Genomic DNA, 57,671 nt, shown 5'->3' with positions numbered 1-57,671 from the left:
GAGGCCCTCTCCCGCCGGGCCCGTTCCCTCACTAGGCTTGGCTTCCGACCTCTCATAAGGACACCGACATGCGCCGCGCCTTGATCGTCGTAGACGTGCAGAACGACTTCTGCGAGGGGGGCAGTCTCGCGGTGGCCGGAGGTGCCGATGTGGCCGCCGCCATCACCGAGCTGATCGGCCAGGCCCCGGCCGGGTACCGGCACGTCGTGGCGACGCGCGACCTGCATGTGGCGCCGGGCGGGCACTTCGCCGACAACCCGGACTTCGTGCACTCCTGGCCCGCGCACTGTGTCGCGGGCACGGAGGGGGTGGGCTTCCACCCCAACTTCGCCCCCGCGGTCGCCTCCGGCGCGATCGACGCCGTGTTCGACAAGGGCGCGTACTCCGCCGCCTACAGCGGCTTCGAGGGGGCCGACGAGAACGGCGTCCCGCTGGCCCGGTGGCTGCGGACCCGGCAGATCACCGAGGTGGACGTGGTCGGCATCGCCACCGACCACTGCGTGAAGGCGACCGCCCTGGACGCGGCCCGCGAGGGCTTCCGCACCCAGGTCCTGCTCGACCTGACCGCGGGCGTCGCCGAGGAGAGCACCGACCGCGCCCTGGAGGAGCTGCGCGCGGCCGGCGTGGAGCTGACCGGCAAGCCGGTCGTCTAGGGCGTGGGGGCCGTCGGGCGTCTGAGGAGGGCGCGGACGGGGTGCCAGAGCTCGGTCGCGGTGAGCCCGTGGTCGGGGGCCGTGCGCCATATCAGGCCGTCGGGGTGGTGCAGGACCGCCGTGATCTCGTCCGGGGTCGGCGGGGCCGTGTTGCCGCGCAGGTAGACCGCCCGCAGGCCCAGGTTCCGCAGCCGGGTCAGGGCCCGTGCCCGGTTCTGGGCGTGGACGAGGAACCGCACCGCGGTGGTGCCGTCCGGGGTGGGGCTGGGCAGGTTCAGCGCCACCACCACGCTGCCGTTCGGCAGTTTGCAGAAACCTCCTGCGGCCATGCAGTCACACCCCCGTGTGCGCCGGTGTCAATAAGAGAATCACAGGACGCACCTAAACACGGATCGGCGGCAACCCGCCAGGGGTTACCGCCGATACGCGTCTGACCTGCGAAGATGCCGTTTACTTCACGGCGGGGGCCACCACGAGGATCATCGAGGAGCCGTTCGTGGCCTCCTTGACGATCTGGATCTTGGTGTTGGTGTCAGTGATCTTGACGCCCGCGAGCGGGGTGGCCGAGCTGTAGTACGTGCTCGTGTGGTCGTTGAACGTCGAGACGCCCTTCGTCGACGGGAAGACCGTCGCCACGTCCGCCTTGTGCAGCGTCATGCCGTCCGTGCGGTAGAGGCTGAACGGCGAGTCGTACGCCTGGATGCGGCTGCGCAGCGCGGTGCCGTCGGACCACTTCAGCGGGGCCGGGTGCGAGTCGACGGGCAGCAGCAGACCCACGCCGGGGTGCTTGCTGGTGTTGTTGTCGACCTGCGAGGTGTCCCACTTCCAGATCAGCAGACCGTTCTGGTACGGGTAGTGCTCCACCCACGAAGGACGCGTCGCGAAGCCGAAGTTGTACGGGCCGACCTTGAGGGTCTTGTCGTACGAGACGTACTGGCGGTTCTCCGCGATGTAGTACTGGTCGTAGTCCTTGGTGATGGACGCACCGATGCGGGAGAAGCCGGCCTTGGTCCAACCGGCGTCCTCGGCCTCGGCGTTGTCCGAGAACAGCGCGGTGCCGTCGGCGGTGACGACGATACTGTCGGCCGCGAAGCCGGCCTCGGCGACGCCGCCGTCGGAGGAGTAGCGGAAGCGCAGCGAGATCTTCTTGCCCGCGTAGGCGTCCAGCGAGTACGACAGCTTCTTGTACTTCTCCGAGAAGCCGGTCAGGGCGGGGGCGTTGCTGCCGTCGCGGCCGATCGGCTGGCCGTCGGCCGTGCCGTCGAGGGCCTTCCAGTTGGCGCCGCCGTCCGTGGAGACCTCGGCGTAGGCGAAGTCGTAGTCACGCTCGATGGCCCACCAGCCGTCCAGCGTCAGCGTCGCGGAGGCCTTGCCGGTCAGGTCGACCGAGCGGGTCAGGGTGTTGCGCAGATCGTTGCCGCTGCCGCTCCACCACTGCATGGTGCCCTGGGCCGGGGTGACGATCGGGGTGGTGACCTTCTTCTTGGGAAGCTTCACCACGAGAGCCTGGCTGTGGCGGTTGTTGTACTCCGCGACGCCGAGCTTGTGGCGGGAGAAGGTGCCGGCCTTGGCCACCTCGTAGTCCAGCCAGCCGAGCTGGAGCTTGTCCCAGGCGGTCATGTCGCCGGGCATGTCACCGATGGTGTCCTTGCCCGTGCCCAGCCAGGAACCGGACGACATCAGCGTCCAGAAGCCGGTGGAGTTGTCGCCGCCCGCGGTGTCGTAGTGGTCCGGCAGACCGAGGTCGTGGCCGTACTCGTGGGCGAAGACACCGAGTCCGCCGTTCTCCGGCTGGATGGTGTAGTCGCCGACCCAGATGCCGGAGCTGCCGATCTGGGTGCCGCCGAGCTTGTTGCCCTCGGGGCCGGTGGCGCCGGCGTCCGAGCCGAACGCGTACCAGCGGTGCGCCCAGATGGCGTCCTCGCCCTGCGCGCCGCCGCCCGCGGACTCGTCCTCGCCGGCGTGCACGATCTGGAAGTGGTCGATGTACCCGTCGGGCTCGTTGAAGTTGCCGTCGCCGTCGTGGTCGTAGCGGTCCCACTGGTCGTACTGGGCGAGCTTCGCCTTGATCTCGGCGTCGGTCTTGCCGGCCGCCTTCTGGCCCGCGGCCCAGGCGGTCACGCCGTCCTGCACCGCGAACCAGGCGCAGTTGTCCGGGTCGCAGGCGTTGGAGCCGTAACGGGCCTCGTTGTACGGGACCTTGACCCAGTCCTGCACCTCGCCCTCGATGGAGTAGCGGCCCGAGGACTGCTTCTCGTAGTACTTCTTCATCGAGTCGGAGCCGGTACCGAAGTACAGGTCCTGGAAGTGCTGGCGGCTGTAGTCCGCCTGCCAGGCCGTGCTGTTGTCGTCGGCACGGTCGGGCTGCGCGATCTGGTTGTGCAGCGGGCCGGGGGTGCCGCCGTAGCGCGGGTCGGTCTGGTCGCCGAACTCGACCAGGATGGTGAAGATCTTGTCGGTCTTCTCGCGGCCGAGCTCCACGTACTTGTCGCCGCGGCGGCTCTCGAGCTTGACGACCTTCGAACCGTTGCGGTTCTGGATCTCCGACTTGCCGGATATGACCTGCTTCAGGGCCTCTTCGCGCTGGGCTTCCTGAGTCTTGCTGAAGGGGGTCTCGAAGTTGTGCTCGGTGTCGAGGGCCTTCGGGGCCGCCGGGTCCCGGCGGTCGGCGGCGGGCGCCTTGGCGCCCGCCGAGTCGGCCTGGGCCACGGCGTAGGTGGAGAACGTCGCGGTGGCCGCGGCGAGCGCGACGGCGGTCGCCGTGGCTCTGAACGTCCAGGGTCTGCTGGTCACTTGAGTTCCTCCCCCGCGTTCGCGCGCGACGGCTGGAGTGGCCTGGTCTTGGAGGGGCGTCCGCGCGCGCGTGATCAACGCGTGTAGTCAAGTGACGACATTGGACTAGAGGTTGGGCAGAAAAGACAGACCTTGACTTGAGCAGGTCAAGTGCACTATGCGGAGTTCCCGTTTCGCTCAGCGGACGTTCCGGCCCGCGTCCACCGCCATTCAACGGGCGCGTGCGAACGTCCACTTGATGGACGCCATGAATCGGTGCGCCCCCTGTGCTCCGGCACTGTTGGTCAGGTCACGCTTACCGTCGGTTCCGCTCGGGCAGACACGCGATTAGAGTCGTGTGGCGGAACGCCCGGAAGCCGGCGGAAAGCCAGGCCGACGCCGTAGTCTCACCCCCACTTCCGAGGACAACGATTGCCATGCCTCGTCCGACCGCCGCACAGCTCGTCTACGGTTCGTGCACCGTGATCCTGTCCACGCTCGCCATGTTGCTGCTGTCCGGGACCGGTTCGGCCGTGGGGATCTCCTTCGTCGCCGTGACCGGGTTCACCCTCGGGCTGCTGGTCGCCCTGACCGTCCCGGTGCGCCGGCCCGCCCTCCGGGCGCGGTCGACCGTCGCGGCGCAGCACTCCCCCGCACCTCAGGAGCCGGTGGCCGCCGCGTCGGCCGCCTCCTCCGACAACTGACCGCGCGTGCGAGGGGCGGGCTCGCACGGGCCCGCCCCTAGGCCCTGTCGTCGAACTCCCGCCTGCCCCGCGACGCCATGCACGCTCCCCCACTTCGTGGGAGGTGCCCCCACTCGCCGCACCGGGCACCAGCCCGAGTACGTCCGGTAGGAGGGCTTGCACCCGGCACTCCCCCAGAGGGGGAACCCCAGAGCACGCACCTGACGTCGTAGGGCCGCCCTCCGGGCGACGACGGGAGTCCGACGACAGGACCTAGCACGTGCCCGGCCCCGCGCTCAGCGGGTGCTCACGACCACCGTCTTGGCCGCCTTGTCGTGCAGACCCTGTTTGTACGGCTTGTCGAAGAAGCTCCAGCCGCCGCAGACCACGGTCCACAGACACGCGCAGCAGAACGCGAACGGGATCCACAGCACCGCCGCGCGCAGGAACGAGGTCTGCGTCGAGGGTGTCGCCCCGTTGTCGAGGTTGCCGACCCGCATGCCGAGCCACTTCTTGCCGAGCGTCTGGCCGGTCCTGGCGATCATGAAGGTGTCGTACGCGATGTAGAGGACCGCGGCAACGAGGGACTGCGCGAGGGACTGGCCGATGTTGACGTCGTCGGCGTCCACGTCGAAGTTGTCCACGCCGAAGCCCCAGGTGAGCAGCCCCACCACGATGCCCACGAGGATCATGTCGATGATCCGGGCGAGGGTGCGCCTGCCGCTGTCGGCGAGCGGGGGCATCCCGGCGAGCGGGTCGGCGGCGTAGTCGCCCCCGCCGTAAGGGCCGCCGCCGTAGGGCGGCTGACCGCCGTAGGGGCCGCCGCCCGGGGGGCCGTAGGGGCCACCGCCCGGCGGGGGCTCACCGCCCGGGGGCGGGGGGCCTCCGGGCGGCGGGGGGCCTCCGGGCGGCGGGGGGCCTCCAGGGGGCGGTGCGCCGCCTTCCGGGGGCGTGCCGTGGGGCGAGCCCGACCCTTCTCCGGGGGGCGGCTGCTTCCTGAACGGGTCGTCGTCCGGCGGCTGGCCGCCGGGGCCGGGAGGCGGTTCGGTGCTCATGGCCCGAGTGGACCGCGACGGCCCCGGCCGCGCATCCGGCGCGCGGCCGTCCGGAGTAGCGGTACGTCAGCCTCCGCTCCGGCGGCCGACGTTCGTCCGCCTCGTCCGCCCCGCCGGGGTCAGCCCGCCACGAACGTGTGGGCCGCCTTGTCGTGCCAGCACTGGCGCCACGGCCGGTCGAACAGGCACCACAGGACGCCGATGACCCCGAAGAGGAGCAGTCCGGGCACGCTGTACACGAGCCAGCGGCGCAGCGCGGCGCCGAAGCCCGGGGGTTCGTGGCCCTCGATGTCCCGGACGTCCAGGCCGAGTGCCTTCTTGCCGAGCGTGCGGCCCCACCTGGCGGTGGGCAGGGCCTCGTAGAGGACGCCGGCCAGCAGCAGGACGGCCAGCACGATGCCGAGGTACACCGAGGTGGTGCCGTCCAGCAGCCAGACGGTGACGGTCTCGCCGGACTGCCTGGCCTCGTCGATCTTGCCCTGGAGGTGGTCCAGCGCCTTGGTGCCGAGCGGTACGGCGGCCGCCGCGGTGATGCCCAGGACGACGACGGAGTCGATCAGCCGCGCGGCCAGGCGCTTGCCGAGCCCGGCCGGGCGGGCCTCGGCCTGCCGCCGTGCCGCCGCCTGGAACACGTCGTCCACCGGCGGCTTCCAGGGCGCCACGGGCTGGTCGTCGCCGGTGCCGCCCGCGAGCCGGTGCACCTGCTGGGCCCAGGAGGACTGGCCGCCGCCGGGGCCGCTGGTGAGCGGGGTGCCGGACGCCGGGGCGGCCGCCTGCGAGGGCACGCCGGGGGCGGCCTGGCCGGGGGCGGCGGGCGGCGCCGCGGAAGACGCGGAGGGCGCTGCGGCCGACGGGGCGTCGGCGGCCGGGGGCGCGGTCACGGAGGGCACGGCCGACGCGGCGGAGGCCTGGGCCCGGTCGGCGGCGGCCTTACCGGCTCCGAAGCCCGGTGCGCCCGCGGCCGGCGGGGAGACGGCCCGGAAGGTCATGGTGCCCTCGTCGGCGGGCGCCGCGGAGGCGGCTGCACCGGCGTCCGCGCCCTGCGCCGGGGCCCCGGCGGCACCGCCCGCGAAGGCCGGGCCGCCCCCGGACGCGGGCGTCTCGGCGTCGGCCGCCGGGCGGCGGAAGACGAAGGTCCCCGGCTCGGCGGCCGGCGGTTCGGCCGTGACCCTGGGGTCGGCCACGGGGGCGCCCCAGGACACGCGGCGGTCCTGGCCGCCGCCGAACCCGGACTGCCGGGAGCGGTCGGCGCCCCACGCGGAGGCCGGCTCGGGAGCGCTGCCGTACGGCTCGCCCGAGGCGGCCGCGGCGCCGAACGCCCCGCCGGGCTGCGGGTCCTCGTCGAAGAAGTACGGCCCGGTCTCCTCCACCGAGGGGGCGGCGGCGGGCTGGGGCACCGGGGCCGTGGCCGGCGGCGGGTCGAGCGGCGCGCCGTCGGACGGCGCGGGCCGGCTCGTGCCGGGCACCCAGGCGGAACCGTTCCAGTACCGGACATATCCGGGGATGGACGGGTCCGGGTAATAGCCTTCGCGGGGCCGGTCGTCGCCGGGGGTCGGGGTTGGGGCGCTCATGTCCGTCGTCCCGTATCTGCTCGGGGGTCGTATGGGGTCCTCCACATCTACCAGACCGGCGCATCCGACAGGGCCTGTCCGGCGGTACCCACCCCTATCCGGGCAACGGTGTGCGCCCCCCCCTCCACGCGGGCCGGAAAAGATTTCCCGGAACCCGCGTAATGCTCCGGGCCCACCCCGCTCTCCCTTCGTACGGGCCCGCCCCCAGGCCCGCGACAGAGCCGTACGACAGACCTGCAGGAGAGAGGAACGGCCATGCATCACACCGTCGTCGAGCGCGAGCTGGAGCTCAGGCTCATCCTGTCGCCCGAGCGCGGCATCGCGGTCCCGGCCCGGCTGGGCTACCGCACCGACGACCCCTTCGCCGTGCACGTCGCCTTCCACACCAACTCCGAGCAGCCGGTGAACTGGACGTTCGCCCGTGAGCTGCTGGTGGAGGGCGTGTTCCGGCCGTGCGGGCACGGGGACGTGCGGGTGTGGCCGACCAAGGTGGAGGGGCGCAGCGTGGTGCTGATGGCGCTGAGTTCGCCCGACGGCGACGCGCTGCTGGAGGCGCCCGCCGCGCAGGTGTCGGCCTGGCTGGAGCGCACCCTGCGGGTGGTGCCGCCCGGCTCCGAGGCCGAGCAGCTCGGCATCGACGACGGCCTCGCCGAGCTGCTCGCCCCTCTTCCGGCCGACGACCTGTGGCTGCGCGACCCCTGGCCGTCGGACGAGTCGAAGGACGGGGAGTGAGCCGCGGCGGTCCGTCGGGACGGCGGGCCGGGGCCGCGTCAGAACAGCTTGCCGGGGTTGAGGATGCCGAGGGGGTCGAAGACCTGCTTGATCTGCCGCTGCATCTCCACCCCCACGGGCCCGATCTCGCGGGCCAGCCATTCCTTCTTCAGGACGCCCACGCCGTGTTCGCCGGTGATCGTGCCGCCGAGTTCCAGGCCGAGGGCCATGATCTCGTCGAAGGACTCGCGGGCGCGCCGGGACTCGTCGGGGTCCCGTGCGTCGAAGCAGACGGTGGGGTGGGTGTTGCCGTCGCCCGCGTGGGCGCAGACCCCGATGGTGAGGGCGTACTTCCCGGCGATGCGCTCGACGCCCTCCAGCATGTCGCCGAGCCTGGAACGGGGCACGCAGACGTCGTCGATCATCGTGGTGCCCTTGACCGCCTCCAGCGCGGTCAGCGACAGCCGGCGCGCCTTGAGCAGCAGTTCGGACTCGGCGGTGTCGTCGGCGGGGACGACCTCGGTGGCGCCGGCCGCCGCGCACAGTTCGCCGACGGCGGCGAGATCGGCGGCCGGGTCGGGCGTGTCGAAGGCGCACAGCAGCAGCGCCTCGGTGGTGTCGGGCAGGCCCATGTGGGCGAGGTCGTTGACCGCCTTGACGGTCGTACGGTCCATCAGTTCGAGGAGGGACGGGACGTGCCCGCCGGCCATGATCCGGCACACGGCGTCGCAGGCGGCCGCGGCCGAGGCGAACTCGGCGGCCAGCACCAGCTGCGGCGGCGGCAGCGGCCTGAGCGCCAGGGTGGCCCGGACGACGACGCCGAGGGAGCCCTCGGAGCCGACGAAGAGGCGGGTGAGGTCGTATCCGGCGACGCCCTTGGCGGTGCGGCGGCCGGTGCTCATCAGCCGTCCGTCGGCGAGGACGACGTCCAGGCCGAGGACGTACTCGGCGGTCACGCCGTACTTCACGCAGCACAGGCCGCCGGAGGCGGTGCCGATGTTGCCGCCGATGGTGCACTGCTCCCAGCTGGAGGGGTCCGGCGGATAGGCGAGGCCGTGCTCGGCGACCGCGCGGGACAGCGCGGCGTTGACGACGCCCGGTTCGACGACGGCGACGCGGTCGACCGGGTTGATCTCGAGGATGCGGTCCATCCTGGTCAGGGACAGCACCACACAGCCGTCGGTGGCGTTGGCGCCGCCGGACAGGCCGGTGCGGGCGCCCTGCGGGACGACCGGGACGCGCAGCGCGGTGGCGGTGCGCAGGACGTGCTGGACCTCCTCGACCGTGCGCGGCAGGACCACCGCGGCGGGGGCACCGGCCGCGCAGAAGCTCGCCATGTCGTTGGCGTAGGAGGCGGTGACGTCGGGGTCGGTCAGGACGGCCTCGGACGGGAGGCCCGCGAGCAGCCGGTCGGTGAGGCTGCCCCGCGCCTCGTCGGGCGCGGCTTCGATACGGCTCATGATCACAGCGTGTCACCCGGGGCCATCGGTGTGAACCCCGTGGCCGCCGTCCTTGGGCCGCCCGGACGCGGTGGTCGTACTGACGCACAGTGAGCGCCATGGAGAGCGAGGAGCGCCGCGAGGGCCGGCCGGACAGCGACGACAACCGTGCGGGCGGGGCGAACCCCCGGGGCCCGAGGGGCGCGGGGCTCAGGCGCCTGCTGCGGCGGCCCCTCACGAGAGGGATCCTGGTCGGCGCGATCGTCGGGTGTCTCGCGGTCGGCGCCATGGTGCTGCTGGCGCCGGAGGACGGGCGGGACGGCGCCGAGGGGTCGCCGGGGCCGGAGGCGCTGGCGCGTACGGCGGTGGCCGCCGGGGTGCCGGCCTCGCTGCCGGATCTGGCGGCCCTGATCACCGACCGTGAGGAGCATGTCCGCGACCACCCGCAGGACGCCGAGTCGTGGGCGGTGCTCGGGGCGGCCTACGTCGAGCGGGGGCGGCGGCTCGCGGACGCCGAGGCCTATCCGCGCGCGGAGCGGGCGCTGCGGACCTCGCTGCGCGCCGGGCGCAGTGCGCAGGCGCTGGAGGGCATGGCGGTGCTGGCGAACGCCCGCCGCGACTACCGGGCGGCGCGGGGCTGGGCCGAGGCCGCGCTGGGGAAGGACGGCCGGCGCTGGACGGCGTACGGGCCGCTGATCGAGGCGTGCACGGGGCTGAACGACGAGAAGGGGGCGCAGCGGGCCCTCGACCGGCTGCTGGAGCTGCGTTCGGGCCCGGCCGTGCAGGCCCGCGCGGCGGCGCTGTACCGCGACCAGGGCCGACGGGAGGACGCGGCGGCGGCCCTGTCGGACGCGGCCGCGGCGGCACGCACCCCGGCGGAGCGGGCGGCCTGGCTGGAGCGGGGCGGGCAGCTGGCGTGGGAGCGCGGGGAGCGCGAGGCGGCGCTGCGGCACTTCCAGGAGGCGCTGCGCACCGACCCCGACCAGCGGGCCGCGCAGGCGGGACAGGGCAGGGCGCTCGCGGCGCTGGGCCGGACGACGGAGGCGCTGAGTGCCTACCGGACGGCGCTGGAGAAGCGGCCGGAGCCGCAGTACGCGCTGGAGCTGGGCGAGCTGTACGAGTCGCTGGGGCTCGGGCAGCCGGCGCGGGTGCAGTACGACCTGCTGCGCGAGCGGGTGCGGACGATGGCCGCGGGCGGGGTGGACGAGTCGCTGGTGCTCGGCCTGTTCGAGGCCGATCACGGTGATCCGGCGGAGGCGGTGCGGCGGCTGCGGGCGGAGTGGAAGCGGCAGCCGGGCATCGCGGTGGCGGACGCGCTGGGCTGGGCGCTGCACCGGGCCGGGAACGACGAGGAGGCGCTGCGGTTCGCCGTGCGGGCGACGGACGAGGTGCACGGCGGCGGGGTGCGCAGCGCCCTGTACGCCTTCCACCGCGGGATGATCGAGCGGGACCTGGAGCTGTCCGGTCCCGCCCGGCGGCATCTTCAGGAGGCCCTGCGGATCAACCCGTACTTCTCGCCGCTCCAGGCGCCGGTGGCCCGCCGCGCGCTGAACGCGCTGGGCGAGCCGCCGGCGGTGCCGCTGCCCGAGATGTCCGAGGACACGGCGGACATGGAGGGTCCGGAAGGTCCGGAGGATCCGGAGGGGTCGCAGGAGTTGGAGGGGTCCGAGTAGGGCCTCGCGGTCCTGCGACAGGTCTCCTACGGCAGGTCCCCTACGGCAGGTCCTAGAGGTTGCCGCGCTTGGCCTGCTCGCGCTCGATCGCCTCGAACAGGGCCTTGAAGTTGCCCTTGCCGAAGCCCATGGAGCCGTGCCGCTCGATGAGCTCGAAGAACACGGTCGGACGGTCCTGGACCGGCTTGGTGAAGATCTGGAGCAGGTAGCCGTCCTCGTCGCGGTCGGCGAGGATCTTCAGCTCGCGCAGCGTCTCGATCGGCACGCGGGTGTCGCCGACCCACTCGCCGAGGGTGTCGTAGTACGAGTCCGGGGTGTCGAGGAACTGGACCCCGGCCGCGCGCATGGTGCGCACGGTCGCGACGATGTCGTTGGTGTTCAGCGCGATGTGCTGGACGCCGGCGCCGCCGTAGAACTCCAGGTACTCGTCGATCTGGGACTTCTTCTTGGCGATGGCGGGCTCGTTGATCGGGAACTTGACCTTGAGCGTGCCGTCGGCGACGACCTTGGACATCAGCGCGCTGTACTCGGTGGCGATGTCGTCGCCCACGAACTCCTTCATGTTCGTGAAGCCCATGACCTTGTTGTAGAAGCCGACCCACTCGTTCATGCGGCCGAGTTCCACGTTGCCGACGCAGTGGTCGACGGCCTGGAAGGTGCGCTGGGCGGGCGGCTCGACGATCGGCTTGGCGGCGACGTAGCCGGGCAGGTAGGGGCCGTCGTAGCCGGAGCGGTCGACCAGGGTGTGCCGGGTCTGGCCGTAGGTGGCGATGGCGGCGAGGACGACGGTGCCGTGCTCGTCCTTCACCTCGTACGGCTCGGCGACCGAGGTCGCGCCGTGCTCGATGGCGTAGGCGTAGGCGGCGCGGGCGTCCGGGACCTCGATGGCGAGGTCGACGACGCCGTCGCCGTGCTCGGCGACATGGGCGGCCAGGAAGCGGCCCCAGTCGGTGGAGGGCCTGATGACCGAGGTGAGCACGAAACGGGCGGAGCCGTTCTCCAGGACGTAGGCGGCGGTCTCCCGGCTGCCGTTCTCCGGTCCGGAGTACGCGACCAGCTTCATGCCGAAGGCCGTGGAGTAGTAGTGCGCCGCCTGCTTGGCGTTGCCCACGGCGAAGACGACCGCGTCCATTCCCTTGACCGGGAAGGGATCGGCCTGCCGGGCGGTGTCGGGAGTGTGGTGAGTGGTCTGCGTCATAGCGGAAGGGTCGCTCCGCTCTGCAAGGTGCGCAATAGTTTCGTTTTTCACTGCACAATCTGTGCAGTGACAGCAGGGTGCAGTCGAGCTTTCTGTACAGGATGACCATCCGGGAGACGGGTATGACGATCGATCATCTGGACGGGCGCATCATCGTGCTGCTGGCGCGCGAGCCGCGCATCGGGGTGCTGGAGATGTCGCGGCGGCTCGGCGTGGCGCGCGGCACGGCGCAGGCACGGCTGGACCGGCTCACGTCGAACGGAGTCATCCGGGGATTCGGCCCCGACGTCGATCCGGCGGCGCTCGGCTACCCGGTCACCGCGTTCGCCACGCTGCAGATCCGACAGGGCCAGGGAGCCGACGTCCGGGCGCACCTGGCGACGGTCCCGGAGGTGCTGGAACTGCACACCACGACGGGCACCGGGGACATGCTGTGCCGGCTCGTGGCGCGCTCGAACGCCGATCTCCAGCGTGTGATCGACCGGGTCGTCGGTTTCGACGGGATCGTCCGGGCCTCCACCGCGATCGTGATGGAGAACCCTGTGCCGCTGCGGGTGATCCCGCTCGTCGAGCAGGCCGCTCAGGCGGCACGGGCCGCGCAGGACCGGGAGGGACCGACGCGACCGTGAGGTGAGCGCGCTGGAACTTCCGGGAGTACCTCGGCAGCTACCGCCGGCAACTGCTGTTCGACGCCTGTCGGCACGCCGGACTCGTCTTCCAGTGCATGGTGGTGGCGACCGCGATCGGGGTGCTGACGCGGTGCTCACCGACGACGCCGGGCTGGCCGTGGTGACCGGGCAGCGCGGGGAGTACACCGGCGTCGTCCACAGGGAGACGCTGATGAACTCCGTGCGGGAACTGCTGGAGGCGGACCGGCTCGAGGCCCTGGGGCACCAGCACGAGCTGGAGGAGCCGCCGTCCGGGCGCACCCACGCCGAGGGCGACAAAGGGGAGAAGAAGGCGTGAGCGCGCTCGAGCTGGAGGAGCGGGAAGAGGGGTTCGTGACCGGAGCGCCGAGTCCGCGGTTCAGCAGCCCGGGACGGTGCCCTTGCCCGACTCCAGGGCCACCAGGGCGTCCACCGCGCCCTTCAGGGTCGTCACGGGGATCAGCCGGAGGCCCTTCGGCAGCTCCGACTTCGCGTCCGAGCACTCCGCCTTCGGCACCAGGAACACCGTCGCCCCGTCGCGCCGCGCGGCCTGGGTCTTCAGGGCCACGCCGCCGACCGCGCCGACCTTTCCGTCCGGGTCGATGGTGCCGGTGCCGGCGATGGTGCGGCCGCCGGTGAGATCGCCGCCGCTGCCGTCGCCGTTCAGCTTGTCGACGACGCCCAGCGAGAACAGCAGCCCCGCGCTGGGGCCGCCGACGTCGGCGAGCTTCAGGGTGACCTTGACCTGGTCCGGGTCCAGCTCGAGATAGTTCAGGGCGGCCTGGGCGGCGTCGTCCTGGGACTCCTTCATCTGCTGGGTGTTGTGCCGCTCGATCTCCTCGACCGTGTCACCGGTCGGGTACACCGAGTCCAGCGGCATGACCGCCTTGTCGGTGGCGAACCAGCTGTCGAGCACGTCCGGCAGCGAGACCCGGGCGTCCGGGCTGGTCGCCTCGATGGTCGTCATCCGCAGCTGCCCGGTGGTGGGCCGGGTCGGGGCCCCGGAGACCGTGATCACCGGGGTTCCCTGGTTCTCGCCCAGCACGTTCGCCGTCAGGCCCGGCTGCGCCACCGCGAACGGCAGCGGCGCGAACACCGCCGTGGCGATGAGGGCCACGACGGGCACGGCACAGACGGCGACGGCCCGGGGGCGCGTGAGACGAGAGAGCACGGGGTCAATCTAACGTGGCCGCCGGGACGCGCCGTGCCGCCCTCAGCGCAGCGCTTCCGCGACCTCCCGGGCCGCCTCTACGACCCGTGGCCCGACCCGCTCCGGCACGGCGTCGGCCAGCATGACCACGCCGACGCTGCCCTCGACGCCGGTCACCCCGAGCAGGGGCGCGGCCGCGCCGCTGGCACCGGCCTCCAGTTCGCCGTGGGTGAGGGTGTACCCGGGGTCCTCGTAGGGGCTCAGCCGGGCGGAGATGATCGCCTTGCCGGCGGCCCCCCGGTCCAGCGGGTGGCGGAACCCGGCCCGGTAGGCCACGTGGTAGTCCGTCCAGGTCGGCTCGACCACGGCGACGGCGAGCGCCTCCGCCCCGTCGACCAGCGTCAGATGCGCGGTCGCGCCTATGTCCTCGGCCAGCGAGCGCAGCGACGGCAGCGCGGCCTCCCGCACCAGCGGGTGCACCTGCCGTCCCAGTCCCAGCACACCGAGTCCGACACGGGCACGCCCGCCGAGATCACGCCGTACGAGCGCGTGCTGTTCCAGGGTGGCCAGCAAGCGGTACACGACGGTCCGGTTGACGCCGAGTTTGTTGGAGAGTTCGGTCACCGTCAGGCCGTGGTCCGTGTCGGCCAGCAGTTTGAGGACTCTGAGTCCCCGGTCGAGCGTCTGAGAGGTCTCCGCGGTCACGACGCCCACTCCTTAGTGGTGAGGTCGGCGGCCCCTCGCGGCGGATGCGTCATGGAGTCCCGTCCAGCGACGCGCGTCAGAGGCCGCCGATCGGCGGACGGCCCGGCTTGTCCGGGCCCAGTCGCTTCACGGCTGCGCTCCGCGGCGGCGCTGCCACGGGGCGTGTGCGTAGCGGGACATTAATGGAGCGGGTTCGCTGAGCGGAAGGCTCCGTCCAGAATCCGGTCAGTGGCCGGGGAGGACTGCTTGCCTTTGTCCATAAAGTTCAAGAGAACCAGCGCCCCCAACGCCGTAAAGCGGCGCGGGGAACGACGCGATCAACCACCCCCAACCCGCACCCGAATTCCGACAGAACCCCACCCAGGGGCGCGGGGAACTGCGCGACAAGCCACGACGCACCCGCACATGCACCCACACCACAACAGAAACCCCGCCAAGGCACAGCGCCCAGCGTCACCGCATGCGCGTAGCCCACTCCTGCACCTTGGCGATCCGCGCCCGCAACTGCCCCGCCGTCGCCTCCGCGCTCGGCGGCCCCCCGCACACCCGCCGCAGCTCGGTGTGGATCACCCCGTGCGGCTTCCCGCTCTGATGGACGTACGCCCCGACCATCGTATTGAGCTGCTTGCGCAGCTCCATCATCTCCTTGTGGGTGACCACCGGACGCCGCTCGGCGGGCATCTCCAGCAGGTCCGCCTCGGCGTCCGGCTTCTTGCGGCTGTGCGCGATCTGCCGGGCCTGCCGCTTCTGGAGCAGCATCTGCACCTGGTCGGGTTCGAGGAGCCCCGGGATGCCGAGGTAGTCCTGCTCCTCCTCGCTGCCGGGGTGCGCCTGCATGCCGAACTCGGCGCCGTTGTACATGACCCGGTCGAAGACCGCGTCCGACTCCAGCGCCTCGAAGGGCAGCATGTCCTGCTCGCCGGTGTCCTCGTCCTTCTGCTGCTCGGCCTCCTGGAGGAGCTTGTCCTCCTCGGCGTACGGGTCCTCCTCGCCGTCCTTCTTCGGCTTGTCGAGGACGTGGTCGCGCTCGACCTCCATCTCGTGCGCGAAGGTCATCAGGTCGGGCACGGTCGGCAGGAACACCGACGCCGTCTCGCCGCGCCTGCGGGAGCGCACGAAACGCCCGACCGCCTGCGCGAAGAACAGCGGTGTGGAGATCGTCGTCGCGTAGACCCCGACCGCGAGCCGCGGCACGTCGACGCCCTCGGACACCATGCGGACGGCGACCATCCAGCGGTCGTTGTTGCCGCTGAACTGGTCGATCCGGTCCGAGGCGCCCGCGTCGTCCGACAGCACGAGGGTCGCCTTGTTTCCGGTGATCTCGCGGATCAGCTTGGCGTAGGCGCGCGCCGAGTCCTGGTCGGAGGCGATCACCAGGGCGCCCGCGTCCGGGATGGCCTTGCGCACCTCGGTCAGCCGCTGGTCGGCGGCGCGCAGCACGCTCGGCATCCACTCGCCGCGCGGGTCGAGCGCCGTGCGCCAGGCCTGGCTGATCGCGTCCTTGGTCATCGGCTCGCCGAGCCGGGCCTCGACCTCGTCGCCGGCCTTGGTCCGCCAGCGCATGTTGCCGCTGTAGGAGAGGAATATCACCGGGCGCACGACGTGGTCGGCGAGCGCCGAGCCGTAGCCGTAGGTGTAGTCGGCGGAGGAGCGCCGGATGCCGTCCTGGCCCTCCTCGTAGGCCACGAAGGGGATCGGGTTGGTGTCCGACCGGAAGGGCGTGCCGGTGAGCGCGAGCCGCCGGGTCGCCGGTTCGAACGCCTCCAGGCACGCCTCGCCCCAGGACTTGGAGTCACCGGCGTGGTGGATCTCGTCCAGGATGACGAGCGTCTTGCGCTGCTCGACGCGGTTGCGGTGCAGCATGGGCCGCACGCCGACACCGGCGTAGGTCACGGCGACGCCGTGGTAATCCTTGCCGAGCGGGCCCGCGCTGTACTCCGGGTCCAGCTTGATCCCTATCCGGGCGGCCGCCTCCGCCCACTGCTTCTTCAGGTGCTCGGTCGGCGCGACCACGGTCACCTGCTGCACGACGTGGTGGTGCAGCAGCCAGGACGCCAGCGTCAGCGCGAAGGTGGTCTTCCCGGCGCCGGGGGTGGCGACCGCGAGGAAGTCACGCGGCTGCTCCTGGAGGTACTTCTCCATCGCACCCTGCTGCCAGGCTCGCAGCTTGCTCGCGGTACCCCAGGGCGCGCGGCCGGGGAAGGCGGGTGACAGGTGGTGGGAGTGGGAGGCAGAAGCGGCGGTGGTAGTCACGGTCTCCGTACGGGGGTCGAGCTCGGCTACGTATGACAACCGGGCCACCCTACCGGCGGCCCGGCCGCGTCAACCCGCGGTCGGGGGCGCGTCACCCATGGGTGGGACAAGGGTCACAGTCGCGCGAACCGCGGCAACTGAGCGGCGATCTTCGGCACGTCGAGCGCGCCTTGGCATACGTCGAGCACGAACCGCTCGGCCTCGTCGACGTCGAAGTCCGCGTCCAGCGGGTGGCCGTTCATGTGCAGAAAGACCCAGGTCGCGTACCAGGCGATGCGCTTGTTCCCATCGACAAGGGCGTGGTTCCGGGCCAGGGACTCCATCAATGCCGCGGCCTTCTGCCACACGTCCGGGTAGGCGTCCTGTCCGAAGACACTCGACTGCGGGCGCGCGAGAGCCGAGTCCAGCAGGCCGTAGTCACGCACCTCGTCCGCCCCGAGCCGCTTCGCCAGGTTCAGCAGCTCGGGCAGGGTGAGGTAGTACATCAGGCGAGCCTCCGATTCAGCTCGCCGCTGGCCTTGAGTACGTGCTCGGCCGCCTCGTTGAACAGCCGCGCGTGTTCGTTTATGGCTGCCATCACGGCATCGTGCGCGAAGGCCTGCATGCTGCTGCCCTCAGCCGCGGCGCGCTCGCGCAGTGCATCGAGTTCTTCGTCTGTGAAACGCAGGTTCAGTCCGGCCATACTTCGACGGTACTACGTGGTACCAGCCGGTGTCAGCGGGATTCGGCCCGCAGCCGCGTGGTCACCCACGCCCCCGCCAGCGCCACCAGGGCCATCGGCAGGAACACCGCGGCGAAGGCGGCCGGGTGGGAGGCGGCGGACCCGGCCGCGGAGTGGGTGACCGTGCCGCCGCCGAGGGCCGCGAAGGCCGCGCCGCCCACGGCGAGGAGCAGGACGTTGGACAGGCCGTCGGATATCTGGAGCGCGGCGGAGTTGTGGCCGGCCTCCTCGGGGGCGGAGAGCTGGAGCAGCAGCACGCTGGTGGAGGAGAGCACCAGGCCCATGCCGAAGCAGCCGAAGCCCCAGGCGACGGCGACGGTCCACACGGGCACGGAGTCGATCAGCACGCTCGGCGCGGCGGCGATGGCCGCGGCCACCAGCACCATCCCGAGCGTGACCAGCCGCTGCCGGTACGGTTCCACGGCCGGCCGCGCCTGCACCCACGAGCCCAGCGCCCAGGTACCGCCGCCGGCCGCGAGCGAGAACCCGGCGAGCGTCGGCGACAGCCCCCGCTGGGTCACCAGCATCAGCGGCACGAACGACTCGGCGCCGATGAACGACCCCGCCGCCATGCCCCGCAGCAGCACCACGGAGGGCAGCCCCCGCGCCGCCCGGTAGGTGCCGCGCGGCAGCAGCCCGAGCACGGCCGGCACCAGCAGCGCCGCACCGATCGCCCCGGGCAGCAGCGACAGCCATCGCAGGTCCTGGGCCGCGTACTGGAGCAGCCCGGCGCCCAGCGAGATGCCGAACGCCAGCCGGATGCGCCGCCGGTCGAGGGAGCCCCGCGCACCCTCGACAACGCCAGCCTCCCCCACGGGGCCCGACGCCCTGACGCGGATCTGCGGCAGGGCCAGGGCCAGCGGGAAGACCACCAGCGCCGGGATGCCGACGAACACCCAGCGCCAGCCGAGGTGCTCGGTCACCGCGCCGGAGGCGAGGGGGCCGACGACGGACGGGACGACCCAGCTCGCCGCGAACGCCGCCATGATCGCCGGGCGCAGCCGCTCGGGGTAGGCCCGGCCCACCACGACGTACAGCGCGACGATCACCAGCCCGCCGCCGAGTCCCTGCACCGCGCGGCCGAGGATGAACTGCCACATCGCCCCGGCCGTCCCGGACAGCAGCAGCCCCGCGGCGAAGGCCGACATGCCGGTGGTCAGCGCCCCGAGGGGCCCGCGCCGGTCGGACCACTGCCCGGCCAGCACCATGCCGAACAGGCTCGTCGTGAAGTACCCGGAGAACGCGAACGCGTACAGCGACACCCCGTCCAGTTCCCGCGCGGCGACGGGCATGGCCGTCCCGACCGCGGTGGCCTCGAAGGCGATCAGCAGCACCACGGACACGATCCCGATGCTCAGCGCCCGGTAGGAGCGGCTCAGCACGCCCTCGTCCGTCGCTTCGGCCGGGGTGAGCTCAGGGGCGGGAGCGACGTCCGTGTCGCGCGGTTCCAGGGCTGTCATGGTCGTCAGCGTAAGGCCCGAATCCTGGTTTGACGCCTGTCGCGAGTCCTCCTTCGCCTCGGTCCTTGGTCGTACGACCGCCGGGCCTGCCACAGCCGCCCCGGACGCCTTTCATGAACGGCGTATGGCAGTGCTGTTGCGGCCCCGCGGGATCTCTTGAGTCCCGAACTCGCCTCGCCGTACGGTCGTTTCACCGAGTCCGGCAGGGGCCGAGAGCCCCGGACGGATTCGGCGCCGACCGTGTGCCCGAGTGGTTCAGGGAGTCGCCTGCAAAGCGACTTACGCGGGTTCGATTCCCGCCACGGTCTCCAACGCCCGGCCGCCCGTGGGGACTTCCCACGGGCCTGCCGTCGCGACGCCGCGGAGATCCGTCAGAAGACCCTAGGCCGGTCCGATGCCCGCCGAGCCCTCCAACAGCGCGCTCTCCCGGCGCACTTGCCACAGCGAGAAGGCGAGCGTGGAGACGTCGGTGGCGAGCGGGTGCAGGGTGCCCTCCGGTTCGCTCCAGTCGAGGACGGCGCCCGTGCGACCGTCCAGGACGACGCCGCTGTCCGCCGTGAGCCGCCCGAGACGGATCAGGTGAGCGACCTCACAGCCCGCTCCGGCCGGCAGGGGCAGCTCCGGGCGCTCCTCCGCGCAGTACTTCACGACCGGCGCGAGCGGTATGTCCGTGTCCAGGCGGAAGAGGAAACCCTCCTCCGGCAGCCCGGTCTCGCGCAGAAAACGGCGGGTCGGCTCGTGCGTCAGGGCCGTCGGGAAGTCGACGTCCTCGAAACGCACCACCCGGCCTCGGCCGAACTCGCGGTCCAGCAGGCGGTAGGGCAGGTCCAGCGCCAGCCCGGACCGGCCCTGTGCGAACTTCGGCGGCAGCCGCAGTGACGGCTCGCAGCTCAGCAGACTCATGATTCCCCCGTGCGTGGTCGTGCCCGGGCACGGCGGCCATCCCCGGCGGCCGCCTCGCCCACTGCCGGAAGACTACGCGCCCCCACTGACAACGCCCCGTCCCTGTGGACGACGGGGGCGCGCCTCACTGTCCGGGGACCACCACGGCCGCCTGCGGCCGGATCGGCAGCCGGTTCACGGGCCGGCCCGTGGCCGCGCGCACCGCCGCGGCGACAGCGGCCGGGGACGCCACCACCGGCACCGCGCTGACCGGCTTCGCGCCGAACGGGGCGACCACGTCCCGCTCCTCGACCAGCTTGACGATCCTGATGTCCGGGGCGTCCAGGGCCGTCGGCAGCGCGTAGCCGGTGAGGTCCGGGTGCCGGATCGTGCCGCGCGGTGTGCGCAGGTTCTCGGTGAGCGCGATGCCCACGCCCTGGGTGACCCCGGCCTCGATGCGCGCCGCGAGCTGGGCCGGGTTGAGCACCCGCCCCACGTCCTGCGCGACGGCCAGCTCCACCACCCGCACCGAGCCCAGCTCGACGTCGACGTCGACCACTGCGCGGATCGCGCAGAAGGCGAGCCCGACGAACGCGTCGCCCTGCCCCGCCTCGTCCAGCGGCTCGGTGGGATGCGGGCGGCACTGGGCGGTGGCCCAGAGCTCCTTGCCCTCCATCGCCTCCGTCACGGTGGTCGACAGGACGCCGTCGTAGGACGTGATCTTGCCGTCGGCGATCTGGAGCAGCTCGGTGGACATGCCGAACTTGTGCGCCAGCGGCTGCAGCAGCTGGGTGCGGACCATCTTGGCCGCGCGCTCCACCGCTCCGCCGGACACCCAGGTGTGGCGTCCGCGGCAGCCCGGACCGGCGGGCGGCTGGTCGGTGTCCACGGGCGCGACATGCACCTCGTCGACGCCGAGGGTCTCCTGCACGATCTGCCGGGCCAGCGTGGAGAAGCCCTGGCCGGTCTCGACGGCCGCGCAGAGCACCGTCGCGACGCCGTCGTGGACCTTCACGGTCGCCGTGGAGACCTCGTCCGCGCCCTCCGCGCCGAGCATGTGCACCATGCCCAGGCCGTAGCCCACGCCCCGGCGCACCGCGCCCGGCTCGCCCGCGCCCTCGGGGCCGCCGGGCAGCAGCCACTCGTCCTCGGGGGTGTCCTTGGGCAGCGGGGGCAGCGGGAAGTCCCGTACGGCCTGGAGGAGTTCGGCAACCGGGGCCGGGCAGGTCACGGTCTGGCCGATGGGCAGCACGTCGCCGGTGGCCAGCACGTTGCGCAGGCGCAGCTCGGCGGGGTCGACGCCGAGCTTCTTGGCGAGCTTGTCCATCTGCGCCTCGTAGGCGGCGCACACCTGCATGGCGCCCTCGCCGCGGACATGGCCCGACGGGGGGTTGTTGGTGCGGACGGCCCAGCCCTCGATGAAGGCGTTCGGGACGACGTAGGGGCCGCAGGCGAAGGAGACGGCCGCGGCGAGCGCCTCGGAGGAGGTGTCGGCGTAGGCGCCGGCGTCGAGCAGGATCTGCGCCTCGACCTTGACCAGCCTGCCCTCGGCGTCGGCGTGGTGGCGGTAGCGCAGCAGCGTGGGGTGGCGGTGGGCGTGGCCGAGGAAGGACTCCTCGCGGGTCGCCGTCAGCTTCACCGGGCAGCCGGTCCGCAGGGCGAGGAGGCCGAGCGGCAGCTGGAAGCCCTGGTCCTCGCGGTCGGCCGTGGCGCCGGGCACCCCGGTGACGACGATCTTCACCTGCTCGGGCGTGAGGCCGTAGCAGGCGGCGAGGGTGTCGCGGTCGGCGTGCGGGTCGGTGGAGGCGGTGTACAGCTCGACGCCGCCGTCCGGCCGGGGCACGGCGAGACCGGCCTCGGCGCCGATGGGGGCGGGGTCCTGGCGGCCGATGCGGTAGAGGCCCTCGACGACGATCTCGCCGTCGGCCTCCGGGTCGCCGTGGCGCAGCGGGATGTGCCGGATCAGGTTGCCGTCGGGGTGCAGCGGCTCGGCCTCGAAGGCCTGCTCGGGGTCGGTGACCGGGTCGAGCACCTCGTACTCGACGATGACGGCCGCGGCGGCCATCCGCGCGGTGTCCGGGTGGTCGGCGGCGACGGCCGCGATGGGCTCGCCGTGATGCCTGACGACCTCGGAGGCGAAGACGGGGCGGTCGGCCGTGCCGCGGCCGTGCACCGGGCTGCCGGGCACGTCCTCGTGGGTGACGACCGCGCGCACTCCGGGCATCTCGCGCGCGTGCGCGGTGTCGACGGACCTGATGCGCGCGTACGGGTGCGGGGAGCGCACCACGGCCGCCCACAGCAGGCCCTCGGCCCACAGGTCGGCCGCGTACGGGAAGGTGCCCTCGGTCTTGGCGCGCGCGTCCGCCGGGGGCAGGGAGGAGCCGAGACCGTGCGGGATCGGATCCGGGGCGGGAGCCTCCGCGGCGGTGGTCGCGGTGGCGGCATCGTTGCTCACGCCTGGCCTCCGTCCTGGCCGTGTCCGTTTCCGTACGGCTGGTCCTGCGGCCCGGGGGCCCCGAAGCCGCCCTCGAACACCGACGGGTTGACGCCGCCCGCGCCCGGTCCGGCCTGGTGGGGAATGCGTGCCTCGTCGCCGTCGTGGTCGCTGTCGGCCCCGTCGAGCGACTCGCGCTCGGCGACGACCTCCTTGACGGCGTCCAGGACGCCCCGGTAGCCGGAGCAGCGGCAGAGGTTGCCGCACAGCGCCTGGCGGGTCTCCAGCTCGGTCGGCGCCGGGTTGCCCTCCAGCAGGTCGTGCACGGTCATCGCCATGCCCGGTACGCAGAAGCCGCACTGCACGGCCCCGCAGCGGGCGAGGGCGCGCTGTACGTCGGAGGGCTGCCCGTCGGCGGCCAGCCCCTCGACGGTGCGCACCTCGCTGCCGGCCGCGGTGGCGGCGGGCACCAGGCAGGAGGCCACGAGCCGCCCGTCGACCTGCACGTTGCACGCGCCGCACTCGCCCTGCGAGCAGCCGTCCTTGGCGCCCGCGAGGCCGAGCCGCTCGCGCAGCACGTACAGCAGCGACTCGCCGATCCAGGCGTCCGTGACGGGCCGGTCGCCGCCGTTGACGCGCAGCACGTACGAGGCGAGGGGGTGCTCCTCGCCGGGGGGCGGGGGCGGTTCCGCGGCGGCGGGGTCCCCGGCGCCGGCCGGGGAGGCGTCCTCGGCCCGGGCGTCGGTGTCGTCGGGGTGCGGGTGGGCGTCCTCGGTGAGGGCCTCGGCGTCCGTGCCGGGCTCCCCGGGGGCGTGCGCGGCCGTGTGGGCCCCCGGGAGCGCCTCGGGGTCCTCGGGCGCGCCTGCGGCGGCCTCGGCGGCCGACGGGGCCTGCGGGGCCGTCTCGTGGGCCGCCGGGGCGCCCGCGCCGGTGCGGTCGGCGTGCGGGTGGTCCGGGGCGTGGCCGTCGTGCGGGTGCGGCGCGTCCGGTCCGTCGTGCGGGTGCGCGGCGTCGGGTCCGTCGGGCGCCTCGCCGGGGTAGGGCTCGGCGGCCGGGGCGTGCTGTCCGCCCCAGGTCCGGTCCTCGTCCTGCGGGGCGGCCCAGGGCGCGGACGCGCCGCCGGGGAGCGTGGCCGGGGCGGTGCCGTTCCACTGCTGGACGAGCGAGGAGGTGGTGTACTCGCCCGACTCGTCGGGCAGGTCGCCGCCCGCCACCGGGATGGACCACTGCCCGGTCACCTCGTGGCCGGGCGCGGGCTCCTGGACGGTCGTGTCCTCGAAGGTCCACTGCCCGGTCGAGCCGGGGTTGTAGGTGAACCGGTCGTCACCGGCGGTGCCCTGCTCGGGCGCGGGCCAGTGCGTGGTGTCGGCGGCCCCGGGCGGCATCGTCCAGGTGCCGGTGGACGAGGGGTCGGTGGCGGCCTCCGCGGCGGGGGCCACGGTGATCTGCGGCGGCACATAGCCGTGCCCGGGCGCGGCGAGCGGGCTGTCACCGGCGAGCAGGGCCTCGATGCCGCCCTCGGGGAGCTTCACGAAGGCGGTGGCGCCGTCGTCGTAGTCGCCCTGGGGCAGCGGGTCCCAGCGGCTCGGCTCCTGGGGCGTGCCCTCTCCGTGCTGGTCGTCGGTCACGACAGCGCCCTCCCCAGTGCTCGTCGGGCCAGCGCGGCGACGGTGCGCCGCAGATGCAGTACGGCGGGCGGGAGCGGCTGCACCGAGCCGTCCTCGGCCGGGACCGGGTCGGGGATGCAGGCCGCGGCGACGTACTCGCCGAAGGCGCCGAGCGCCTCGGGGACGATCGCGCGGTCGTTGTCCCAGTCGATGAGCTGGGCGACCCACTGCTCGGCCTCCAGCGGCCTGAGCGGCATCGGCGCTATGGCGCCCACCGCGCAGCGCACGCCCCGGCGGGCCGGGTCGAGGACCAGCGCGACGGACGCGGTGGCGCGGCCGGGGCCGGTGCGGCCGGTGGCCTTCAGGAAGACCTGGGGGGCGTGCAGGAGCGGCACGCGCACGAAGCCGATGAGTTCGCCGCCGCGCAGCATCTCCATGCCGGCCAGCAGGTGCGAGACCGGGATCTCACGGCGGGCACCGCCCGGCCCGGCGACGACGACGGTCGCCTCCAGGGCGGCCAGCACGGGCAGGGCGTCGCCGGTCGGGGCGGCGGTGGCGATGTTGCCGCCGAGGGTGCCGGCGTTGCGGATGTGCGGCGGTCCGGCCGCGCGGGCGGCGGCGGCGAGCGCCGGGATCAGCGCGGCGAAGTCGGGCCGGCCCATGCGCGCGTGCGTGAGCCCGGCGCCGAGCAGGGCGTGACCGTCCTGGTACTGCCAGCCGCGGATCTCGCTGATCCGGCCGAGGCCGACCAGCGCGGTCGGCCTGAGCTGCCCGGAGTTCACCGCGGTCATCAGATCGGTGCCGCCGGCCACGGGAACGGCCGCGGGCATGGCGGTGAGCGCCGCCACGGCCTCGTCGAGAGTCGTGGGCAGCGTGACGGCCTGCGCCGCCTGCGGTGCGTGCGTGGTCAAACCGGCTGCCCCTTCCCGCTGCCCCACCTGGTCCCACCTGTGCTGCCGTACGGTACGTGCAGACGAGGCGGACGTGGCAACTCTGGCACATCATCGCAGGGGGCGGACGCGGGGGTCCGCTAGGAGGCATTCGCCCACCTCATCGAGGAGATGGTCCGTTTTCGCACGGCATCAGCGGTGCGTACGAATTGGTACTCCCTGGTGACATTGAGCCGCTTTTTTCATTATCGGTTCGGCGGCGGTCCCGCCAGCGGGCGGCCCGGGACACCGGGACGCCGCTGCCACGGCAGGGGCCCGGACGGTGGCCGGTAGCCGACGCCCAGGGCGTCCAGCCGCCGGTAGTGCGCGGTCATCCGCGCCTCGAACCCGGCGAAGTCCCGTTCCGCGGGGCCGGGCAGCGCGCTCCAGGCCACCTCGGCGAAGGCCGCGAGGCGGGGAAAGACCTGGTAGTCCACGCGCCCCTGGTCCTCCGTCACCTCGGTCCACACGTTGGCCTGGGTACCCAGCACATGACGCGACTCGGCCTCGGTGAGCTCCGGCGGAACGGGTTCGAAGCGGTACACGTCCTCCAGGGTGCGGACGTATCCGATGGGCACCGGTTCGTCCTCGCCGCCGTCCTGGCGGTGGTCCAGGTACACGTGCTGCTCGGGGCACATGACGACGTCGTGCCCGGCCCGCGCGGCGGCGATCCCGCCCGCGTAGCCGCGCCAGGACGACACGGCCGCGCCCGGCGCCAGTCCGCCCTCCAGGATCTCGTCCCAGCCGATGAGCCTGCGCCCGCGCGCGGCCAGCCACTGGTCGAAGTGCCCGACGAACCAGGACTGGAGTCCGTCCTCGCCCGCCACTCCGAGTTCCTCGATACGGGCCTGCGCGGCGGGTGAGGCCCGCCACTGGTCCTTGGGGCACTCGTCGCCGCCGATGTGCACGAACTCGTCCGGGAAGAGGTCCAGGAGTTCCGTGAACACCCCTTCGTAGAAGCGGAGGGTGTCGTCGGTGGGGGCGAGTACGTTGGGAGAGATCCCCCAGTCGTCCCAGACGGTCAGCGAGGCGGTGTCGACGACGTCGGTGTTGCCGAGTTCCGGATACGCGGCGATGGCGGCCTGCGAGTGTCCTGGTACGTCGATCTCAGGGACCACGCGGATATGCCGCTCGGCGGCGTGGGCGACGATCTCCCGGATGTCGTCCTGGGTGTAGAACCCCCCGTGCGGCTTCTCCTCCCACAGCGGCGAGGCGCGGTGGCCGAATTTCGTGCGGGAGCGCCAGGAACCCACCTCGGTGAGCCGCGGGTGGCGCCTGATCTCGACGCGCCAGCCCTGGTCGTCCGTCAGGTGCAGATGCAGCACGTTGAGTTTGTGCGCGGCCATCAGGTCCAGGTAGCGCAGGACGCCGTCCTTGGGCATGAAGTGCCGGGCGACGTCGAGCATGAGACCGCGCCAGCGGAAGCGCGGACGGTCCCGGACCTCGGTCAGCGGCAGCCGCCACCGCCGGCCCGGCAGGGGCGCGCGACGGAAGGCGTCCGGGCCGAGCAGCTGCCGCAGCGTCTGCGTGCCCCAGAACAGCCCGGCGTCCGACCCGCCGACGAGGTCGACACCGCGCGCGGTGACGGTGAGGCGGTAACCCTCTTCGCCCAGGTCCTCATCCGCCTCCGGGTCGACGGACAGGCGGACGACGTCGTCCGCCTCCGCAGGTCCGGGGGCCAGCGGGAGGCCGGTGGCCGTGCCCAGCGTGGCGCGCAGCAGGCGCCCGGCCCGTTCCGCGCCCTCCCCTGCGGCCAGCCTCGTGGCCGGCCCCAGTTCGAGGAAACCGGGTCCCCGGACCGTCACCGCGCCGGGCTCGGGAATCAGATCCGTCTGTGAAGTCACGTCAGTCCTTTACCGCCCCGCCCGGTCCGGGGACCAGACGCCGTTGTACGAGTACGGAGAACACCGGCACCGGAGCGGTCGTCACCGGGGAAGCCGCCATGACACCGCCCCGGTCGGGGTCGTCCGGTGTGCAGAACACGAGCAGCGCCGTCGGCGGCGTCGACTGCGCGGTGTCGCTGATGCGGATCGACACAGCCCCGTGCCCCTCCCGGGGGCTCCCGCCGAGTCGCGACTGGCCGCCGTCCGTGGCTGGTCGCGCCCACGCGGCGGAGCCGCGGATCGACACAGCCCCGCGCCCCTCAAGGGGTTTCCGCTCGAGCGCGGCTGCAAGTCGCCGTCGCCCTGCACAACACCGAGGAGGCTAGGGACTACCCGATCAGCTCCACAAGAGGTCTGAACCAGTTCGTGACATGCCGGGGCGACCGCCCGCCCGGCCCGGGACGGAAGGGTCCCCGGTCCCCGCCCCGCCCGCGACGGCCGGGGGCCCGGGCACCGGGACACACAAAGGCCCCCGGAGCGCGGCGCATCGCGCTCCCGGGGGCCTTCGGACGTTCGGCCGGGCCGGGACTACTTCTTGTCGCCGCCCTTGCCCTTGTCGTCCCCGCCGGCACCCATGGAGTCGTAGATCTCCTTGCACATCGGGCACACGGGGTACTTCTTCGGGTCACGGCCAGGCACCCACACCTTGCCGCAGAGCGCCACGACGGGGGTCCCGTCGAGCGCGCTCGCCATGATCTTGTCCTTCTGGACGTAGTGGGCGTAGCGCTCGTGGTCGCCGTCGCCGTGGGAAGTCTGCGGCGTGGGCTCGACGAGGGTCCCCGTACCAGTCCCGCGCTCGGGCTCGAGAGTGCTCATACGGCCAAGGGTACTGAAGCTCACAGGCATCAGTTGAGCGAAGGGTCGTCCGGGTACGTCGCCACCATGGCCAGTTCGCTGCGCTGGCGGCGGAGCACTTCGCGCCAGAGTCTCTCGGGGGCCGGGGAGGACACGTCGCCGGGCTCGGACTCGACGACGTACCAGGCGCCGTCGACCAGTTCGTCCTCCAGCTGGCCCGGGCCCCAGCCCGCGTAACCGGCGAAGATGCGCAGCGAGCCGAGGGCCGAGGCGAGCAGTTCCGGCGGGGCTTCCAGGTCGACGAGGCCGATCGCGCCGTGCACCCGCCGCCAGCCGAGGGGGGCGCCCTCGACGGCGGAGCCGCCGGGGATCACCGCTACGCCGAGGGCGGAGTCGAGGGAGACCGGGCCGCCCTGGAAGACGACCCCGGGCTCGCCCGTGAGATCCGCCCAGGCCTCCAGGATGTCGGCCACCCCGACCGGAGTGGGGCGGTTGAGGACGACACCGAGGGAGCCCTCCTCGTCGTGGTCGAGAAGGAGCACCACAGCACGGTCGAAGTTCGGGTCCGCCAGGGCGGGCGTGGCCACGAGCAGCCGCCCTGTGAGCGAGGACACCTCGGTCATGCCAGACATGATCCCGCATCTTGCCTCGGTGTGGAGGGCCAATCGCGCTTCGCGAGGGTGCGCAGCTCAGGGCAGAGGCGCGCGGTACGGGCGCACGGTGACCCCATGTGCCCGTGGCGAAACGGTTCGTGTTGTGACAAAGCCATGACCGTCCCGGGCCGTCCTCGGGCTTACGGACCCGGGGGCGACGGCGATTACTCTGTCTCTCTCTGGCCCTGCCCAACTCCACGGAACGCGAGATTCATGACCGTCAACGACGATGTCCTGCTTGTCCACGGCGGCACCCCGCTCGAGGGCGAGATCCGTGTCCGCGGCGCGAAGAACCTCGTGCCGAAGGCCATGGTCGCCGCCCTGCTGGGCAGTGCGCCGAGCAGGCTGCGCAATGTTCCGGACATCCGCGACGTGCGTGTCGTACGCGGGCTCCTCCAGCTGCACGGTGTGACGGTCCGCCCCGGTGACGAGCCGGGCGAGCTGGTGCTCGACCCGTCGCACGTCGAGAGCGCGAACGTCGCTGACATCGATGCCCACGCGGGCTCGTCGCGCATCCCGATCCTGTTCTGCGGCCCGCTGCTGCACCGTCTCGGCCACGCCTTCATCCCCGGCCTCGGCGGCTGCGACATCGGCGGCCGTCCGATCGACTTCCACTTCGAGGTGCTGCGGCAGTTCGGCGCGACGATCGAGAAGCGCGACGACGGCCAGTACCTGGAGGCCCCGCAGCGGCTGCGCGGCACCAAGATCCGGCTGCCCTACCCGTCGGTCGGCGCGACCGAGCAGGTGCTGCTGACGGCCGTCCTCGCGGAGGGCGTCACCGAGCTGTCGAACGCGGCGGTCGAGCCCGAGATCGAGGACCTCATCTGCGTCCTGCAGAAGATGGGCGCGATCATCGCGATCGACACCGACCGCACGATCCGCATCACCGGTGTCGACAAGCTCGGCGGCTACACCCACCGCGCCCTGTCGGACCGCCTGGAGGCCGCCTCCTGGGCGTCCGCGGCGCTGGCCACCGAGGGCGACATCTACGTCCGAGGCGCCCAGCAGCGCTCGATGATGACGTTCCTGAACACCTACCGGAAGGTGGGCGGTGCCTTCGAGATCGACGACGAGGGCATCCGCTTCTGGCACCCGGGCGGACAGCTGAAGTCCATCGCGCTGGAGACGGACGTGCACCCCGGCTTCCAGACCGACTGGCAGCAGCCGCTGGTGGTCGCCCTGACGCAGGCCACGGGTCTGTCGATCGTCCACGAGACGGTCTACGAGTCCCGGCTCGGCTTCACCTCCGCGCTCAACCAGATGGGCGCCCACATCCAGCTGTACCGCGAGTGCCTCGGCGGTTCCGACTGCCGGTTCGGCCAGCGCAACTTCCTGCACTCCGCGGTCGTGTCGGGCCCGACCCGGCTCCAGGGCGCCGACCTGGTCATCCCCGACCTGCGCGGCGGCTTCTCGTATCTGATCGCCGCCCTCGCGGCCCAGGGCACGTCCCGGGTGCACGGCATCGAGCTGATCAACCGCGGCTACGAGAACTTCATGGAGAAGCTCATGGAGCTCGGCGCGAAGGTCGAACTGCCCGGCAAGGTGCTCGGCTGACGGTCCGCGAACGCCGATGGGGCGGTCACCCGAGTCCGGGTGACCGCCCCATCGGCGTCGTTGAAGCGCCCTGGAACGGGCGCGGGGCCGAGTCGGCGTGCGGCTCCGCCGCGCGGACGCGGCAGGCCACGGACGGCCCGCGGTCGCCCGCGGTCGCCCCGCCGGAACGGCGCCGACGCCGCCTTACTGACCCTTGGCGGCTTCCTTGAGCTTGGAGCCCGCGGAGACCTTCACGCTGTAGCCGGCCGGGATCTGGATCGGCTCGCCGGTCTGCGGGTTGCGCGCGGTGCGAGCGGCACGGTGGGTGCGCTCGAAGGTGAGGAAGCCGGGGATGGTGACCTTCTCGTCGCCCTTGGCGACGACATCGCCGACGACCTCGGCGAACGCGGCCAGCACGGCGTCGGCGTCCTTGCGGGTCACCTCGGCGCGTTCGGCCAGCGCGGCCACCAGCTCACTGCGGTTCATGTTCTTACTCCCGTGTTCTTCTTGCCGTTGGGGCGTGCCACGCGGCGGAGCCGCAATCCGACACAGCGAAGCCGATGCTGCCAGGTTCCTCGGACAGTCCCCGGACCCGGGTCCGTCGTCGGACGCTCGCGCCCAGGCACGCATCCTGCCTCTACCTGCGGCGGTAAAGCCAATCCGGCACCCGCAGGAGTCGTGAGAACACCCTTGGGAGTCACACGACGAAGAGAGCCCGAGCCTGGCCGACACCCTAGAGGGAGTTCGGCCGGGCCCGGTTCCGCGACGCGCCGTGGAGTGGGCGTGGTGAGGTTCACAGCCGGTTCACGGCGCCGCAAGGCGTGCGCCACCGCCGCCACAGGGCCCTGTGCGGCCCGAACGCGGGCCGCCCGGCCTCGGACCGCCCGGCGCCCCGGTGCGGCGCCGCAGGCGCCCCGCGGGGGTTTCGGCCCTACCTCCCGGCCGTCCCCGGAGTTCCCCCGGAAGGTGTGCGCCGTACGGGTTCCGGGGCGGGGCGGCTCGTGGTGTGTCCCGCCGTGACGGGGGGTCAGCCGTGCTGGGCCGCGCCCGCCGCCCTGGCCGCCTCGCGCACCGCGCCCGCGACGGCGCCCGCGACCTTGTCGTTGAAGACGGACGGGATGATGTAGTTCGGGTTCAGCTCGTCCTCGCTCACCACGTCGGCGAGCGCCTTCGCGGCGGCGAGCATCATCTCGGTGTTGACGGTGCGCGACTGGGCGTCCAGCAGACCGCGGAAGACGCCCGGGAAGACCAGCACGTTGTTGATCTGGTTCGGGAAGTCGGAGCGGCCGGTGGCCACCACGGCGGCGGTCTGCCGGGCGATCCCCGGGTCCACCTCGGGGTCCGGGTTCGCGAGCGCGAACACGATCGCGCCGTCCGCCATGGCGGCCACGTCGTTCCCGTCGAGGACGTTCGGGGCGGAGACGCCGATGAAGACGTCGGCGCCGCGCACGGCCTCCTTCAGGGTGCCCGTGAGGCCCTCGTGGTTGGTGTTGTCGGCGATCCAGCGCAGCGGGGAGTCCGCCGGGGCGTCCACCAGGTCGGCCCGGCCGGCGTGCACCACGCCGTGGATGTCGGCGACGACGGCGCTCTTCACACCGGCCGCGAGCAGCAGCTTGAGGATGGCCGTACCGGCCGCGCCGGCGCCGGACATGACGACCCGGATGTTCTCGATGGCCTTGCCGGTCACGCGCAGGGCGTTGGTCAGCGCGGCCAGGACGACGATCGCGGTGCCGTGCTGGTCGTCGTGGAAGACGGGGATGTCGAGGGCCTCGCGCAGCCGGGCCTCGATCTCGAAGCAGCGGGGCGCGGAGATGTCCTCGAGGTTGATGCCCGCGAAGCCGGGGGCGATCGCCTTGACGATCTCGACGATCGCGTCGGTGTCCTGGGTGTCCAGGCAGAGCGGCCAGGCGTCGATGCCGGCGAACCGCTTGAACAGGGCCGCCTTGCCCTCCATGACGGGCAGCGCGGCCTTGGGACCGATGTTGCCGAGGCCCAGCACGGCGGAGCCGTCCGTCACGACCGCAACGGAGTTGCGCTTGATGGTGAGGCGGCGGGCGTCCTCGGGGTTCTCGGCGATCGCCATGCAGACGCGGGCCACGCCCGGGGTGTAGATCATCGAGAGGTCGTCACGGTTGCGGATGGGGTGCTTGGACGCCATCTCGATCTTGCCGCCGAGGTGCATCAGGAACGTACGGTCGGACACCTTGCCGAGCGTGACGCCCTCGATGCCGCGCAGCTGCTCGACGATCTCGTCGGCGTGCGCCGTGGAGGAGGCCGCGATGGTGACGTCGATACGGAGCTTCTCGTGACCGGACGCGGTGACGTCGAGGCCGGTCACCGAGCCTCCGGAGGACTCCACGGCGGTGGTGAGCTGCGATACGGCGGTTCCGCTCGCGGGCACCTCCAGCCGGATCGTCATCGAGTAGGAGACGCTGGGCGCCGTTGCCATGGCCGACTTCCTCTGCTTTCACCGTGTCGCGAAGTTGCCGTCCGATCGTCGCACCTACCAACGGGTACGCGGTAGCCGCCTTGAGTTGCGGACGTTTTGTTCACGGGGTAGCCAATACTTCGGAAAACCTATTCCACGATACGAGAGTCGATCTCCCGGTGCCACCCAAGACGAAGAGGCCCACGTCACATCGGACGTGGGCCTCTCCTACGTTCATGACACCGACCCGCCATGCTCGCCTCGCGGCAAGTGGTCGCTCGCAGCGACTAAGGTTGGGCCCGGGGGCTTGGATCGAGCCGGTGTCACGCCAAGGCTAACAAACGGATCCCGCGGGGCCATTCCCGTCCGGCAAAAGATCCCTCGGTCAGTCCCGCAGCAGGTCCGGCACCCCCGCGGCGTCCGGCTCGTCCCGCTCCGCCGACACGACCGTCAGCTGCTGGGTCGCCCGGGTGAGGGCGACGTAGAGCACCCGCAGCCCCGCCGGGGACTCGTCGGCGATCTCCGCCGGCGAGACGACCACCGTCGCGTCGTACTCCAGGCCCTTGGCCTCCAGGCTGCCGAGCGCCACGACCCGGTCGCCGAGTCCGGCCAGCCAGCGCCGCGCCTCCTCGCGCCGGTTCATCGCCACGACCACGCCGACCGTGCCGTCGACCGCCGCCAGCAGCCGCTCGGCCTCCGCCCGCACGCTGTCGCCCAGGGAGTCCCCGGCCACGGCGAAGCGCGGCACGACGCCCGTGGACCGCACGGCGGAGGGGGACTCGGCGCCCGGCATGGCCAGGGCCAGCACCTTCGCCGCCAGCTCGGCGATCTCCGCGGGGTTGCGGTAGTTCACCGTCAGCTCGAAGCGGCGGCGTGGGCGGGTGCCCAGGGCCTCGTCACGGGCCTCCGCCGCCTCGTCCGGGTCGGACCAGGAGGACTGGGCCGGGTCACCGACGACCGTCCAGGTGGCGTGCCGGCCGCGGCGGCCGACCATGCGCCACTGCATCGGCGTGAGGTCCTGCGCCTCGTCGACGATGACGTGGGCGTACTCGACGCGCTCCTGGGCCAGCCGCTCGGCGCGCTCGCGCTGCGACTCCTCGCGCACCGGCATCAGCTCCTCCAGCCCGGAGAGCTGGTCCAGCGGATCGAGCTCGCGCTTCTTGCGGGGGCGGGCCGGGGCGCCGAGGATCGCCTGGAGCTCGTCCAGCATGGCGATGTCGTGCACGGTCAGGCCGTCGCGCCGCAGCGAGCGGGCGACCCGGCGGACCTCGCCCGGGTTGAGGACGCGCCGGGCCCAGCGGCCGAGGCGCCGCTCGTCGGCCATGGCCGCGAGCACGCCCCGGGGGTTGAGCTCCGGCCACCAGGCGTCCAGGAAGGCGATGAAGGAGTCCTCGCCGGTGACGTCCTCGTCGAAGGAGGAGCGCAGCTCGGCGGCCAGCTCCGGGTCGGTGTGCCGGCCCGCCGCGCCGGACCGCTCCCACAGGGCGTCCAGCAGCAGCTTGCGGGCCCGCGGACGCAGCAGGTTGACGGGGGCCGTGCCGCTCAGCGCGATACGCCGGACCTGCTCCAGGTCGGCGGCCTCCAGCTCCAGCCGGCGGCCGAAGGCGACGACGCGCAGCCGCTGCGGGGAGTCGTTCAGCTCGAGCGCGCCGCGCGCGGCCTTCCGCAGCACCCTCAGCATCCGGTACGACCCCTTGGCACGGGCCGTGGCCGGGGCGTCGTAGAGCGTGGCCTCGGCGCCGTCGACGAGCGAGCCGATCGCCCGGATGGCGACCTGGCCCTCCTCGCCGAGGGAGGGCAGCACGCCCTCGGTGTACGCCACCAGCAGCGGGGTCGGGGAGACGATCAGGATGCCGCCCGCGTAGCGCCGCCGGTCCTGGTAGAGCAGGTAGGCGGCCCGGTGCAGGGCGACGGCGGTCTTGCCGGTGCCCGGTCCGCCCTCGACGTACGTCACGGAGGCGGCGGGCGCGCGGATCACCAGGTCCTGCTCCGCCTGGATGGAGGCGACGATGTCGCGCATGGTGTGGCCGCGGGCCTGGCCGAGGGCGGCCATCAGGGCGCCGTCGCCGATGACCGGCAGTTCGGCCCCGTCGAGGAACGCCCTCAGCTCGGGGCGCATCAGGTCGTCCTCCACGCCGAGCACCCTGCGGCCCTTGGAGCGGATGACCCGGCGGCGTACCACCCGGCCCGGGTCGACCGGCGTGGAGCGGTAGAAGGGGGCGGCGGCGGGCGCCCGCCAGTCGATGACCAGCGGCGCGTAGTCCGCGTCGAGCACGCCGATCCGCCCGATGTGCAGGGTCTCGGCGATGTCGGCGGTGCTGTCCGGCCGTACGGCGCCCTCGGCGGGCTCGACGGCGGTGTAGGCGCCGTCCGGCCCCTTCTTGCCGTCCCTGCCGAGCAGCAGGTCGATCCGGCCGAACAGGAAGTCCTCGAACTCGTTGTTCAGCCGGTTGAGATGGACACCCGCCCGGAAGACCTGTGCGTCGCGCTCGGCGAGCGCGCCGGGGGTGCCGACCTGACCGCGCTTGGCCGCGTCGTTCATCAGGAACTCGGCCTCGTGGATCTTCTCCTCGAGACGCCGGTAGACCCGGTCCAGATGTTCCTGTTCGACGCTGACCTCCCGGTCCCGGACCGAGTCCGGAACCGGGTCGAGCGCGGTCTCCTGTTGAGCCTGTGCGGCCACCGGGCCCCCTTCTGACGTGCTGGGCAGCCGTCAACCGTACGCGAAGGGGACCGCCGTCGGCTACGCGTCGACCTCCACGAGACGCTTGCCGTCGAAGGTCATCACCTCGAAGTGGTCGATCTCGTTCGGGTCGAAGGCGGCTCCGCCGTGGACGTAGAGCGGCTGGCGGGCCTGCTCGGCGGCCGAGTCGGGGATGCCGTAGCCCCAGTTCGGGACGGCCCAGGAGGTGACCGTCTCGCGCTCGCCGTTCTTGCCGACGGCGATCAGGGAGCACTTCTGCGGGCCCTTGACGTTCTTCAGCTCCAGCACGGCGTGCGTGCCCCAGGCCTTCTTCTCCAGTGCGACCGTGGCGCTGACCTGGGTGGCCGGGTCGGTGGCCCGCAGCTTGTCGTGCATGACGTCGAAGGCCTCCTTGGCGGGGCTGGAGGCGTGTGCCTCGACGTTGGGGCCCGTGTCGCCGCCGGAGGTCGCGACCGCCACCAGGGGGCCGCCGATGATCAGCGCGGCCGCCGCCGCGACGAGGTAGAAGCCGCGCCTGCGCTTCTGCGCGCGCCGCTCGGAGACCTCGTCCACCAGCCGTTCCACCAGACGTGGGCTGGGCCGGGCCGACAGCGACTCGCCGATCGCGGGCGTGCCGGTGCCCGGCAGATCCGCGAGGGCGGCCAGCATGGGCTCCATCCCGGCCAGCTCGTCGAGCTGCTGGCCGCACCATTCGCAGCCTGCCAGGTGAGCCTCGAAAGCGGTTGCTTCGGCGTCGTCGAGAAGCCCCAGCGCGTAGGCGCCGACGGTCTCGTGTTCGTTCGGGCCCTGTGATCCCTGCATGGGACCAGGATGTCCGCTTCCGCCCGGGCCGAATCCCCCGTAAGTGCTCATCACGCCGTCACCCCCCGCTCCTCCAGTGCCAGCTTCATCGACCGCAGGGCGTAGAACACCCGAGAGCGCACCGTGCCGCTGGGTATACCCAGCGTCGCCGCCGCCTCGTTGACCGTACGCCCCTTGAAGTACGTCTCGACGAGCACCTCCCTGTGGGCCGGGGTCAGGTCGTCGAGAGCGTCGGACAACGTCATCAACCACAGTGCCTTGTCGATCTCGTCCTCCGCGGGGATGACCTCCAGCGGCGACGGATCGACCTCCTGCGGCCGGGCCTGCCGGCTGCGGTGGCCGTCGATGACGATGCGGCGCGCGACCGTCACCAGCCAGGGGCGTACCGAACCGGTCGCACGGTTGAGCTGACCGGCGTTCTTCCAGGCACGGATGAGCGTCTCCTGCACGACGTCCTCGGCGCGCTGCCGGTCGCCCGCGACGAGGCGCAGCACATACGCGAGGAGCGGTCCGGCGTGCTCCTGATACAGCGCGCGCATCAGCTCCTCGTCAGGTTCCGAGGACTGGGACATGCGATGTCGGGCCCTCGTTCCACGTTCTTTGGCCACGGCCGCATCCTTGCGCACGCCCACCTCCGGTGTCCGGGGGTTCCCCCAGTCGGTCGCTCGACACCGGGTACGGACGCGGGCGCGGGTGTGTTCAAAGCGCGGCGACAGTTTTCGGCGGCGCCGGGCGACGAGAAGGACATGCGGGCACATTCCCGCCACATTTTCTTCACATTTCCCGGAGTTGGGTTCGGGGAGTGTGACGGAGGCCACGGGGTGGGGCGCGAGGGGCGGGGGTGGCCGGATGTGACGAGAGTCTCGTGCGAGAGGGGCGAACTGGGGATGTGACGAGGCGAGTCGGGGCTCTGACCTGCGGGGTGGGATTCGGCCGGGTTGGGGCTTTCGCGGCTGATGGGCGGCGAACGGGGTGCGGGGGCGGGCGAGTCGGGGGGTGTGGGGTGGGCGAGTCGGGGTGCGGGGTGGGTGAAGTGGGCCGGGTCGGGGCGTGGGGTGGGGCGGCTTGGGGTGGGGCGGGGTGGCGTGGGATCGGCCCAGCCGAGTCGTGGGGTCGGCGTCGTCGAGTCGTCGGGTCGACCTCGTCGAGTCGTCGGGTCGGCCGAGTCGAATCGCGGGAGGGGGCGAGTCGGGGCGTCACGTGCGGGTGAGGGCGGCGCGGCGGCGGTGGCGGGCGACCCGCTCCCGGTTCCCGCACACCTCGCTGGAGCACCAGCGCCTTCTGCGCCCCCGGGACGTGTCGACGTACACGAGAGGGCAGTTGTCCCCGGCACACCGCCGCAGCGCGGCCAACGCCACCGGGTCGGTGAGCAGTTCCACGGCGTCCCGCGCCACGGCCCCCACCAGCTCGGCGCATTCGGGCCGTCCGTCCAGCGCCCGTACGAGGCTGCCGTCGGCCGCGCGTACGGCGTGCGGTGCGGGCGGCGAGGGACGGGCCAGATGGTTGAGGCGCACGAGGGCGGGTTCGTGCGCGGGTCTCCCGGCGAGCTGGGCGTCGACCAGCGGCAGGACGACCGCCCGCAGTTCCCGGAACTGCGCGGCCCACCGCGCGTCGGCGTGCTCGAGCCGGGTCTCGCGCGGGACCAGCCCGCTGCCCGTGATCCAGGCCCGCAGCGGCTCCGCCGAGCCGAGGCGTTCGTGCGGGTGGAAGGTCGCCAGCAGATCGAGACAGATCCGTCCGGCGTCGAAGCGGGGCTCGGGAGGAGCCGTGGGTGTACCCGGGACCACTGCCATGCGCCAGTCACCGCCTAGCGGTTGGAACAGGGAGAAGGAGGCGTTCCGTTCGCTCCCCTACACAGTGCCCGTCCGCGGGGGCGGTGGGTAGGCCTGGGACCCGGACGGGTGCGGCGGGGCGGGCTGTGGCGGCGGGGTGGACGCGCGCGTATGGCGCCGGGAGCCTGGACCATGTCGCCGTACGGACTCGCCCCGTTGACTGGACGCATGACGACACACAGCAGAACGGCGGGCCCGGTACTCCTCGCGGCGACGATCCTGGCCGGTCTGATGGCCGGCACCTTCTTCGTCTTCGCCTGCGCGGTGATGCCCGCGTTGGGGCGCAGCGGGGACCGGGTCTTCGTCGACGTCATGCGGGACGTCAACGACGTCATCCAGAACCCCCTGTTCCTGCTCGCCTTCCTGGGCGCCCTGGTCCTCTCCGCCGTCGCGGCATGGCAGTCCCGCTCCGCGCCCGGCCGCTGGTGGACCTGGGGCGGCTGCGCGGCCTACGCCCTCGTGGTCCTCGTCACCGTCGCCGTGAACGTCCCCCTCAACGACCAACTGGCCTCCGCGACGGGCTCCCCCACGGCGGCCCGTGCGGATTTCGAGGACACGTGGGCGGCGTGGAACGCGGTGCGGGCGGGGCTGTCGATCACGGCGTCGACGCTGCTGGCGGGGGCGCTGGCGGTGCGCGGCAGACGGTGAGGCCGGACACAGCTGCAACTCCGCTGTCCCTTGGGGACAGTTCTGGGCACATTTCGTCCTGGTGCGGTCCGTGGCGGGCCCGTTACGGTAGCGCCTGATCCCGAACCACTCCCGCCCCACCAGGAGCCCTCTGTGATCCGCCGCCCCGACGTCCTCCCCGCGCTCGCCGCCGCGACAGCGGCACTGTTCCTCCTCACAGCCTGCGGAGGCGACGACAAGTCCCCCGACGCGAAAGACAAGATCGCGGGCGCGGACACCGGGGAGAAGAAGCCGGCGACGCCGACGGCCGGTCCGGCGGGGGGTGCGGGGCGGCCGGAGATCTCGTTGCCGGCGGATCTGACGTACTCCTTCGAGTGGTCGGAGACGGGCGACAAGGACAAGGACGCCGTCCTGAGCGACAGCCGGCAGTTCATCAAGGCGGTGGACATGGCGATCGCCGAACAGGACGCGCTGCACGGGGCGTACCGCTTCTACTCCGAGGGTGAGGCGGCCGCGTCGAGCCAGAAGTTCATCCAGGAGTTCGTGGACTACAAGGACCGGATCACCGGTGCCAAGCGCTACTACGACGCCAAGGTGCAGATCGACGGCGACGGAACGGCCGGGTTCGTCTACTGCGAGGACCAGAACAAGGCCTACAACAAGAGCCTCAAGACCGGGAAGACGTCGGTGACTCCGGCATCGGACGACAACTACGTGCTCTACAACAGCAGGCTTCGGGTCAACAAGCAGGGCGTATGGGTGACCGAGAAGCTGACTTCCGAACGGGGGAACGCCGCATGCCGTCCGTGACGAACCGAGGGGCGGCCGTGGTCGCCGCCGCAGCAGCGGCCGTCCTGCTCTGTCCCGCCCAGGCGCTCGCGGGCTACGGCCACGGCGGCAGTACGAACGGCGGTTCCGACACGTCCGCCTCGGGTGGCAGCGACGGCAAGGGCGGGCTCTCCGCCACGGCTGGAGCGATCGTCTTCGACCGCTCCCGCAACGGGTCCGGACAGTCCGCCGGCACCGTGACATCCACGACGACGTGGACTCCTCCGGCCTGCTACTACGCCCCCAAGTACACGCCCGACGAGCTGAAGGCGTACCTGGAGCCGATCTGGCAGGCCGAGTCGACGGGCTACCAGTGGGACGCGGACCAGCGGGCGCGCTATGTGGAGGGGCACCCCTACAAGGAGTTCAACAAGGAGAAGGCCGGCAAGGGCTACTGGTGGGACTCCTACGTCACCGAAGGCCGCGAGGGCGACCCCGGTGCCCTGGCCTGCGACAAGCCGCCCTTCTGGGTGGACGAGGGCACTCCCCCGCCGGCGGACGTCACAGAGGCCGTCACCCCCGAGATCCTCGCCCAACTCGCCTACGCCGAGATCCGCGTCCCCTCCACCGAGGTCGACCTCGCGCCCCAGGGCGCCACCAAGGTCAACCTGCCCACCTGGGCCTGGCTGGACGGCGCCGAGTTCAAGCCGGTCTCCGTCACCGCCTCGGTGCCCCTGCTCGGCATCCAGGCGACCACCACGGCCGAACCGGTGTCCCTCACCCTGGACCCCGGCACGAAGGACGCCCAGACCTACCCTGCTTCCGGCGTCTGCGACCTCACCGGCGGCCGTATCGGCGAGCCGTACGCCAAGGGCAAGGCCGACCGGACCCCGCCCTGCGGCGTCCGCTATCTGCGCGCGTCGGGTGCCAAGGCCTACCCGCTCAAGGCCACCATCACCTGGAAGATCCACTGGACCGGCACGGGCGTACCCGCCCGGCAGAACCTGCCCGACGGCACGTTCGGCGCGGAGCAGGCGGTGGTGGTGCAGGAGATCCAGGCGGTGAACCGCTGAGGGAGACGCCCGGACCGGCCGCGCGCCGAGGAGCGGCGGGAGCAGCGGGCCCGTCTCAGGGCGACGGCCGAACGGCCGCCGCGTCCCGGCTCCGGCCGGCCGGGATCTGATCCTGCGGACACGGCACACCATGGCCGGCGAGGACCAAGCGGGGGCTCAACCCCGTCACACGTCCGCGTAACGGAGGCTCAACCCCGTCACGCGTCCGCGTACTTGGCGTCGGAGGCCGGGTCCAGGGCCAGCCGGTAGCCCCGCTTCACCACCGTCTGGATCAGCTTCGGGGCGCCGAGGGCCGTGCGGAGGCGGGCCATCGCGGTCTCGACGGCGTGCTCGTCGCGGCCCGCGCCGGGGAGGGCGCGCAGCAGGTCGGCACGGGCGACGACCCAGCCGGGGCGGCGGGAGAGGGCGCGCAGCAGGGACATGCCGGCCGGCGGGACGGGCCGCAGGGCGCCGTCGACGAGGACGGCGTGGCCGCGGATCTCGACGTGGTGGCCGGCGATGGGCAGGGCCCGGGTACGGGCGGGCAGTTCCTGGCAGAGGATCTGGACGAGCGGGCCGAGCCGGAAGCGTGCGGGCTGGACCGTGTCGACGCCCCGGGCCTGGAGCGGCAGGGCGGTGACCGGGCCGACGCAGGCGGGCAGGACGTCGTGGGCCAGGGCGGCGAGCAGTTCCGGCAGCAGGCCCCGCTCCTCGGCGCGGGACAGCAGCGACTGCGCCGCCGGGGCGCTGGTGAAGGTGACCGCGTCCACGCCCCGGGAGACCGCGGCGTCCAGGAGGCGGTCGACGGGGGCTATGTCCTCCGGCGGCATCCACCGGTACACCGGGACGCCGACCACCTCCGCGCCCGCGGCCTTCAGCGCCTCCACGAAGCCCGGCAGCGGCTCGCCGTGGAGCTGGATGACGATGCGGCGGCCGTCGACACCCTCGTCGAGCAGCCGGTCGAGCACCTCCGCCATGGACTCGGAGGACGGCGACCAGTCCTCGGTGAGCCCGGCGGCCCGCACGGCGCCCTTCACCTTGGGTCCGCGGGCGAGCAGTTCGACCCCCCGCAGCCGGTCGACGAGCACCTCGCCCAGCCCCCAGCCGTCGGCGGCCTCGATCCAGCCGCGGAAGCCGATGGCGGTGGTGGCCACCACCACGTCCGGGACCCGGTCGATGAGGTCCTTGGTCGCGGCGAGCAGCTCACCGTCGTCCGCCAGCGGCACGATCCGCAGGACGGGCGCACGCAGCACCGACGCTCCACGGCGCTGGAGCAGCGCGCCGAGTTCGTCGGCGCGGCGCGCGGCTGTCACCCCGACGGTGAAGCCCGCCAGGGGGCCGTGTTCCTCAGACTGCTGTTCCTCGTACATAACTCTCGTCCCGCACTCGAGTCATCGGGACCGGCCAGCGGCCCCCTTTGCACTGCATGCGACCGAGCCTGTCAACGGTGCGTGACAGGCTCGGTTCTCCTTCATTGCGCTGGTGTTACGTCACACCTCGGCGTAGCTGAGCTGCGGCTTCGCCTCGGTGGTCGTCGTCTCCGTACGACCGGCCGCCGGGCGGCGAAGGTATACGGCCCACGTCACCAGGAAGCAGACGCCGTAGAAGGCGAGGAAGGCGACGAAGGCTCCGGTGCCGGTGCCGGCGGTCAGGAAGGACTGCCGGAAGGCGAGGTTGATGCCGAGCCCGCCGAGCGCGCCGACCGCGCCGATGAGCCCCATGGAGGCACCGGACAGACGCCGGCCGTAGGCGGCGGCCTCCTCACCCGTCAGACCCCGGGCGAGCGCCTTGTTCTGGAAGATGCCGGGGATCATCTTGTACGTCGAGCCGTTGCCGAGTCCGCTGAGCACGAACAGCGCGATGAAGGCGGAGGTGAACAGCGGCAGGGACTCCTGCATGCTCGCCGCGATGATCACGGCGGTCGCCGCGGCCATGGCCACGTAGTTCCACAGGGTGATCTTCGCGCCGCCGTAGCGGTCGGCGAGCCAGCCGCCGACGGGGCGGATCAGGGAGCCGAGCAGCGGGCCGATGAAGGTGACGTAGGCGGCCTGGAGCGGCGTACGGCCGAACTGCGTCTGCAGGACGAGGCCGAAGGCGAAGCTGTAGCCGATGAACGAGCCGAAGGTGCCGATGTAGAGGAAGGCCATGATCCAGGTGTGGCCCTCCTTCACCGCGTCCTTGGCCGCGCCGGTGTCGTTCTTCATGGTCGCGAGGTTGTCCATGTACAGCGCGGCCAGCACGGCGGCGATGACGATCAGCGGGATGTAGACCCCGAGAAGCACCCGCGGGCCACCGCTCGCGCCGATCACCGCGAGGGCGACGAGCTGCATGACCGGCACACCGATGTTGCCGCCGCCGGCGTTCAGCCCGAGCGCCCAGCCCTTCTTGCGCAGCGGGAAGAACGCGTTGATGTTGGTCATGGAGGAGGCGAAGTTGCCGCCGCCGACACCCGCGAGCATCGCGCAGATCAGGAAGGTGGAGTACGACGTCCCGGGCTCCATCACGATGAACGCGGCGATGCTCGGGATCAGCAGCATCGCCGCCGAGACGATCGTCCAGTTGCGACCGCCGAAGATCGCCACGGCGAAGGTGTAGGGCACCCGCACCACGGCGCCCACCAGAGTCGCCATCGAGACGAGGAAGAACTTGTCGGCAGGTGTGAGGCCGTACTCGGGGCCCATGAACAGCACCATCACGGACCACAGGGTCCAGATGGAGAATCCGATGTGCTCGGAGAGGACCGAGAAGATCAGGTTCCGGCGGGCGACCTTCTCACCGGTCTCGTTCCAGAAGGTCTCGTCCTCCGGGTCCCACTTCTGGATCCAGCGGCCGCCCTTGCCTGTGGTGGCGGGGGGAGATGGGGTCGTACCTGTTGCTGTCATGACGCCTCCACGGGTGCTGCGGGCTCAGGGTGTGACTGGGAGTGGCTGAGTCCCGAAGGTAGGGAGAGCGCGTTTCCGTGCTGTGGCTGTGGGTGACCGGAAGGGAACGTTGCTCTCACCCGGGGGCGGGGGCGGATGAGAGGTCCGGTCGGCGAGCCTCTCACGAGGGCGGAGCCGCCTCCGGGAGATGATGAGCGTTTCGCTCTGCGGCTGGGGGCCAAGGCCAGAACAACCCACCGAGCCTCCCTCCCAAGGTCGCACCCTCTCCGTCGTCAGCCTCCCCAGCCCGCGCCGCACAACCACTCCCTCGCTCCCGAAGTCATGGTCGTGATCGCGGCGCGAGGCCATCGACGCCTTCTGCGCCGGACCGAGCAGCCCGAAGACCACCGAGGCGGTCAGCTGAGACGGTGATCACCCACCATCCTGCGCCAGACTCGCCTCACGACGTTGCGGTCATCGTGCCGCCATCCTTGCAAAAGCCCCGCCAGAGCGAGGCCTGACGAGGCTTTACATTCCACTGGGCATACTCGCGGATGGTCGGTTCTGGAGGAGCTGGGTCGACACTGGCGAGAAGAAAGGCTCAGACTGGCGTAATCGGCTTCACCAGACTGGTAATCCACCTCACCGAGGAAGTCCTCAGCCATTTCACTGTCAAGCGTGCCTGCTCTCCAGGGTCACCTCACAAACACCAGTCACCCAACCTGCACCGCGCGGCAGACTGTACACGGACACCTGCTGAGTCACTGTCTTGGTCCGTGTACAGTTCGCGGCCAGCAGAGCTCACACCGTGGCGAACCACAGATCGTTTGCCGAGAAGGTCTCCAGTTCCAACTCTCGAAGTTTCCTCTCTTCACCGAACGCCCGCCCGAGCACTGTGATTTCGCAGTGCATGACTGGAGCGTCGAATGATGGAACAAGAATCACCGCCCCGCCCTGGGCGAGGGCCTGCAAATTTCCTGAAGTGCGTTCCTCGGCGACGATCAGTCGCAGCGTTGCGGAAACCATTGCCACACGAGTGTCTCGGACCAGAACACTCAGCCATTCCTCGTCGGCTTCGTTATCCCAGTCGACAACCCCTCCGAGCGATCGGGCCAGATAGTCGGCGATCTCGAGTGCAACCTCTTCGCGCCAGGTGACCGGCGGATCACCCAACCGCACCAGCGCATCCGAGACATCGATCACGGCGCGCCTCCGGGACTCCCATGAATAGCACCCTTATTATTCCGGTAGACATTTATGTAGTGAGTCAATTCCCCAGTCCTTCCGACAACCCCAACAGGTCCATTCGCGACGTACACTTTTGCCTTGTTTCCGACCCATAGTCCATAGGTGTCAGCGTAGGCGGCAGCGTCCAGAGTGGCCTTTTCCGCATCCACGCCCTTGAGGAAGACGCTTTTTGTCGGACCCGACGAACCTGGTAGGTGCTTCAGCATTGCCGGGTAGCTGACGGTGTATGTGCCGTTCGTCAACTCCCCATGACGGTTCAGGTAGCTCTCAGGCGGCGTAAAGCAGTTCGCGTTGTGAACGAGGACCGGAGTCTTGCCCGCCAGCACATAGTACGTGTGCAGATCGTCGACGGTCAGGTTGTAAGTGGTGGTATGCCGCGTGTAGGGACGGTTGCCCGTGACGATGACGGTGTCGCCCTCGTCGGTGAGGAGGGTCATGCCCGAGGTGAGGTCGCCGGCTTCGACCCAGTCGTCTTCGGAAGGCGACCAGAAGGGGTGTTCATAGGTTGCTGTGAGCTTCTCGATGCCGTTTTCGGTGGCAATGGAGAGCTCGTTGAAGTGCTTGTCGTCCCGGGTGATGATCAGGTCGGTGACTTCCCGAACGCCGGTCTCGCCGGTTTCGGGGTCTGTGGCCTGGACGGCCTCCCCTACCTTGATGTCCTCGATGTCCTTGGTGGTGCCGTCGGCCATGAGCACGTCTGTCCCGGCCAGGAAGCATCGCGTGCAGTCAGTGCCTCTAGCGGCCTTCCCACCAGGCTTGAGCCCCGCACGCGCTCCGCGCGCTGCGGCGTACTCGCGCCCGAGTATCTCCAGGAAACCCATCCTGTTCAGCGGCATACCGTTGATGTCGGCAGGACTGACACCGCTGTCGCAGTCGAAGATCAGACAGCCACCGAAGTTGTCGATGACTTTCTCGTCGTGGCCGTAGAGCCACATCATCCATTGGGAGTCGTTGATGGCTCCGTCAAGGCTTCCCTGGTACTTCATCATCGCCCGGTGAAAATCGTCTTCCGACGTGTTCTCATGAGTCCGGACGTAGGGAAGTCCCTGTTCGTCCGCAGCGACCGTTTCGTAATAGGCGGCCGTGGACTGGTCGTTCAGGGACGGCGTCCCCTTCTCCCTTTCGGGGTGATACACCGAGTCATCATCAGGGACACCGTTCGTGCAGCCGGTGATCACTCCGCTCATGCATTCGGGAGTCCCGAGCCCCGAGGGATCGGACAACGTAGCCGGGTTGTTCTGGCTGTATGCATATCCGTTGAGCGACTGATGTTTGTTCAGCTCCAGCAGCGGATCCACACTCACGAACTGGCCGATGGCCGGGTCGTATTCGCGGGCGCCGATGTGGGTCAGGCCGGTCGATGTGTCGGCCGGCTTGCCGAGGAAGGTCTTGTCGTCGGGCCAGGGGCCGAACAGGTTTGCGCCGCGGGGGGCACCGAAGGTGGTGCTGTAGCGCTTGGTGACCGCGTAGGCCGTTGAGTCCAGCGCGATGCTCGACGTGCCGTGGTGGTCGGCGGCGAGGAAGCTGAGCTTCGAGCCGGTGACGCCCGCCGTCGCCGTGCGGACCGCGACGGTCTGGCCGTTCGCCGTGTAGTAGCGGGTGCCCGTGACCGTCTTCGTCGTGCCCTTGGTCGTCAGGCGGACCTCCGTGCCGCCCAGGTAGAGGACGGTGTCGCCGTCGCCCTTGGCCCGGCGGATGAGGAGTTCCCCGCTGGCGTCGTAGAGGTAGCTCGTCTCCTTGGTGCTCTCCGTGAGCTTCGCCAGCTTGCCCTCCGTGTTCCACGCCAGCGTCTGCGCGGCCGTGGGACCGGGGCGGGTGATGGTGTTGCCGGACGCGTCGTAGGTGTACGTACCCGCACGGGCGCCCGTCGTCCTGTCCAGCGTGTGCGGCTTGGTGTCCGTGGTGTCGTCGTACGTGTACGTGGTGGTCTTGTCGCCCGTGGAGGTGTGCTGCGTCTCCGTCTTGCGCTGGCCACCCGGGGTGTACGTGTACGAGGTCCAGTACGGAGCCGCACCGTCGAGGTTGGCCGTCGTGCGGCCCGTGGTCGCGCAGTCGGCCGTCTTCGGCGTCCACGACTCGGTCAGGCGGCTGTAGCCGTCGTAGCCGAAGCACTGGTAGTCGGCCTTGGCCGTGCCGCCCTGCGTCGTGGCGTCGAGGATCGAGGTCACGTTGCCCGCATCGTCCTGGGTGTACTTCAGCTCCTGCGGCATGTAGCCGTGCACGTCGTCGGTGACGTAGGAGCGGGTGAGGCGACGGGTGCCGTCCTCGTAGTCCCAGGTGAGATACGCCTTCTTCGCCGAGCTGGTGCCATCCGTCCCGAGGGTGAGCTGACGCAGGTCGCCCAGCGGTGAGAACGCCGCGCCCTGGAGATAGCCGGTGGCGCCCTTCGCGGTGAGCTGGTGGCCGGTCGAGTCGTAGGTGTAGGAGACCGTCTCGGCCGGCAGGCCACCGGCCGCCGGTGCGCTCGACTGGCTGACCGTGCCGTCGAGGTTGTACGCGGAGCTGAAGGACAGCGTCTGCGGCACGTGACCGTCCGCGTACAGCGCTTCCGCGGCGGGGAGGATCAGCTGGGTTCCCGTCGTCCTGTACAGCGAGTCGTAGGACGTGACCTTCTGCGTGTACGCCTTGCCGGTCACTCCGCCGTCGTACCGTACGGCGGTGTCCTGCTGGCCCTTCTTCAGCGTGTCGAAGGTCCAGGCCGCGAGCTTGTTGGCGTCCGTCTTGGACGTCTGCCACAAGCCGGTGCGGCGACCGAGATCGTCGTACTCGTGGAACAGCTTCCTGGTGGTGTCGTCGTTCGGAGTGGTGGTCACGATCTGGTCGAGATCGTTGTACTCCGTACCCGACTTGCCCTTGTCCGGATCCGTGGCCGTGACCTGGCGGCCGAACAGGTCGTACGTGTACGACCACTTCGCCCGGTCCGGGCCGGTGATCGTCTCCTGCTGGCCGGCGGGCGTGTACGTGTAACTCGTCTCCGTGAAGTTCGTGACGTCGGGGGTGGACCCGGCGTACTCACGGCGCTTGGTCATCTGTCCCAGGGCGTTCGTCACCGTGCTGGTGGCCTGGCCCCCGGTCGGCGCGGACGTCGAGACCGTGTCACCGGTGTACGAGGTGTTGATCGTCCAGCCGGTCCTGACCACGCCATGGACCTTGGTCACCGCGGTGATCGGGCGGGCCGCTCCGTCGTAGGTCGTGTCCGTCTGGATGGGCGCCTGACCGCCGTCCGTCTGTACCGGAGTACCGGACGGAGCGGACGTGTTGTCCCAGATGTCCGACTGCTGGCTCACCGCCAGGCCACGGTCGTCGTACAGCGTCAGGGAGACCAGGCGGCCACCTGTCGGGCTGGGTGTCTGGGTCTGGCGGGAGCGCAGCTGCGAGTCGTAGAACTCGTAGCCGGTGTTGTAGCCGGAGCCGTCCTTGTTCAGCGCGCCCGTCGACACCCAGGACATCGCCGAGTTGGTGATGTTGTAGCCGAAGACGTAGTTCGGCGTCTTGCCCAGCGACCTGGAGCGGTTCGCCAGCCAGACCTTGACCACGCGGCCGAGGCTGTCGTACTCGGACTCGGTGACGTAGTTGTTCGGGTCGGTGGCCTTCAGCGGCGCACCGGTCGCGTAGTCCAGCTGCGTGGTCGCCTTGTGCTGCTTGAAGTTGACCACCGATGTCGACGTCAGCGGGCCGGTCGCGGTGGGGCTGTACGTCGTGCCGGACACCAGCTTTCCGTTGGTGTCGTTGACGACGAGAGCCCGTCCGAGCGCGTCGAAGGTCGAGGTCGAGACCTTCTGCCACATCGGGCTGTCGTCGGAGCCGTAGCCCTTCGCCCGGCCCGTCCAGGACGCGTCGCCCTTGGTCGGGGTCTGCGAAGCCGACCAGGTCGTGGCCGCGGTGTTGTCGTAGACGACGGCCGTGTCGGAGACGACGTCCCCGGAGCGCTTGGAGTCCGCGGGCAGGTCGAGAAGGGAGTCGGCCGTCGAGCAGGGCTTGGCGACCGTACGGGTGCGGGAGACCAGCGAGTTGATGCCGTTGCCGGCATTGCGGGCGTACCAGGTGCGGGTGCACTTCTCGTCACCGCTGACCGCGTCGTCGCCCAGGTCCTCGACGGTCGCGGCCATGCCGTAGTCGTCGTACGCCGTCTTCACCGTGCTCACGCGGTCGTACGGGGTGATCCCACTGGTGATGTTCGTGCGCGAGTGCTTGGCAGCGGCACGGACGTAGTAGGCCTCGGTGTCCGCATACGACTTGTGCTGGGTGGCGGTCCGCTTGCTCCACGGGTCGTTGACCGTGCCTGTGACCTCGGTGGCGCCGTCATAGGTGACGGATTCCCGGGTGAAGCCCGCGTACTGGTCGGAGTCGGTGATCTCGGGGGCCTTGATGCCCGTGACCTTCACCGTCCTACGGGCGTCGGGATCCGGGCTCTTGCCGTCGGCGCCCAGGACCCGGTCACCGTTCATGCCGCGCAGGTAGACCGTGACGGTCCTGCTCTGCGTGCGTCCGGGGACGCCGGTCAGATGGGTGACCGTGCCGTAGCCGCGCCAGATCGACCAGGTGCGTTCTTTGGCCGGCGTCATCGGGTCGTCGTTGTAGTGCCAGGCACCGCCACCGGAGTACTGGTACGTGTGCTGCACGGCCTCCGAGCCGCCGAAGGGGTCGGTGGTGGAGATGGAGGTGACCGGGTACTTCTGGAACCAGTCGAGGGTCGGGGTCCTCTCCCCGTTGGGCGACCAGTACACCGGGTAGCAGCGCTTGGTGTTCTCGTCGAGCTTGGGCTTGGTGGCGTTGGCCGCGCACTCGGAGGGCGCGTAGTTGACGATCGTCTGCGCGCCGGTCTCGCCGGTGACCGCCCTGAGGCGAGGCTTGTTCAGCGGCAGGATGTCGTCCGTGGCGCCGTCCACCCGGTTGGCGAACATCATGTGATCGAACTTGACCGGGCTCAGGGCGAGTTCGGTGCCGTGCTTGCCGGTGTGCCTCAGCTCGTCGAGCCACAGGGACTGGTCGGTCGAATCACCTGTGTCGCCCGGGTCGAGGTACAGGTGCTTGAGCGACCAAACGTCGACCGGCTCGAAGGCCGGGGTCACTGCCGCGGCGTTCCAGGCGTAGGTCGTGATACCGGTCATGCGCTTGCGCGTGAAGAACGTCGGACCGTTGTTGCCGGTGCACTTGTCGCCGTCCTTGCAGATGACGTCGAAGGGCACGTCCGGCCAGTTGTTCCGGGTGGTCTCGGTGAGCGAGTCGCAGCCGGTGCCGGCGGCGAGGCAGCGCTCGTCGTAGGCGAACACCACCTTGTCGGAGGCCGCCGGGGCGCCGGAGAACAGGGCTCCGGCACGCTGGCCGTAGCGGATCTCCTTCAGGTAGCCGCCGCGCACGTAGCTGGTGCCGGTGGTGTCGTCGCCCGACTGGTCGTAGTTGTTGCGCTCGGCCGCGTACCAGTACGACATGGCGTTGCCGTGGGTGTCCTCGACGTAGTCGAGGTTCCATCGCCAGGCCTGGGTTTTGGCGCGTTCGGACAACGTCGAGCCGCCGGAGTAGCCCGGTTCCCCCTCGTCGTCGCCGAACACCGGCGCGGTCCACACCGACTGGGTGCGGTCCGAGGTCCCGGCGCCGTCGAGCTTGTTCAGACCGAAGACGTACTTGGTGCCCTCGCCGGTGACGATCGTCCAGGACTCGCCGTTGTCGTCGCCGTTGTCCGCGCCTGTCGAATGCGTGACGGTGGAGGCGTCATCGCCCTTCAGGTGCCACTCGCCGCTGGTGTCGTCCTTGACCAGTTCGTTGGCCTTGCCGTTCAGCACCAGGGACGCGTTGTCGTACTTCCAGCACAGGTCGTACTTGTCGGTCTGGCCGTCGTCGTCGCAGGAGCCGTACTTGCGCTCGATGAAGGACGAGGTGAGGTCGAAGCCTTCACCTATCTGGCTGCCCTGGTTGTTGCTGTTCGCGGTACGACCGTCCACGGAGCCGGAGTCGTACGAGATCGACAGTTCGGGCTGCGGTCCGGCCGCAGCGGGCGGAACGCGCAGCGGATACGACCACGCGAACGATCCCGACGAACCGCCTGCCTCCCACGTCGACGAGGCCGACAGCGGCGTCGCCTTGTAGTCGCCCGAGCCGGACTGGGTACCGGCCGCGAGGGCCAGCATCGTCGGAGCACCGTCGGCAGCGAGACTCACCGGCGCCGACACACTGTTCTGGGCCCGGCTGTTGACCGAGCTGAGCTCCGTGCGCGTGCGGCACTTCGCGAGGTCCGGCTCGTCCAGCGCGCAGCCGGGCAGCCGCGACAGCTGCAGCCGACCCGCCCAGTCACCACCGTAGGCGGCCGCGAAGGCGGAGTAGTCGACGCCGATGCGGGCCTGGCCGGCGCCGATTCCGGTGACCTTGAGAACAACGCCCCTGACACCGAGGCCGGCCGCCGCCTTATGGTCCAGGACCTCGACAGTGACGGCCTTGACTGCCGTCCCCTTGTCCGGCGGAGCGACGGTGACAGGCAGCGTTCCAGGAGTCGCGCGGTCGACTCCCTCGTCAGGAACGCTCAGTGCCGCTCTACCGGCCTTCGGCCAGCGGACCGTGCCCCGCTGGTCCTGGCGGGCCCGCGCGGCCGCGGCTCGGTCGGCGGCGGCAGCCTTCTGCACGGCGGCAGCGGCCTCTTTGTCGATCTTCGCGGTGAACGGGCCGACCTTCGTGGCCTTCGGCGCCTTGAGGTCCGGCCGGCCCAGTGGATCGGCGTCAGCGGCGAAGGCGACGGGCGTCAACAGGCCAGGCAGCATGGCGAATCCGATCGCCGCCGCCAGTCGTCTCCCCGTCGCTCCGCTCCGCGTCGTACCGGTTCGAAGCGGTCTCATGTCATCGGACTCCCCTGTAAGGCTGCCCTTCCCCCGGGCAGCACTGAGCACGGCGTGTGCCGTGCTCAGGTGGTCGGACATGCTGGACGAAGGAGCCGGGCGGCGTGTGCGTCGCCGAGGGCCGAGGGCACTGCTCGCCCCGGGACGGCAGCCACCTGCCGCCCGGCTCGGTGTTCGTCCTGGTCGTGCCTACTCGTCGCCGGGTGCGCCCAGCGCCTTGGAGCGAACCTGGTCGGCGCTCATCGCACCTGCCCAGACCCGGACTTCGTCGATCGAGCCCGGCAGGTAGTACCCCGTGGTGCCGCCGGCTCGTCCACGTCCCACCGCGATCTCTCCGCCGCCCTGCTGGACGGCGGTGAAGGCGGATCCGCCCTCCTGCGCCTGCTCGCCCTCGTTGACGTAAAGGTGTGTGTTGCCGTAGCCGCCGGTCGCTTCCTCAGTGGCGTCGTAGACACCGGTCACCTGTACCCAGGTGTCCATCTCCGCCGAGGTCTCGGACGGGACGGAGGCGGTGGCGACCACAGCGCCGGTGGAGTCGGTCGCCGTACGGCCGAAGCGCCACAGGTAGCCGCTGTCGGAGACCTTCTCCACCCACAGCGCCCACGACGACTCCTTGCCGTCCGGTGTGGCCTGGCCGAAGATCTGCGACCGCGCGCCGACCGGAAGTCTGGCGAACTCGGCACTGTTCAGCTTGACGTCGGCGGTCACCGTGAAGGAGCCCGACTCGTCGACGGCCGGTCCGGTCGTCGACATGTAGCCGGAGACCCCGTCGAGGTGCAGCTCGTTCTCCTCCGGATCGGGCACCGCTCCCGTAGGGGAGATGGTCATGGACCCGAGAGCGTAGGACGTGAACTCCGTGACCTTGCCGCCCGCCGCCGTCGCGCTGTCCCAGTAGGCCATGAGTTCGGTCGCCGCGACACCGTCGGTCTCCAGGCGCGCGTCCTGACGGATCTCGTCCGCGCTCAGGGCTCGTTGCCAGACGTTGACCTCGTCCACGCGGCCGAGGAAGTTGCCCTGGTAGGCGCCGCCCGCCTTGAAGCGGCCGATCTGCAGACCCTCGGGCGAGGTCCACGGCGTGTACGCGGTGGACACGCCGTACAGCTTCACGGGCTGGCCCTGCGGGCGGCCGTTGACGAACAGCTGGATGGTGTCGTTCGTCTTGTCGCTGTCGCCCTTCGTGTCGAAGACACCCGCGAGGTGGGTCCACACCTCCCTCGGCGGATTCTCGGCATCTGCGTAGGAGCGGATGTACACGGCGCTGCTGGCGTCGGCCGCGGTGCGGTTGAAGACCCACTTCTTGGCCGCCGACGAGTAGTACAGGGCGAAGGCGGAACTGCCGGCACCCGGCGCGGAGGCGATGATCCGGTTCGCCGATCCGTCCGTGAGCAGTGCCCAGGCGGAGATGGTGAACGAGTCCCCGGTGTTCACGGCGGGGCTGGACGTGGCCGCGTAGCCGGTCTGCTTCGCGGTGTCGCTCACGTCGTCGTTGAGGCGCAGCGAGTGGTCCGCCGTCCCACGCCGGCCGAGGACCGACCAGCCGGCCGCGGTTCCGTCCGTCTGAGGCCGCAGGGTCAGGTCGTGCCGCGTACCCTCCGTGGCCGTGTCCTTGGCCGTGATCACGCCGGAGCCGGGGGCACCGTCGGAGAGGTGCCAGGTACCGACCGGGCCGGATGCGGTGGCCACCTTGAACGTGAACTCCGCGGGCGTGCCCCAGCGCTGGCGTACGTCCTTGGCCTCGACGGTGAGTATCTGCACACCGGACAGCGAGGGGACCGGCTTGACCGTGACCGTGGAGCCCGTCGTCTCGGTGGCCTTCTTCTGGCTCAGCAGCCGCCAGCGGTAGCCGATGATGTCCGTGTCGGCCGCGTTGGGCTTCAGCTGGAACGACCCGGCGATGCCTGGGCCGCCCTTGCCCTCGCACAGGTCGGCCGTGCACTCGGTGTAGACGCCGGTGTCGATGATCTGCGGGCGCTTCGGCGCCGTGGTGTCGACCTTGAAGTAGCACCAGGAGGAGTAGGACGACCACAGGTCACCCGACTTGGTGCCGTACGTCCAGTGCGACTGGGTGCGGGCCCGCATGCGGTACAGGCCGGTGTCGGCCCGGTTGGTCATGCGGACCTTTTCCAGTGTTTCGTCGGGGTCCCAGCCGGGCTTGGGCCGGTAGTCCGACCACACCTGGTGCCATGCGGCGTCGTCACCGCGCTCAACGACGAACTCCGCCTGCAGCTGGCCCTTCTCCTCGGTGGAGGTGGGCTTGACCTGGGTCTGCACGCGAGCCTGCGCCATCGGGTCGAGACGGGTGACGAACAGCGGATCGGACTGCGACTTCTTGCAGTACGCCGTCGTCCCGTCGCCCGGAATCAGGCCGACCGACGACGGGACGCCGGGCTTCGGAACATAGACGACCTGGAGTTCGGCGTTGTCGTCGAACCGCTTCCAGGCCGCCGGGTCGCCCTCGTTCGTCGCCCGGAGCATCAGTGTCAGGCGGGCGAACTTGCCGGCCGCGAGGTTGCGAACGGAAGCGGTGAGGTTCTCGTCGGGTTCGGACGGGTTGTCGTTGAACTCGATCCAGGCGTCAGGCTGGTCGGGGCTGCACAGGTCGCCACGTCCAGCGGAAACGTTTCGGTCACCGATGTGGTCCAGCACGGACGGGCCCGGCCAGCGGGTCGCCTCGGAGATGTTGTTGGTGCGCTTCAGGTCGACTGACTTCGGGTCGCACGTGAAGGACCACGTCTCCTTGGCACGGAACGTGGCGTCGACGACCTGCTTGCCGGACAGCTTGGTACCGCCGAACTCGAAGTACATGCGGTTCGTATGGTCGACATCGCAGTAGTACGGGCCGAGACGGCTGCAGTTGCCGACCCCGTAGTCGCCGTTGAACTGCCAGAACCGGTCGCCGTCGCTTGACATGACGGAGCGCTCAGAGGCACCGAGGCCGATGGAGGGGTCGATACGGACGGGGTAGACGGTGTCCTTGCCGCGCAGGAGGCCGAGGTCGGGACGCACGCTGATGGCGTCGCGCTCCACCTTCACGGGCATCTCGGCGCTCGTGTCGCGGGGGTCGGGCACGGTGAGGTCCGGCAGTGCCTGAGGACCCTGCTCCGCCTCCTGCAGGACCGCCGGCTTCTTCGTGCCAGCGGTGCCACCCGAGGAGTCCCACATCAGGCCCGCAGGGCCGCTGAAGACGGTGTTGCCGTCCTCGTCCATCGCCCGCAGGCCGCCTGACCTGCCGGGGACGACCTGCAGACCCTGGCCTCGTACAGTGAGCTCGACCCGCTCCAGCCGCGGGTCGGCGGCGGCGCGCGCCGACTTCACCACGAGGACCTCGCGGTAGCCCTCGGCCGTAGCGGTCAGCTCCAGGTCGACGCCCTTGAAGATCTCCGGGTAGGTCGCCGTGGCACCTTTCAGGACCGGCTCCGGCAGCCTGCCTCTCCATCCGAGGCTCAGCGCTCCGCGCTCGTTGCCGATCCGGATGAGATTCTTCCCGCTCCCCCCGCCTGAGAACGCGAGGTCCACGACCGCCGCCTTCGGACCGACGGTGCCGTCCGCGCGGCGCTCCAGAGTCGGATCCACCTTGTGCCACGAACCGTCGGCGTCCCTCACACGCCGAGGAGACGTGGACTGCGTAAGTGTGAAGGTACCGTCCGGGTTGGCCGTGGTCGTCGAGTAGGACGTGCGCTCGGCGATCACCTCGACCGGCTTGCCGCTCTCCTTGGCGCGAGTGGACGCCGACTGTTCGGATTCTCCCGTCCCGGTCTTCGCCGGCTTCGCATACGCAGGCTCACTCGCCGCTCCGATAACCGTGACGAGTGACGCCAGAACAGCACCCGCCGTCGCCACGCTCACACCCCGGAGGGCCCCCCGCCTCGGGGCGTGATCCCCGAGGCGCCTTCTCCGCTTCCCCGCCAATTCCTCACCCCTGAGTAACATTCTTCTCACACAGAGCACACAGACTGAAGCACTGTTGTTCGAAAATGGTCAATCAAGAAATGGCAAAGCGTGGCGGCCGAAGCGCCTTCCACCTGCGGAAACACAAACGGTGCGGCCTACGGTAAATCGGGCGAGGGTGTTCACCGAACCATCGGCCAGAGCCCACACTCTCGGTCACAACACAAGTGACATTCCCGCCACTCTCCAGGCGCCCGAGCAAAAGGCCGCCCGGGCGGAACGCCGGGCGGCCTGAGAGCCATCGCAAAGCGAAGAGTTCATTCGAGCAAACGTACAGCGTCAAGCCCGGCGTGCTCGTCGGCCTCTGGTCCTGCCACTACCGCCCCCGTCCGGCCAGAGCTCCGGCTTTCGCTTCGCGGCGAGGTCCTCCGCCCAGCCGAACCAGACGATGCAGCTGCAGATGAGGATCCAGGTGACCACCAGAACCGGCCATGGACTCTCCAGCAGCCAGGAGTAGTGCTGCCACATCACGTCGATCGACCACAGCCGGTCCCACAGCGTGGCGGCGACGAGGATGCAGATGTTGTGCCAGAGATAGATCGTCACCGCTCGGGAGTTGAGCAGGGTGATGGGTCTCGCGAAGCGGCGCAGCCAGCCCGGCCAGTCCGACCACGAAGGGCTGACGTGGAGCAGCAGCAGGACCGTGCCGAAGGACCACAGCGCCTGCGCCAGCGGCATGCTGTCCAGGTCGTTGCCCTGCGAGAAGTCGTGGCTGCTGGCGTACCAGAACCCGAGCAGCGCGATGGCCGGGGCCACGGACGGGACGATGTACCGGGGCAGCTTCTGGAGGATGCCCTCCTGGTGGGCCATGCCGAGGATCCAGCAGGCACCGAAGGTGCTGAAGTCCGTCAGCGCCGAGGGGATGCGCTCGCCGGGCAGCTCCAGGAAGCCCTGGTCGAAGGCGACCGCCAGGGCGATCGGCGCGAGGATGGTGGCCAGCGGCATCGCCCGCAGGGCCTTCAGGATGAACGGCGACAGCAGGACGTACCAGAGGTAGGCACGGATGTACCACAGCGGTCCCGCGAGGTCGCTGGCCCAGTTCTCGCCGAGGTATCCGTTGATGCCCGGGAGCCCCTCCGCGTAGGGCGGGTCGCTGAGCGGGAGGATCCAGAACGAGAGGTGGAGCCACCACCAGCCGGGGTGGCCCTCCGAGTCGGGGCCCCAGCCCTGCATGACCATGCCGGTGACGCCGATGACGCCCAGCAGCCACAGCGGGGGCAGCAGACGGCGGATCCGGCCTCTGATGACCTGGACCGGCGGACGCTTGAGCGAGCGCGCCATGAGGTTGCCCGCGAGCGCGAACATCACACCCATGGAGGGGAAGACGAGCGGCAGCCAGGCCCAGCCGGTCAGGTGGTAGAGCACGACACGGAACAGCGCCAGCGCGCGCAGGAGGTCGAAGTAGCGGTCCCGGACCGGTCCGCTTCTCGCGGGCTTGCCCGTGTCGGGGGTCCGGTCCGCTTCCTCGGGGACGGTCGCCGTCGCCGCGGTCGCGGCCTGGCCGGCCCGGGCGGCAGCCGGCTCCTGCATCACGGGCCAGTCGGCGAAGCCCGACGCATGCGGGCCCGCCTGCTTCTCTTCATACATGTGCGTGTCCTGTCTGGCCCGTGCGTCAGGCGTACGAGGAGTGCTCGTGGGGTCCGTCCACGCCTCCCGGGAAGGCGGGACGCTCATCCGACCGGCCTCTGCTCCACGCTGGGAGCGGCGCCGGACCCGGCGCCGGGCAGGCCCACCGCACCCGTGCGCCGCAGCTTCTGCCAGCGCAGTCGGCCGCCGGTGAGGGCGGTGATCCAGGACTGGAGCAGCACGACGTACATGAGCTGGCGGTAGAGGATCTGCTGGAGCGGGAGCGAGATCAGATGGGTCATGCGCTCGCGGTCCAGGTAGAAGGCGTAGGTCGCGCAGAGCGCCTGGACCGCCAGGACCACCAGCCACGCCCCGATCGTCTTCTCGGTCGGGCCGAAGACCAGGCCGTAGAGGAGGAAGACGTCGATCAGCGGGGCCAGCAGGGGGGCGAGGACCATGAACAGCGACACCAGAGGCAGCCCGACACGGCCGAAGCGGCCCGACGGGCCCCGCTCGATGATCGCCCGGCGGTGCTTCCAGATGGCCTGCATCGTGCCGTACGACCAGCGGTAGCGCTGGGACCAGAGCTGCTGGACCGACTCGGGGGCCTCGGTCCAGGCCCGGGCGTTCTCGGCGTAGACCACGCGCCAGCCGTCTCGGTGCATCGCCATGGTGATGTCGGTGTCCTCGGCGAGCGTGTCCTCGCTCATGCCGCCGACCCGCTCCAGGGCGGTCCGCCGGAAGGCGCCGACCGCTCCGGGGATCGTCGGCATGCACTGGAGCATGTCGTACATCCGGCGGTCGAGGTTGAAGCCCATCACGTACTCGATGTGCTGCCAGGCGCCGATGAGGGTGTCGCGGTTGCCGACCTTGGCGTTGCCCGCGACGGCGCCGACGCGCGGGTCGCCGAAGGGCTGGACGAGTTCACGGACGGTGGCGGGTTCGAAGACCGTGTCACCGTCCATCATCACGATGATGTCGTAGCTCGCGTTGGCGATGCCGCGGTTGAGGGCCGCGGGCTTGCCGCCGTTGAGCTGACGGATCACCCGGACACCGGGCAGGCCGAGATCCTCGACGATGCGGGCGGTTCCGTCGGTCGATCCGTCGTCGATCACCAGCACTTCGATGGGGTGATCGCTCGCCACCAGTGAGCGGACGGTCTGCTCGATGCACTTCGCCTCGTTGTACGCGGGCACGAGCACGGACACCGGCTCGGTGACGGGCACGCCCCAGCGGAAGTCACGGTGCCGGACCCGGCGGGCGTGCGCGATGGAGAGCAGCAGCATCAGGCCGAAGCGGGCGAAGACCAGGACGCCGATGACCGAGAGGCCGACGACGAGCACACCCGTCGTGTTCTCCGAGGCCCCGACCGCGTACACCCAGGCCTTGCCCTTCCACAGGTCGAGGCCGGTGACCGGGGCGTGCGCGCTGGGGAAGTCCAGTGCCTCGGTGAGCGTGTGGAACCTGTAGCCGTCGTCCTGGAGCGCCGAGACGAACCGGTCGAGCGCCGCGACGGTCTGCGAGCGGTCACCACCGGAGTCGTGCATCAGCACGATGGCGCCCTTGCCGTTCTCCGGCGTGGCACGGCGGATGATCTCCTCG

43 protein-coding genes, 1 tRNA gene and 1 pseudogene (2 of these 45 cut by a window edge) are annotated in these 57,671 nt (G+C 71.1%); 12 read left to right on the top strand and 33 right to left on the bottom strand.

The annotated features are described in order from the left end of the window. Positions 1 to 2 carry a 2-nt sliver of a nicotinate phosphoribosyltransferase gene (locus ACFYR0_RS16055; RefSeq protein ID WP_389327326.1) on the top strand. Its footprint begins 1,330 nt before the window's first position, so just 2 of its 1,332 coding nucleotides fall inside the window; its start codon lies beyond the left edge, outside the window; its stop codon straddles the left edge of the window (only 2 of its three bases are visible, at positions 1 to 2). Between the two features lie 66 nt (positions 3 to 68). Next, positions 69 to 653 carry an isochorismatase family protein gene (locus ACFYR0_RS16050; RefSeq protein WP_389327323.1) on the top strand — a complete coding sequence of 195 codons (585 nt, stop codon included), beginning with the start codon at positions 69 to 71 and terminating at the stop codon, positions 651 to 653. Here ACFYR0_RS16050 and ACFYR0_RS16045 read toward each other — a convergent pair. After that, positions 650 to 982 (bottom strand): hypothetical protein, encoded by a 333-nt coding sequence (locus ACFYR0_RS16045; protein WP_389327321.1) that lies wholly within the window; start codon positions 980 to 982, stop codon positions 650 to 652. The genes ACFYR0_RS16050 and ACFYR0_RS16045 overlap by 4 nt on opposite strands. 121 nt (positions 983 to 1,103) lie before the next feature. Further along, positions 1,104 to 3,446 (bottom strand): immune inhibitor A domain-containing protein, encoded by a 2,343-nt coding sequence (locus ACFYR0_RS16040; RefSeq protein ID WP_389327318.1) that lies wholly within the window; start codon positions 3,444 to 3,446, stop codon positions 1,104 to 1,106. Between the two features lie 416 nt (positions 3,447 to 3,862). Between ACFYR0_RS16040 and ACFYR0_RS16035 the strand changes: the two genes are divergently transcribed. Continuing rightward, positions 3,863 to 4,129: a hypothetical protein gene (locus ACFYR0_RS16035; protein ID WP_389327315.1), complete on the top strand. Its 267-nt coding sequence runs from the start codon at positions 3,863 to 3,865 to the stop codon at positions 4,127 to 4,129. Between the two features lie 275 nt (positions 4,130 to 4,404). Here the strand turns inward: ACFYR0_RS16035 and ACFYR0_RS16030 are convergent, their stop codons facing one another. Continuing rightward, complete coding sequence (locus ACFYR0_RS16030) at positions 4,405 to 5,163, bottom strand: RDD family protein (RefSeq protein WP_389327312.1); 759 nt, start codon at positions 5,161 to 5,163, stop codon at positions 4,405 to 4,407. Between the two features lie 119 nt (positions 5,164 to 5,282). Next, a complete protein-coding gene (locus ACFYR0_RS16025; RefSeq protein ID WP_389327309.1) occupies positions 5,283 to 6,734 on the bottom strand; it encodes an RDD family protein in 1,452 nt (483 codons plus the stop codon). A gap of 255 nt (positions 6,735 to 6,989) precedes the next feature. On the opposite strand from ACFYR0_RS16025, the gene ACFYR0_RS16020 reads away from it, so the two are divergent. Further along, positions 6,990 to 7,466 carry an SsgA family sporulation/cell division regulator gene (locus ACFYR0_RS16020; protein WP_389327306.1) on the top strand — a complete coding sequence of 159 codons (477 nt, stop codon included), beginning with the start codon at positions 6,990 to 6,992 and terminating at the stop codon, positions 7,464 to 7,466. A gap of 38 nt (positions 7,467 to 7,504) precedes the next feature. Here the strand turns inward: ACFYR0_RS16020 and ACFYR0_RS16015 are convergent, their stop codons facing one another. After that, positions 7,505 to 8,911, bottom strand: a complete 1,407-nt coding sequence (locus ACFYR0_RS16015) for an FAD-binding oxidoreductase (protein ID WP_389327303.1) — start codon at positions 8,909 to 8,911, stop codon at positions 7,505 to 7,507. Between the two features lie 92 nt (positions 8,912 to 9,003). On the opposite strand from ACFYR0_RS16015, the gene ACFYR0_RS16010 reads away from it, so the two are divergent. Beyond that, positions 9,004 to 10,557: a tetratricopeptide repeat protein gene (locus tag ACFYR0_RS16010; RefSeq protein ID WP_389327300.1), complete on the top strand. Its 1,554-nt coding sequence runs from the start codon at positions 9,004 to 9,006 to the stop codon at positions 10,555 to 10,557. A 52-nt stretch (positions 10,558 to 10,609) separates the two neighbouring features. Here the strand turns inward: ACFYR0_RS16010 and hppD are convergent, their stop codons facing one another. Continuing rightward, the gene (gene hppD / locus ACFYR0_RS16005) at positions 10,610 to 11,755 is read right to left on the bottom strand and encodes a 4-hydroxyphenylpyruvate dioxygenase (RefSeq protein WP_389327297.1); all 1,146 of its coding nucleotides are present in this window, start codon (positions 11,753 to 11,755) and stop codon (positions 10,610 to 10,612) included. Between the two features lie 122 nt (positions 11,756 to 11,877). Here hppD and ACFYR0_RS16000 point away from each other — a divergent pair, with 122 nt between their 5' ends. Together ACFYR0_RS16000 and ACFYR0_RS15995 are read left to right on the top strand one after the other, a co-directional pair. Further along, positions 11,878 to 12,384 carry an Lrp/AsnC family transcriptional regulator gene (locus ACFYR0_RS16000; protein WP_389327294.1) on the top strand — a complete coding sequence of 169 codons (507 nt, stop codon included), beginning with the start codon at positions 11,878 to 11,880 and terminating at the stop codon, positions 12,382 to 12,384. Positions 12,385 to 12,514: 130 nt separating this feature from the next. Continuing rightward, positions 12,515 to 12,721 (top strand): hypothetical protein, encoded by a 207-nt coding sequence (locus tag ACFYR0_RS15995; RefSeq protein WP_389327291.1) that lies wholly within the window; start codon positions 12,515 to 12,517, stop codon positions 12,719 to 12,721. Positions 12,722 to 12,781: 60 nt separating this feature from the next. Here the strand turns inward: ACFYR0_RS15995 and ACFYR0_RS15990 are convergent, their stop codons facing one another. From ACFYR0_RS15990 to ACFYR0_RS15965, 6 genes are all read right to left on the bottom strand, one after another. After that, on the bottom strand, positions 12,782 to 13,573 hold the full coding sequence (locus tag ACFYR0_RS15990; RefSeq protein WP_389327288.1) for a S16 family serine protease: 792 nt from the start codon (positions 13,571 to 13,573) through the stop codon (positions 12,782 to 12,784). 42 nt (positions 13,574 to 13,615) lie between these two features. Beyond that, positions 13,616 to 14,257 (bottom strand): IclR family transcriptional regulator, encoded by a 642-nt coding sequence (locus tag ACFYR0_RS15985; protein ID WP_386379735.1) that lies wholly within the window; start codon positions 14,255 to 14,257, stop codon positions 13,616 to 13,618. 453 nt (positions 14,258 to 14,710) lie between these two features. After that, positions 14,711 to 16,510, bottom strand: coding sequence for a DEAD/DEAH box helicase (locus ACFYR0_RS15980; RefSeq protein WP_389327285.1), 1,800 nt, complete (start codon positions 16,508 to 16,510; stop codon positions 14,711 to 14,713). Positions 16,511 to 16,623: 113 nt separating this feature from the next. Next, entirely contained in the window at positions 16,624 to 16,995 is a 372-nt protein-coding gene (locus tag ACFYR0_RS15975; RefSeq protein WP_389327282.1) for a type II toxin-antitoxin system death-on-curing family toxin, read from the bottom strand. After that, complete coding sequence (locus tag ACFYR0_RS15970) at positions 16,995 to 17,192, bottom strand: hypothetical protein (RefSeq protein ID WP_389327279.1); 198 nt, start codon at positions 17,190 to 17,192, stop codon at positions 16,995 to 16,997. Before ACFYR0_RS15970 ends, ACFYR0_RS15975 begins: the two co-directional genes overlap by 1 nt. Before the next feature lie 32 nt (positions 17,193 to 17,224). Next, a complete protein-coding gene (locus ACFYR0_RS15965; RefSeq protein WP_389327276.1) occupies positions 17,225 to 18,691 on the bottom strand; it encodes an MFS transporter in 1,467 nt (488 codons plus the stop codon). 236 nt (positions 18,692 to 18,927) lie between these two features. On the opposite strand from ACFYR0_RS15965, the gene ACFYR0_RS15960 reads away from it, so the two are divergent. Then, positions 18,928 to 19,002: transfer RNA gene (locus ACFYR0_RS15960), tRNA-Cys, on the top strand. A gap of 70 nt (positions 19,003 to 19,072) precedes the next feature. Here ACFYR0_RS15960 and ACFYR0_RS15955 read toward each other — a convergent pair. From ACFYR0_RS15955 to ACFYR0_RS15920, 8 genes and pseudogenes are all read right to left on the bottom strand, one after another. Next, positions 19,073 to 19,594 (bottom strand): SUKH-4 family immunity protein, encoded by a 522-nt coding sequence (locus tag ACFYR0_RS15955; RefSeq protein WP_389327273.1) that lies wholly within the window; start codon positions 19,592 to 19,594, stop codon positions 19,073 to 19,075. 124 nt (positions 19,595 to 19,718) lie between these two features. Continuing rightward, the gene (locus ACFYR0_RS15950) at positions 19,719 to 22,028 is read right to left on the bottom strand and encodes a xanthine dehydrogenase family protein molybdopterin-binding subunit (protein WP_389327270.1); all 2,310 of its coding nucleotides are present in this window, start codon (positions 22,026 to 22,028) and stop codon (positions 19,719 to 19,721) included. Then, on the bottom strand, positions 22,025 to 23,635 hold the full coding sequence (locus ACFYR0_RS15945) for a 2Fe-2S iron-sulfur cluster-binding protein (protein WP_389327267.1): 1,611 nt from the start codon (positions 23,633 to 23,635) through the stop codon (positions 22,025 to 22,027). The genes ACFYR0_RS15950 and ACFYR0_RS15945 overlap by 4 nt, the downstream gene beginning before the upstream one ends. Then, positions 23,632 to 24,525, bottom strand: a complete 894-nt coding sequence (locus ACFYR0_RS15940; protein WP_386379743.1) for an FAD binding domain-containing protein — start codon at positions 24,523 to 24,525, stop codon at positions 23,632 to 23,634. Before ACFYR0_RS15940 ends, ACFYR0_RS15945 begins: the two co-directional genes overlap by 4 nt. A 224-nt stretch (positions 24,526 to 24,749) precedes the next feature. Next, entirely contained in the window at positions 24,750 to 26,387 is a 1,638-nt protein-coding gene (locus ACFYR0_RS15935) for a beta-N-acetylhexosaminidase (protein WP_389327264.1), read from the bottom strand. Between the two features lies 1 nt (position 26,388). Continuing rightward, positions 26,389 to 26,583 (bottom strand): annotated as a pseudogene (locus tag ACFYR0_RS15930) (carbohydrate ABC transporter permease); the annotation flags it as partial. Between the two features lie 371 nt (positions 26,584 to 26,954). Continuing rightward, on the bottom strand, positions 26,955 to 27,242 hold the full coding sequence (locus tag ACFYR0_RS15925; RefSeq protein ID WP_389327261.1) for a DUF3039 domain-containing protein: 288 nt from the start codon (positions 27,240 to 27,242) through the stop codon (positions 26,955 to 26,957). A gap of 29 nt (positions 27,243 to 27,271) precedes the next feature. Continuing rightward, the gene (locus tag ACFYR0_RS15920) at positions 27,272 to 27,844 is read right to left on the bottom strand and encodes a YqgE/AlgH family protein (protein ID WP_386379746.1); all 573 of its coding nucleotides are present in this window, start codon (positions 27,842 to 27,844) and stop codon (positions 27,272 to 27,274) included. Between the two features lie 243 nt (positions 27,845 to 28,087). Here ACFYR0_RS15920 and murA point away from each other — a divergent pair, with 243 nt between their 5' ends. Next, positions 28,088 to 29,428: a UDP-N-acetylglucosamine 1-carboxyvinyltransferase gene (murA, locus tag ACFYR0_RS15915; protein WP_386379747.1), complete on the top strand. Its 1,341-nt coding sequence runs from the start codon at positions 28,088 to 28,090 to the stop codon at positions 29,426 to 29,428. Between the two features lie 183 nt (positions 29,429 to 29,611). Here the strand turns inward: murA and ACFYR0_RS15910 are convergent, their stop codons facing one another. The 6 genes from ACFYR0_RS15910 to ACFYR0_RS15885 all read right to left on the bottom strand — a co-directional run bounded on the left by ACFYR0_RS15910 (position 29,612) and on the right by ACFYR0_RS15885 (position 37,127). Further along, a complete protein-coding gene (locus ACFYR0_RS15910; RefSeq protein ID WP_386379748.1) occupies positions 29,612 to 29,893 on the bottom strand; it encodes an HU family DNA-binding protein in 282 nt (93 codons plus the stop codon). 541 nt (positions 29,894 to 30,434) lie between these two features. Continuing rightward, the gene (locus ACFYR0_RS15905) at positions 30,435 to 31,856 is read right to left on the bottom strand and encodes an NAD-dependent malic enzyme (RefSeq protein ID WP_389327257.1); all 1,422 of its coding nucleotides are present in this window, start codon (positions 31,854 to 31,856) and stop codon (positions 30,435 to 30,437) included. Between the two features lie 364 nt (positions 31,857 to 32,220). After that, positions 32,221 to 34,518: a HelD family protein gene (locus ACFYR0_RS15900; RefSeq protein ID WP_389327254.1), complete on the bottom strand. Its 2,298-nt coding sequence runs from the start codon at positions 34,516 to 34,518 to the stop codon at positions 32,221 to 32,223. 60 nt (positions 34,519 to 34,578) lie between these two features. Then, a complete protein-coding gene (locus tag ACFYR0_RS15895; protein ID WP_389327251.1) occupies positions 34,579 to 35,391 on the bottom strand; it encodes an anti-sigma factor family protein in 813 nt (270 codons plus the stop codon). Further along, positions 35,391 to 35,912 (bottom strand): sigma-70 family RNA polymerase sigma factor, encoded by a 522-nt coding sequence (locus ACFYR0_RS15890; RefSeq protein WP_389327248.1) that lies wholly within the window; start codon positions 35,910 to 35,912, stop codon positions 35,391 to 35,393. The genes ACFYR0_RS15895 and ACFYR0_RS15890 overlap by 1 nt, the downstream gene beginning before the upstream one ends. Positions 35,913 to 36,536: 624 nt before the next feature. After that, positions 36,537 to 37,127 (bottom strand): CGNR zinc finger domain-containing protein, encoded by a 591-nt coding sequence (locus tag ACFYR0_RS15885; protein WP_389327738.1) that lies wholly within the window; start codon positions 37,125 to 37,127, stop codon positions 36,537 to 36,539. A 213-nt stretch (positions 37,128 to 37,340) separates the two neighbouring features. On the opposite strand from ACFYR0_RS15885, the gene ACFYR0_RS15880 reads away from it, so the two are divergent. From ACFYR0_RS15880 to ACFYR0_RS15870, 3 genes are all read left to right on the top strand, one after another. Further along, positions 37,341 to 37,820, top strand: coding sequence for a DUF1772 domain-containing protein (locus ACFYR0_RS15880; RefSeq protein ID WP_389327245.1), 480 nt, complete (start codon positions 37,341 to 37,343; stop codon positions 37,818 to 37,820). Positions 37,821 to 37,952: 132 nt separating this feature from the next. Next, complete coding sequence (locus ACFYR0_RS15875; protein ID WP_389327242.1) at positions 37,953 to 38,609, top strand: hypothetical protein; 657 nt, start codon at positions 37,953 to 37,955, stop codon at positions 38,607 to 38,609. Further along, positions 38,597 to 39,640, top strand: coding sequence for a hypothetical protein (locus tag ACFYR0_RS15870; RefSeq protein WP_389327239.1), 1,044 nt, complete (start codon positions 38,597 to 38,599; stop codon positions 39,638 to 39,640). The genes ACFYR0_RS15875 and ACFYR0_RS15870 overlap by 13 nt, the downstream gene beginning before the upstream one ends. A gap of 197 nt (positions 39,641 to 39,837) precedes the next feature. Here the strand turns inward: ACFYR0_RS15870 and ACFYR0_RS15865 are convergent, their stop codons facing one another. The 7 genes from ACFYR0_RS15865 to ACFYR0_RS15835 all read right to left on the bottom strand — a co-directional run. Continuing rightward, complete coding sequence (locus tag ACFYR0_RS15865; protein WP_389327236.1) at positions 39,838 to 40,989, bottom strand: uroporphyrinogen-III synthase; 1,152 nt, start codon at positions 40,987 to 40,989, stop codon at positions 39,838 to 39,840. Between the two features lie 120 nt (positions 40,990 to 41,109). Further along, a complete protein-coding gene (locus ACFYR0_RS15860) occupies positions 41,110 to 42,501 on the bottom strand; it encodes a nitrate/nitrite transporter (protein ID WP_389327233.1) in 1,392 nt (463 codons plus the stop codon). A gap of 780 nt (positions 42,502 to 43,281) precedes the next feature. Then, the gene (locus ACFYR0_RS15855; protein WP_389327230.1) at positions 43,282 to 43,683 is read right to left on the bottom strand and encodes a hypothetical protein; all 402 of its coding nucleotides are present in this window, start codon (positions 43,681 to 43,683) and stop codon (positions 43,282 to 43,284) included. Next, entirely contained in the window at positions 43,680 to 50,555 is a 6,876-nt protein-coding gene (locus ACFYR0_RS15850; RefSeq protein ID WP_389327227.1) for a polymorphic toxin-type HINT domain-containing protein, read from the bottom strand. The genes ACFYR0_RS15855 and ACFYR0_RS15850 overlap by 4 nt, the downstream gene beginning before the upstream one ends. Before the next feature lie 189 nt (positions 50,556 to 50,744). Then, a complete protein-coding gene (locus ACFYR0_RS15845) occupies positions 50,745 to 54,485 on the bottom strand; it encodes a LamG domain-containing protein (protein ID WP_389327224.1) in 3,741 nt (1,246 codons plus the stop codon). 297 nt (positions 54,486 to 54,782) lie between these two features. Further along, complete coding sequence (locus tag ACFYR0_RS15840; protein ID WP_389327221.1) at positions 54,783 to 56,090, bottom strand: acyltransferase; 1,308 nt, start codon at positions 56,088 to 56,090, stop codon at positions 54,783 to 54,785. Between the two features lie 83 nt (positions 56,091 to 56,173). Beyond that, positions 56,174 to 57,671: the 3' portion of a glycosyltransferase gene (locus ACFYR0_RS15835; RefSeq protein WP_389327219.1), read on the bottom strand. Its footprint extends 692 nt past the window's final position; only the last 1,498 of its 2,190 coding nucleotides appear in the window; its start codon lies off the right edge, out of view; it ends in the stop codon at positions 56,174 to 56,176.

Origin of the sequence: Streptomyces sp. NPDC005017 (assembly GCF_042873115.1) — a bacterium.
GTDB lineage: Bacteria > Actinomycetota > Actinomycetes > Streptomycetales > Streptomycetaceae > Streptomyces.
Note: the sequence above shows the minus strand (reverse complement) of the source record. Positions and strands in the feature narration are given on the sequence as shown.

Excerpts from the sequence above, each read along its gene's own strand:
- ACFYR0_RS16050 (WP_389327323.1), top strand. The coding sequence starts at position 69 with ATGCGCCGCGCCTTGATCGTCGTAGACGTGCAGAACGACTTCTGCGAG.
- ACFYR0_RS16045 (WP_389327321.1), bottom strand. The coding sequence starts at position 982 with ATGGCCGCAGGAGGTTTCTGCAAACTGCCGAACGGCAGCGTGGTGGTG.
- ACFYR0_RS16035 (WP_389327315.1), top strand. The coding sequence starts at position 3,863 with ATGCCTCGTCCGACCGCCGCACAGCTCGTCTACGGTTCGTGCACCGTG.
- ACFYR0_RS16030 (WP_389327312.1), bottom strand. The coding sequence starts at position 5,163 with ATGAGCACCGAACCGCCTCCCGGCCCCGGCGGCCAGCCGCCGGACGAC.
- ACFYR0_RS16025 (WP_389327309.1), bottom strand. The coding sequence starts at position 6,734 with ATGAGCGCCCCAACCCCGACCCCCGGCGACGACCGGCCCCGCGAAGGC.
- ACFYR0_RS16020 (WP_389327306.1), top strand. The coding sequence starts at position 6,990 with ATGCATCACACCGTCGTCGAGCGCGAGCTGGAGCTCAGGCTCATCCTG.
- ACFYR0_RS16010 (WP_389327300.1), top strand. The coding sequence starts at position 9,004 with ATGGAGAGCGAGGAGCGCCGCGAGGGCCGGCCGGACAGCGACGACAAC.
- hppD (WP_389327297.1), bottom strand. The coding sequence starts at position 11,755 with ATGACGCAGACCACTCACCACACTCCCGACACCGCCCGGCAGGCCGAT.
- ACFYR0_RS16000 (WP_389327294.1), top strand. The coding sequence starts at position 11,878 with ATGACGATCGATCATCTGGACGGGCGCATCATCGTGCTGCTGGCGCGC.
- ACFYR0_RS15975 (WP_389327282.1), bottom strand. The coding sequence starts at position 16,995 with ATGTACTACCTCACCCTGCCCGAGCTGCTGAACCTGGCGAAGCGGCTC.
- ACFYR0_RS15970 (WP_389327279.1), bottom strand. The coding sequence starts at position 17,192 with ATGGCCGGACTGAACCTGCGTTTCACAGACGAAGAACTCGATGCACTG.
- ACFYR0_RS15965 (WP_389327276.1), bottom strand. The coding sequence starts at position 18,691 with ATGACAGCCCTGGAACCGCGCGACACGGACGTCGCTCCCGCCCCTGAG.
- ACFYR0_RS15955 (WP_389327273.1), bottom strand. The coding sequence starts at position 19,594 with ATGAGTCTGCTGAGCTGCGAGCCGTCACTGCGGCTGCCGCCGAAGTTC.
- ACFYR0_RS15925 (WP_389327261.1), bottom strand. The coding sequence starts at position 27,242 with ATGAGCACTCTCGAGCCCGAGCGCGGGACTGGTACGGGGACCCTCGTC.
- ACFYR0_RS15920 (WP_386379746.1), bottom strand. The coding sequence starts at position 27,844 with ATGACCGAGGTGTCCTCGCTCACAGGGCGGCTGCTCGTGGCCACGCCC.
- murA (WP_386379747.1), top strand. The coding sequence starts at position 28,088 with ATGACCGTCAACGACGATGTCCTGCTTGTCCACGGCGGCACCCCGCTC.
- ACFYR0_RS15910 (WP_386379748.1), bottom strand. The coding sequence starts at position 29,893 with ATGAACCGCAGTGAGCTGGTGGCCGCGCTGGCCGAACGCGCCGAGGTG.
- ACFYR0_RS15905 (WP_389327257.1), bottom strand. The coding sequence starts at position 31,856 with ATGGCAACGGCGCCCAGCGTCTCCTACTCGATGACGATCCGGCTGGAG.
- ACFYR0_RS15895 (WP_389327251.1), bottom strand. The coding sequence starts at position 35,391 with ATGAGCACTTACGGGGGATTCGGCCCGGGCGGAAGCGGACATCCTGGT.
- ACFYR0_RS15890 (WP_389327248.1), bottom strand. The coding sequence starts at position 35,912 with ATGTCCCAGTCCTCGGAACCTGACGAGGAGCTGATGCGCGCGCTGTAT.
- ACFYR0_RS15880 (WP_389327245.1), top strand. The coding sequence starts at position 37,341 with ATGACGACACACAGCAGAACGGCGGGCCCGGTACTCCTCGCGGCGACG.
- ACFYR0_RS15870 (WP_389327239.1), top strand. The coding sequence starts at position 38,597 with ATGCCGTCCGTGACGAACCGAGGGGCGGCCGTGGTCGCCGCCGCAGCA.
- ACFYR0_RS15865 (WP_389327236.1), bottom strand. The coding sequence starts at position 40,989 with ATGTACGAGGAACAGCAGTCTGAGGAACACGGCCCCCTGGCGGGCTTC.
- ACFYR0_RS15860 (WP_389327233.1), bottom strand. The coding sequence starts at position 42,501 with ATGACAGCAACAGGTACGACCCCATCTCCCCCCGCCACCACAGGCAAG.
- ACFYR0_RS15850 (WP_389327227.1), bottom strand. The coding sequence starts at position 50,555 with ATGAGACCGCTTCGAACCGGTACGACGCGGAGCGGAGCGACGGGGAGA.
- ACFYR0_RS15845 (WP_389327224.1), bottom strand. The coding sequence starts at position 54,485 with ATGTTACTCAGGGGTGAGGAATTGGCGGGGAAGCGGAGAAGGCGCCTC.
- ACFYR0_RS15840 (WP_389327221.1), bottom strand. The coding sequence starts at position 56,090 with ATGTATGAAGAGAAGCAGGCGGGCCCGCATGCGTCGGGCTTCGCCGAC.